This is a genomic window from Halorubrum distributum JCM 10118 (assembly GCF_000337335.1).
GTDB classification, from domain to species: Archaea; Halobacteriota; Halobacteria; order Halobacteriales; family Haloferacaceae; genus Halorubrum; species Halorubrum distributum.
On the sequence record NZ_AOJN01000049.1, the window covers coordinates 220,110 to 275,512 of the forward strand.

Sequence of the window (55,403 nt, forward strand, 5' to 3'; positions counted from 1 at the left end):
CGGGACCGACCCGTACTTCTTCCTGCTTCAGGCGCTGGGCGACGCCGGGCTGAGCGAGGACGACGTCGAGGTCGTCAACCTCCAGCACCCGGAGGGACAGTCCGCGCTGGTCCGCGGCGACGTCGACGCGTGGGCCGGGCTCGACCCGCACATGGCCGAGCTGGAGCTCGAGCACGAGGGGGCAGAGCTGTTCTTCCGCGAGCCGCGGTACAACACCTACGGCTTCCTGAACTTCCTCGACGGGTTCCTCGCGGACCGCACCGAGGACGCGACGCGCGTCCTCGAGGCGTACGAGCGCGGCCGCGAGTGGGCGATCGAGAACCCCGAGGAAACCGCGGGGATCCTCGCCGACGCCTCCGAGATGTCGGCGCCGGTCGCGGAGCGCGTGTTCACCCAGCGGAACGACCTCTCCGAGCCGATCCCCGGCGAGCCGCACCGCGAACTCCTCTCCGACCTCTCGCCGATCCTCGAACGCGAGGGCCTCGTGACCGACGACGCCGACCCCGCCGGCAACGTCGACGAGCTGATCGACGCCGAGTTCGCGAGCGAGGTCGTCTGAGATGGCCGCCGACACCCGCCGGGAGTCGGACGTCTCCCGCGACTCCGACTCCGGCCGCGGGTCGGCGACCGACGGGTCGACCCGCGGCGCCGAGTCTCACGGCCTCGGGCCGGTTCCCCTCCCCGCCGCGAGGCGGTTCCGCCCCCTGCTCGGGCTGCTCGTCCCCGCCGCGCTCGTCGGCGTCTGGCACCTCTCCGTCGCGACCGGCGTCTTCCCGGCGTATCAGCTGCCGACGCCGCTGCGGGTGGCCGAGACGCTGTACGGGCTGGCCGCCTCCGGCGAGCTGTGGGGTCACGTCGCGATCACGGTCCAGCGCGTCGTCCTCGGCGCCGGCCTCGGGATCGTCGTCGGCATCCTGTTCGGGACCGCGACCGGGCTCTCGCGGACGGCGAGCGACCTGCTCGACCCCCTGCTCCAGAGCCTGAAGAACATCCCGTCGCTGGCGTGGGTGCCGCTGTTCCTGCTCTGGTTCGGCATCGGCGAGACCGCGAAGGTGCTGCTCATCGCCGTCGGCGCGTTCTTCCCGGTGTACCTCAACCTCTCGACGGGGATCGCGGCGGTCGACGAGGAGCTGTTGGAGGTCGCCGAGGTGTACGACCTCGGGCGCGTCGAGTCGCTGCGCCGGGTCGTGTTCCCGGCCGCGCTCCCCGACCTGCTCGTCGGGATCCGCGGCGGCGTCGGACTGGCGTGGATGTTCGTGGTCGCCGCCGAGCTGATCGCGGCGAGCCAGGGGGTCGGGTTCCTGCTCAGCGACGGGCGGACCCTCGCGCGGCCCGACATCATCGTGGGGTCGATCCTGCTTTTCGCCTTCCTCGGCAACTGCTCGGATCTCGCGGTGAAGGAGGTGAGAGACCGTGTCGTCGGACGGTGACGCGAACGTCTCACCGGCGGCCGCTGACGCGGACGGCGCGTCCGCCGAAGCGGACCCCGTCCTCGCGGTCGACGACCTCCGGAAGCGGTACGACGACACGGTCGCGCTCGACGGCGTCGACCTCGCGGTCGCGGACGGCGAGTTCGTCGCCGTCGTCGGCCCGTCGGGCTGCGGGAAGTCGACGCTGCTGCGCGTGCTCTCGGGGCTCGAAGCGGAGTTCGGCGGGCGCGTCGCGGTCGACGGGACCGACGTCCGCGACGGCGGCAGCGACGCCGTCGGGATGGTGTTCCAGGAGCCGCGGCTGCTCGACTGGGCGGACCTGCGCGAGAACGTCGCGGTCGGGCTCCCGGCCGACGTCGACCCGGACGCTCCGGCGGCCCGCGAGCTCGTCGGCGACCTGATCGAGACGGTCGGGCTCGACGGGTTCGCCGACAGCCATCCGGACGAGCTCTCCGGCGGGATGGCACAGCGCGTCGCGCTCGCGCGAGGGCTGGCGTACGACCCCTCGGTACTGCTGCTCGACGAGCCGTTCTCGGCGCTCGATCGGCTGACTAAGGCGGACCAGCAGGACCACCTGCTCGACGTGTGGGAGGCGCGCGGGACCACGGTCGTCCTCGTCACCCACGACGTCGAGGAGGCCGTCTACCTCGCTGACCGCGTCGTCGTGCTCGGTGGGCAGCCGGGCACGGTGGAGGCGGTCGTCGACGTCGATGTCGACCGTCCTCGCGAGCGGGCGGCCCCGGACTTGGTCGCGCTCCGGCGCGAGGTGACGGCGGCGCTCGGGCGGTAGCGACGTCCGCGCTCCGACAGTGCGGATGGCTGGCACGCATCGCGCGCCGGCCGCAGTCCGAACGAAACGAACGTCGATCCGGCTTATTAATCGAGTTCCGGATCGGAATACGCGCCGGATCACTGGTGTGTGTATAACCTCTTTAAGGTGTATTGACACGGCCGCAGTCGTGCGATTTCTTGCTCAAATCGTGCGTCGGCCCGAACTGCCGGTCCGCATCGATTTTGCGATCGTCCAAACCGTTAAGTACCCGACCGTCTTGTCGTGAACCGATGACAGACATCACGGAGGCTTCGTCGGACACCCCGGCGGATCGAGTTCTTCCAGGGCACGATAGCTTCTAACGTCGATATAGGTCCTGTCAGGATCTTCGACACGACCCTGCGAGACGGAGAACAGTCACCACGTACGTCGTTCAGTTACGATGAGAAACGCCGCATAGCGGCGACGCTGGACGACATGAACACCCACGTCATCGAGGCGGGGTTCCCGGTCAACTCGGACGCGGAGTTCGAGGCCGTCAGCGACATCGCCGCCGCGACGGACACCACCGTCTGCGGGCTGGCGCGGGTGGTCGAGGGCGACATCGACGCCGCGATCGACTCCGGCGTCGAGATGGTCCACGTGTTCGTCTCCACCAGCGACGTTCAGCTGGAGGACTCGATGCACGCGACCCGCGAGGAGGCGAAACAGCGCGCGGTCGACGCCGTCGAGCAGGTGAAAGACGCCGGCGTCGAGTGCATGTTCTCGCCGATGGACGCCACCCGGACGGACCCGGACTACCTGATCGACATCGTCGAGGCCGTCTCCGACGCCGGCACCGACTGGATCAACATCCCCGACACCTGCGGCGTGGGGATGCCGACCAGCTTCGGCGAGACGGTCAACGCCGTCGTGGAGGCGACCGACGCCCGCGTCGACGTCCACACCCACGACGACTTCGGCATGGCCGCGGCGAACGCGGTCATGGGCTTCGAGAACGGCGCTGAGCAGGCGCAGGTGTCGGTCAACGGGATCGGCGAGCGCGCCGGCAACGCCGCCTACGAGGAGGTCGTCATGGCGGTCGAGTCGGTGTACGGCGTCGACACCGGCATCGACACGACCCAGATCACCAAGCTGGCCCGGATCGTCGAGGAGGCCTCGGACATCCCGGTGCCCGCGAACAAGCCCGTCACCGGGCGGAACGCGTTCGCCCACGAGTCGGGCATCCACGCCGCCGGCGTCATCGAGAACAGCGACACGTTCGAGACCGGCGTGATGACCCCGGAGATGGTGGGCGCCGAGCGCGAGTTCGTGCTGGGCAAACACACCGGCACGCACAGCGTGCGCAAGCACCTGGTGGAGGCCGGCTTCGACCCGACGGACAGCGAGGTCCGGTCGATCACGAAGCGGGTCAAGGAGTACGGCGCCGGCAAGCGGCAGGTGACCGCCGGCGACGTCGAGCGGTTCGCCGAGGAGGCGGGCGTCGCGCGCGAGGAGGAGGTCCGGGTCTGATGGCCTCCTCCCCGACCGGATCGCACCCCGAGCGACCGCGTTCGCGGTCGCGGGAGCACTCTGACCGGGAGCCGCGTCGAGGCCGCAGCGCCCGTCGCCGCGCGCCGCGCCGCGTTGCCCGACAGGAATTTATACCCCGGTCGCGTTGCTCCGGGCGAGATGCGACGGCACACCACGGCCGCGGCGCGCGCGAGCGTCCCGGGAGCCGTCGCGCCGATCATTGTAGGGGTATAACCCCCTACACCACCCTTTCCTCACCGACGCGACGCACCGCCGAACGCCGGCGGCCGGGCCGTTTCCCACGCGTGGAGCGTTCGCCCGTTCGTCCCGCGTTCGCAGCGACCGACACGACAACCCGCCAGATGCCACACCGCACACCACCACGACAATGAGCGACACAGCAGCACAGCCGCGATCCGACGGCGACGAGTCCGACGACTCGTCGGCCGCGACGGACGAGCCGACCGACCCGGACGAGGGACAGACCGCGGGCGCCGTCTCGACCGGCGCCGAGTCGGTCGTCGCCGCCCTCGAGGCCGCGGGCGCGAAGACCGCTTTCGGCGTTCAGGGCGGCGCGATCATGCCCGTCTACGACGCCTTGTACGACTCCTCGATCCGGCACGTGACGATGGCCCACGAGCAGGGCGCCGCCCACGCCGCCGACGCGTACGGCGTCGTCGCCGGCGAGCCGGGGCTCTGTATGGCCACCTCCGGCCCGGGCGCGACGAACCTCGTCACCGGAATCGCCGACGCCGACATGGACTCGGACGCCATGCTGGCGCTGACCGGCCAGGTCCCGACCGAGTTCGTCGGCAACGACGCGTTCCAGGAGACCGACACGGTCGGCGTCACCCGCCCCATCACGAAGCACAACTACTTCGCGGGCGGCGCGGACACCGTCGGCGACACCGTCGGCGAGGCGTTCGAGCTGTCGCGGGCGGGACGCCCCGGCCCGACGCTCGTCGACCTCCCGAAGGACGTCACGCAGGACGAGACCGACCGGACGCCCGGGCCCGCGGCGCCGCCGGCGGGGACCGACCCCGACCCGAACGCCGACGCCGACGCGGTCGAGAAAGCCGCGCGCGCCATCGAGTCCGCCGAGCGACCCGTCTGCCTGTTCGGCGGCGGCGTCATCAAGGCCGACGCGAGCGACGAGGCGCGGACGTTCGCCCGGAGCTACGACATCCCGGTGACGACGACGATGCCGGGCATCGGCTCGTTCCCCGAGGACGACGACCTCTGCCTCTCGTGGGCGGGGATGCACGGTACCGGCTACGCGAACCTCGCGATCACCCACACCGACTGCCTGATCGCGGTCGGCACGCGGTTCGACGACCGGCTCACCGGCGGGATCGACACGTTCGCGCCCGAGGCCGAGGTGATCCACGTCGACATCGACCCCGCGGAGATCTCGAAGAACGTCCACGCCGACTACCCGCTCATCGGCGACGCCGGGCGCGTGCTGGACCAGCTAACCGCGGCGGTCCGCGAGGCGCCCGACACCGAGGCGTGGCGCGACCGCTGTGCCGAGTGGCGGGAGACGTACCCGCTCACGTACGCGACGCCAGACGACGAGCCGCTGAAGCCGCAGTTCGTCGTCGAGGCGTTCGACGAGGCGACCGACGACGACACCGTCGTCACGACCGGCGTCGGCCAACACCAGATGTGGGCCTCGCAGTTCTGGACGTACACGGAGCCCCGGACGTGGGTCTCCTCGCACGGCCTCGGCACGATGGGGTACGGCGTGCCCGCAGCGGTCGGCGCGCGCGTCGCGGCCGACACGATGGGTGAAGAGGACCGCGACGTGGTGTGTTTCGACGGCGACGGCTCCTTCCTGATGACGATGCAGGAGCTGTCGGTGGCCGTCCGCGAGGAGCTGGACGTCACCATCGCCGTGCTCAACAACGAGTACATCGGCATGGTCCGGCAGTGGCAGGACGCCTTCTACGAGGGGCGCCACATGGCCTCCGACTACACGTGGATGCCCGAGTTTGACAAGCTCGCGGAGGCGTTCGGCGCGCTCGGCCTGCGCGTCGACGACTACGACGAGGTCGCGCCCGCGGTCGAGGAGGCGCTCGACTACGAGGGGCCGGCCGTGGTCGACTTCCACGTCGACCCCGAGGAGAACGTCCTGCCGATGGTGCCGAGCGGCGGCGCGAACGGGAAGTTCGCGGCCGCGGAGGACCAGCTATGAGCGGCGACGCCTCCGGCGACGGCGGCGACTCGCGCGTGACCCCCGACGCCGACTCACGGCCGCTCCCGGGCGAACAGCCCGGGCCGGACGAGCGCGACCACCCCGAGGGCCGCCGGAACCTCGAAGGGATCCGGATCGACCCCGTGGTCGAGGCCGAACACGAGTCGCGGCGCGCGGTCATCTCGGCGCTCGTCGAGGACGAGCCCGGCGTGCTCGCGCGCGTCTCCGGACTCGTCTCGCGGCGCCAGTTCAACATCGAGAGCCTCACGGTCGGCCCGACGACCGTCGACGGCCACTCGCGGATCACGATGGTGGTCGAGGAGACGGACCCGGGCATCGACCAGATCGAAAAGCAGATGGCGAAACTGAAGCCGGTGATCTCGGTCGGCGAGGTCGCCGGCAACGCGGTCACCTCCGAGCTCGTCTTACTGAAGGTCGAGGCCGACGACCCCGCCGCGGTCCACGCCGTCTCCGAGATGTACGACGGCCGGACGGTCGACGCCGGCCCGGAGACGATCACCGTCGAGCTCACCGGCGACAAGGCGAGCATCGACAACGCCATCGGCGCCTTCGACCGGTTCGGCATCGTCGAGATCGCGCGAACCGGGCCGACCGCCCTCGCGCGCGGCGACACCCCCACGGCGCCAGGAGAGAAACCCGGAACGGCCGGCGAACCGACGACGCACGACGACTGACACGCGGACACACAGAAACCCTACACCATACACATGACCGAAGACGACACGCAGACGTTCAATTCGACGGTATACTACGACGACGACGCGGACGAGGAGGCGATCGCCCACAAGACGGTGGCCGTCCTCGGCTACGGCTCGCAGGGCCACGCGCACGCGCAGAACCTCTCCGAGAGCGGGGTCGACGTGATCGTCGGCCTCCGCGAGGACAGCTCCTCCCGGAGCGCCGCCGAGAGCGACGGGCTCCGCGTGGAGACCCCCGCGGACGCGGTCGCCGAGGCCGACGTGGTGAGCGTCCTCGTCCCCGACACCGTCCAGCCGGACGTGTACGAGAACGCGATCGAACCCAATCTCGACGCGGGCGACACGCTCCAGTTCGCCCACGGGTTCAACATCCACTACAACCAGATCCAGCCGCCCGAGGACGTCGACGTGACGATGGTCGCGCCGAAGTCGCCGGGCCACCTCGTCCGCCGGAACTACGAGAACGACCAGGGGACGCCCGGCCTGCTCGCGGTGTACCAGGACGCGACCGGCGACGCCCACGACGAGGGGCTCGCGTACGCGGCCGCGATCGGGTGTACCCGCGCCGGCGTCGTCGAGACGTCGTTCCGCGAGGAGACGGAGACCGACCTGTTCGGCGAGCAGGCCGTCCTCTGTGGCGGCGTCACCTCGCTCGTGAAGCAGGGGTACGAGACGCTGGTCGACGCCGGCTACTCCCCGGAGATGGCGTACTTCGAGTGTCTCAACGAGCTGAAGCTCATCGTCGACCTGATGTACGAGGGCGGGCTCGGCGAGATGTGGGACTCCGTCTCGGACACCGCCGAGTACGGCGGGCTCACGCAGGGCGACGTCGTCGTCGACGAGCACGCCCGCGAGAACATGGAAGAAGTGCTCGAGAAGGTCCAGAACGGCCAGTTCGCCCGGGAGTGGATCGCGGAGAACCAGGCGGGACGCCCCTCCTACACCCAGCTCCGGAACGCGGAGAAGAACCACGAGATCGAGGCCGTCGGCGACGAGCTGCGCGGGCTGTTCGCGTGGGAGGAGTCGGGAGACGAGGAAGAGGAGAGCGCCGAGGTGACCGCCTGATGGGCGTAGGCGGCGGCGCGAACCGAACCGACGAGACCGCTCGGTCTGCGTGCTACGCGGGTGAGTCCCGATGAGCGAGGGGACCCTGTACGACAAGGTGTGGGACCGCCACAAGGTGACGCGGCTGCCCACCGGACAGGACCAGCTGTTCGTCGGGCTCCATCTCGTCCACGAGGTGACCAGCCCGCAGGCGTTCGGCATGCTGAAAGAGCGCGGACAGGAGGTCGCGTTCCCGGAGCGCACCCACGCGACGGTCGACCACATCGTGCCAACGGGCAACCGCGACCGGCCCTACCGCGACGAGGCCGCCGAGAGCATGATGGCGGAGCTGGAATCGAACGTCCGCGGCTCGGGCATCGACTTTTCCGACCCGGACTCCGGCGATCAGGGGATCGTCCACGTCATCGGGCCGGAGCAGGGGCTCACCCAGCCGGGCATGACGATCGTCTGCGGCGACTCGCACACGTCGACGCACGGCGCGTTCGGCGCGCTGGCGTTCGGCATCGGTACCTCGCAGATCCGCGACGTGCTGGCGACGGGCTGTGTCGCCATGGAGAAACAGAAGGTCCGCAAAATCGAGGTCACGGGCGAGCTCGGCGAGGGCGTCACCGCGAAGGACATCATCCTCACGATCATCGGGAAGCTCGGGACCGACGGCGGCGTCGGCTACGTCTACGAGTACGCCGGCGAGGCCATCGAGGATCTCGGGATGGAGGGGCGGATGTCCATCTGTAACATGTCGATCGAGGGCGGCGCCCGCGCGGGGTACGTCAACCCCGACGAGACCACCTACGAGTGGCTGAAGGAGACGGACGCGTTCGCGGATAGCCCGGACGAGTTCGAGCGGCTGAAACCCTACTGGGAGTCGATCCGGACCGACGACGACGCCGAGTACGACGACGTGGTCACCATCGACGGTTCGGCTATCGAGCCGACCGTCACGTGGGGGACCACGCCCGGACAGACCGCGGGCATCACGGAGCCGATCCCGGACCCCGACGACCTGCCCGAGGAGGACCGCGACACGGCGCGGCGCGCGCAGAAGCACATGCGCGTCGAGCCCGGCGACACGATGGAGGGGTACGACATCGACGTGGCGTTCCTCGGCTCGTGTACCAACGCTCGGCTGAAGGACCTCCGCGAGGCCGCGGCGTTCGTCGAGGGACGCGAGGTCGACGACGACGTGCGCGCGATGGTCGTCCCCGGCAGCCAGCGTGTCCGCGACGCCGCCGAAGCCGAGGGCCTCGACGAGGTCTTCACGGAGGCCGGCTTCGACTGGCGCGAGCCCGGCTGTTCGATGTGTCTCGGCATGAACGACGACCAGCTGGAGGGCGACGAGGCGAGCGCCTCCTCGTCGAACCGGAACTTCGTCGGCCGGCAGGGCTCGAAGGACGGGCGCACCGTGCTGATGAGTCCGATCATGGTCGCGGCCGCGGCGGTGACCGGCGAGGTCACCGACGTTCGCGAGATGGAGGAGGTGGCGACCGTATGAGCTCGCCCGAGTTCAGCGACGGCGAGGCGCCGGCGGAGAAGGTCACCGAGGTCACCGGCACCGGGATTCCGGTCCGGGGCAACGACATCGACACCGACCAGATCATCCCGGCGCGGTTCATGAAGGTCGTCACCTTCGACGGGCTGGGCCAGTTCTCCTTCTTCGACCAGCGGTTCGACGACGAGGACAACGAGAAGGACCACCCGTTCAACGAGGAGAAGTACAAAGGCGCGAACGTGTTGGTCGTCAACGCCAACTTCGGCTGCGGCTCCTCCCGTGAGCACGCCCCGCAGGCGCTGATGCGGTGGGGGATCGACGCGGTCGTCGGCGAGTCGTTCGCGGAAATCTTCGCGGGCAACTGCCTCGCGCTCGGGGTTCCGACGGTCACGGCCGACCAGGCCGACATCGAGGCGCTACAGGACTACGTCGAGGCCAACCCCGACGCCGAGATCGACATCGACGTGGCCGAGGAGACGGTCACCTACGGCGACACCGTGATCGACGCGGAGGTTCACGACGCGCAGCGGAAGGCGCTCGTCGAGGGCGTCTGGGACACCACGGCGCTGATGGGCGCGAACGCCGGCGCGGTCCGCGAGACCGCCCGGTCGCTGCCGTACGTTCCTGACGAGGACATCCCGGGGGACGACGCGTGAGCCACGAGGTCGTCGTCATCGAGGGCGACGGGATCGGCCGCGAGGTCGTCCCCGCCGCCGTCGAGGTGCTGGAGGCGCTTCCCGTCGACTTCGAGTTCGTCGAGGCGGACGCGGGCGACGCGACGAAGGAGGCGACCGGCGAGGCGCTCCCGGCGGAGACGTACGATCTCGCGGCCGACGCGGACGCGACGCTGTTCGGCGCGGCCGGCGAGACCGCCGCCGACGTCATCCTCCCGCTGCGCGAGGCGGTCGACTCGTTCGTCAACGTCCGGCCCGCGAGGGCGTACCCCGGCGTCGACGCGCTCCGGCCGGAGACGGACGTGGTCTTCCTCCGCGAGAACACCGAGGGCGTCTACGCCGGCCACGAGGACCGCCTGTCGGACGACCTCTCGACGCTGACCCGGGTCGTCACCTCGTCGGCCTCGCGCGAGCTGGCCGAGTACGCCTGCGAGTTCGTCGCGGACGGGCGCGGTCCCGCGGGCAACCCCGACGAGGGGTTCACCGTCGCGCACAAGGCGAACGTGATGCGCGAGACGGACGGTCTGTTCCGCGAGGAGGTGCTCGCGGTCGCCGAGGAGCGCGGCGTCGACGCCGACGAGGAGCTGATGGACGCGTTCGCGACGAAGCTCCCGCTCGACCCGACGCAGTACGGCGTGATCGTCTGCCCGAACCTCGCGGGCGACGTGCTCTCCGACCTGGCAGCCGGGCTGGTCGGCGGGCTCGGCCTGCTCCCGTCGGCGAACGTCGGCCACGACAACGCGCTGTTCGAGCCGGTCCACGGCACGGCGCCCGACATCGCGGGCGAGGGGGTCGCGAACCCGACGGCCGCGATCCTCTCGGCGGCCATGCTGCTGGAGTACCTCGGCCACGTCGAGGAGGGCCAGCGGGTGCGCGACGCGGTCGAGGGCGTGCTCTCCGACGGTCCGCGCACCGGCGACCTCAGCGGCTCGGCGACGACCGACGAGGTCACCGCGGCGATCGTCGACCGGCTGTAAGGCGCGTCTCGCCGCCGGTCGGCCAGCCGGAAGCGGCTCCGCCGACCGCGGGCGAACCACAAGACAAGAAACCCTGCGGCCCCTCCGCTCGGATATGAGCAACTACGAAGTCGCGATGGAAGCAGCCTGGTTGGTCCGTGACGTCGAGGAGACCGACGACGCCATCGGCGTCGCGGTCAGCGAGGCCGGCAAGCGACTCAACGAGACGGACAAGCAGTACGTCGAGGTCGAGCCCGGCGTCACCGGCTGTCCGGCCTGCGGCGAGCCGTTCGACGCCGCGTTCCTCGCGGCGAACACGGCGCTGGTCGGACTCCTCCTCGAGATCGACGTCTTCAACGCCGACAGCGAGGAGCACGCCGAGCGGATCGCGAAAAGCGAGGTCGGCGGCGCGCTCCGCGACGTCCCCCTCGAAGTCATCGACGTCTTCGAGACCGAGGCCGACGAGGACGAGGAGGAAGCGGCGCGATAGACGCGACTCGACGGCGAGAGTTGGCTCGGTGCCGAAAGCTTTTCTAATAACCCTAAGTAATTAGTCGGCATGGAACTGCCGACGCCACAGGACCTCCGCGAGCGCCGGACCGGACTGGAGCTGACCCAGAGCGAACTCGCCGACGCCGCGGACGTCTCGCAGCCCCTCATCGCGCGGATCGAAGGCGGCGACGTCGATCCCCGGCTCTCGACGCTCCGTCGTATCGTCAACGCCCTCCAAGAGGCCGAAGGCGAGGTCGTGCGCGCGACCGACCTGATGAACGAGACCGTCATCAGCGTCGCACCGGACGACGCCGTGAGCGGGGCGGTCGAGCTGATGGAGGCGGAGGCGTACTCGCAGCTCCCGGTCCTCCAGAACGGCGTGCCGGTCGGCTCGATCAGCCAGGGCGACGTCGTCCACGCCGGCGAGAACGTCGGCGACCACCCGGTCAGCGAGGTGATGAGCGAGTCGTTCCCGACGGTCGCGCCGTCTGCGACCGTCGACGAGGTCCGGAACCTGCTGGACCACTACAAGGCCGTGATGGTCACCGACGGCGGCGAGACGGTCGGGATCATCACGGAAGCAGACATCGCGGCGCAGCTGTCGTAGCGCTCCGCGCGCGCCGACCGCACCGGACCGCGGCCTACTCCTCCCGTCGCTCCGAGAGGCGCTCCCAGATCTCCGTACAGCCCGCGCCGTCCGCCACGTCGTCGAGGTGGTTCGTATCGCCGTCGCTCACGTCGCCGTCCCCGCTCTCGCCGTCCGACTCCTCGTCGTCGCTCATCAACTGAACGGAGGTCGACGGCGCGGATAAGGGGCCACTCGACGGCACGTCACGCCGGGTCTCCCCGGTGACCGCGATTCTCTCCGCTACCCCGGAGACGGCGGCTTACAGTTCCAGTCCGCGGACCGCGACGGTCGCTTCGTCCTCGTCGCCAGCCTCGTCGCTCGCCTCGGCGGCCTCGACGCGGCCGATCACGCGCCCGTCGGTCGCGTCGGCCAGGGCGTCCGCGTCGTCGGGGTCGAGGGCGGCCACGAAGCCGGTCCCCATGTTGAACGTGCGGTACATCTCCTCGTCGGAGACGTTCCCTTCCGACCGAACGAACTCGAAGACCGGCTGCGGCTCGAACGCGTCGTCGATGGCGTAGCGGTGGCCGCCGAGGCGTTCGAGGTTCGTCCAGCCGCCGCCCGTCACGTGGGCCGCGCCGCGGACGCCGTGGGCGCGCATCGGGTCGAGCAGGTCGGTGTATATCGCGGTCGGTTCGAGCAGCGCGTCGCCGAGCGTCTCGTAGTCGCCGAACGGGCACGGATCGGTGTAGGCGTGGTCGCGCGTGACGGCCTCCCGCGCCAGCGTGAGCCCGTTCGAGTGGATCCCCGACGAGCGCCAGCCGACCAGGGCGTCGCCCGGCTCGGCCCGCCCGTCGAACACGCCGTCCTTCGCGGCGAGGCCCGCGCAGGTGCCGGCCAGGTCGAGCCCGCGGACCACCTCCGGCATCACCGCGGTCTCGCCCCCGACGAGTTCCATGTCGGCGAGTTCGGCGCCGCGGGCGAGCCCCTCGCCGACCTGCTCGGCGAACCGCTCGTCCGGCTCGTCGACCGCGAGGTAGTCGACGAAGGCGACGGGCCGGACGCCGGCCGCGACGAGGTCGTTGACGTTCATCGCGATGCAGTCGATGCCGACCGTCGAGTAGTCGCCGAGCGCCTCCGCGACCAGCAGCTTCGTCCCGACGCCGTCCGTCGCGAGCGCGAGGTAGCGGTCCCCGATGTCGAGCAGGCCGGCGTACTCGCTCCCGGAACCCTCCGCCTCGGTGTCAGCCCCGACCGCGCCGATCAGGGCCGCGGTCGCGGCCTCGCTCGCGTCGATGTCGACGCCCGCGTCCGCGTAAGTGAGCTCGTCGCCGTCGTCCGGTCCCCCGTCGTCGCCCGCCGATCCGCCGTCGCCGCCGTTGCCCTCGGTCATGTGTGAGGGGGCACGCCCGCGGAGCAAAAACGCACCGTTCCGCCGGGCGGCGAGCGGTTGCCGGAGAGAACGGCGGGCGATCAGAACGGCCCGCCGAACCCGAGCCCGACGACGAAGACGAGCCCGAAGGCGAGCAGCACCGACGGGACGAAGACGGCCGCCCAGACCGGCTTGCTCCACCCCATCACCGTCTTCCCGTCGAGCGGACCGTACGGGACGAGGTTGAACGCCGCGAGGAACGCGTTGATCGCGATGCCGCGCGCGCCGAGGATGATAACGATCTCGCTGCCGAGGATTCCGCCGAGCGCGTACAGCGGGAAGAAGAGGACCATCAGCCCGAGGTTCACGACGGGGCCGGCCAGCGCGATGTGGCCGTGTTCGCGGGGGGTCAGCCGCCCGCGGTGATGGACGGCGCCGGGCGCGGCGAAGATGAATCCGAGGAGCGAGCTCATTACGGCCAAAAACAGCATGCTGTTGTCCGCGCGGAACTCCGCCACCTGGTCGTAGTGGACCGCGACGACCTTGTGCGCCACCTCGTGGAGCAGGAAGGCGACCCCCGCGGTCGAGAGGGCGACGAACAGCGGCGGGACCACGCCCGCCGCGAGTATCCGGCCGATGCCGCCCGACCCGCCGACGAAGAACAACATAAATGCCACGCCGAGCGCGAGCCACGCGACGAGCAGGTCGCGGAGCTCGGTCCCGCTGAAGTAGAGGCCCGCGATCCGCCGCCCGGAGACCGCGCTGCCGCCGCTCATGCGATCCCCCCCACGGCGCCGCGCACGAGGTCGGCGCCGTTGAGCGCGCCCTCGACGAGCAGCCGCCCGACGTCCTCGACGCCGCCGACCTCGGCGCCGAACATCGCCGGGATGACGTACGCCGCGAAGAGGAAGCTCGCGACGATGCTCCCGACGTTCGTCATCGCGACGACGACGATGAGCCGGAACAGCGGCACGTCCAGCATCGCGGAGACCAGCTCGGTCGCGGAGCGCGTCTCGTCGGCGAGCAGGTCGTTGAGCGCGCCGATGTCGGCGACGTTCACCGTCAGGCTCCGGAGCTCGACGTAGCCGGTGAACCAGCCGGGCGCGAGCAGCGGGTTGATCGAGGTCAGCCACGCGACGGCGCCGCCGACGCCGGCCGAGAGCCAGCGCGCGCCGGCGACCTTCGCGAAGGCGAACGCGAAGACGCCGTTGATCAGGAACCACGCGCCGAACAGGCGGAGCAGGAACGCGTTCCCGGCGCCGCCCAGCGCCAGCAGCAGGAAGAAGCCGACGAAGCCGACCGTGATCGCGTAGCCGACCGCCTTCTTCCACGGGAGCCCCCGTCCCGACTCCTGCCCGACCAGATCTTCCATCGGCGGGAGCGTCGCGGGGTCCCTGAGATACCCCTCGATCCCCGCGCGGTGGCCGGCGCCGACGACGGCGACCACGTCGTGGCCGGCCTCCCGGAGCGCGACGAGCCGGTGGGCGATGAACGCGTCGCGCTCGTCGATGAGCGCCTCCGCGCCGCCCGGGGAGAACTGCCGGAACTCCTCCATCATCATCGTCACCACGTCGGTGTCGGTGAGGTCGGCCTCGTCGAGCTCCTCGATCCCGCCGGCCTCGGCGTCGACGTCGCCGCCGGCGAACGCGCCGACCGCGAGCGCGAGGACGGCGCCGACGACCAAGCCGAGGCCGATGCCGATCCCGAAGCCGCCGATCGCCGTCACGGGGAACCCGCCAAGGTACGTCGAGACGATCCCGTTGGCAACGCCCGTCACGCCGGCGGCGACGCCGGCGGCCAGCCCGGTGCCGACCGCGGCGTAGAGCCGCTGGTCCGGCGAGAGCGCGAGCGTGCCGACCTGATCGACGGCGATGCCGACGACGAGCGCGACGAGGACGCCCGCGGCGACGCTCGTCAGCACGGCCTGCGTGATCCCGACGGCGCCGCCGAAGAGGCCGATCGCCGGGCCGGCGAGGAGGCCGACGAGGAGCCCGCCGATCACGCCGGCGACGCGCGGGTCGCTGACGCCGAACGCGAGCCCGCCGACGAGCCGGAGCTTTTCGGTAACCGTCATCCGGGCCCAGAAGCGCTGGATCGTGGTCTGGATGTCGCGGTCGACCAGGGCCACGTCGATGCCGAGCGACTCGGCGACGTCGACGGCGGCCTTCATGTCCGCGCCGGGCTCGATGTCGAACCGCTCGCCCAGCTGCGTCTGGACGTACGAGAGCATCCAGTACGCGAGGAACTGGAACACGGTATTCCCCCTGAGCAGGTCGCCGGCGTCGAGGTCGTCCGGGGTCTCGCCGTTGAGCTGGCGGTAGCGCCCCTCGTCGAGCTCGACGGCGACGACGTCTGGGCGCTCCCGGTCTATCGTCTCCTCGACCTCGTCGACGGAGCGCTCCGAGACGTGGGCGGTCCCGACGACCGTGACGCTCCCCTCGCCCGCAGCGTCGCCGCGCGGCGCGCCGTCGAGGTCGCCGCCGTCGGCCCGGGGAGATCGGTCGGTCGACGGGGGCGCCTCCTCGCTTCCCCGTGACGGCTGTGTCATCACCCGTCGTACTCGGTCACCGCGTTTAGGGTTTGTGAGTCGGTCGCTGGCTTCGGGACGCGCCCCGACGGTTCGCGCGTTCCCGACGATCCAACAAATTTGTATTCTCACGCGTCTCACGTGTTCGCATGTCCCGGCTGTTGCCCTCCCTGCCGGACGCGACCCCCGAGGAGCGCGAGCCACGGGTTGTCGGCGTCGACGACGACGAGGCCGACGACCTCATCGCCGCCCTCGGCTCCGAGACGGCGCGGGCTATCCTCTCGACGCTCCACGACCGCCCGGCGACGAAGTCCGAACTCGCCGAAGAGGTCGACACCTCGCTCCAGAACGTCCAGTACCACCTCTCGCGGCTCGACGAGGCCGACCTCGTCGACGTCGTCGACACCGCCTACTCCGAGAAGGGCCGCGAGATGGACGTGTACGCCGCCGCGGACGAACCGCTCGTGCTGTTCTCGGGCGGCTCCGAGGAGTCGACCGGGATCAAGACCGCGCTGATGCGCCTGCTCGGCGGCTACGGGATCATCGGACTCGCCGCGCTCGCGGCCCAGCGGCTCCTCGCGGTCGGCTCGCTCGGCGGCGCCGGGTTCACCACCCGCTCCGGCGGCGGCGACGCGGGCACCGCCACGGCCGACGGCGGGGACGGCGGCGGGCCGACGATAGAGAGCGTGCCGGACCAGAACACCGCCGCCGAGGGCACCGACGGGGCGATCGAACTCGTCGGCGACCCGCTCGCCGAGTACGCCGTCTCGCTCGTCGAGCCGGGCGTCGTCTTCTTCGTCGGCGCCGCGGTCGTGTTCACGCTCGCGTGGGCGTACTGGTACCGCGCCTCGAACTGACGAGATCGGGGACGCCCGGCGGTCGCGCGTGGGACAGCTATTCAAGCGGCCGCCACCACGTTCGCGTATGGAACACGAAGCCGAGGTCGTCGGGGTCGGCGCGGGCTCGGCGCCGAGCGGCGACGTCCCGGCGGTGATCCTCTCCGCGCGCGGCGAGTACGTCCCCATATTCGTCAGCGGGGACCAGGCCCGCTCGATCGGATTGGCGCTGGAGGGCGAACCGTTCGACCGACCGCTCACGCACGACCTGCTCGTCGACATCCTCACGGAGTTCGGCGGCGCCATCGACCGCGTCCGGGTCGACGACCTCCACGACGGCACCTTCTACGCGAAGGTCGACGCCGAGCGCTACGACGACGGCGAGCCGGAGCGGTTCGTCTTCGACGCCCGCCCCTCGGACGCCCTCGCGCTCGCGGTCCGCGTCGACTGTCCGATCGTCGTGACCGACGAGGTGATAGACGAGGCGGGCCGGCCGCGGGACTCGCTCCGATTCGGCGACGACGACCCCTCCGAGGACCCCTCTGGGGAGCGCTGAGGGGGCGCTCCGGCGCCGGCTTCGCTTTCCGCCCGGCCGCCGGCGAAGCCGGCCGTTCAAGTCGCCGGCCCTCACACGAGGGGCATGGACGAGACGGCCACGCTCGCCTCCTCGCACACCGAGATGACGGAGATGCTGCTCCCGAACGACACGAACAACCTCGGCCGCGCGCTCGGGGGCGCCGTGTTGCACTGGATGGACATCTGCGGCGCCATCGCGGGCATGCGCTTCGCGAACCGGCAGGTGGTCACCGCCTCGATGGACCACGTCGACTTCATCGCGCCCATCGAGATGGGCGAGGTCGCCATCATCGAGGGGTACGTGTTCAACACCGGCCGGACGAGCGTCGACGTGAAGGTCGACGTGCGCGCGGAGAACCCCCGAACGGACGAGACGCGGCGGACGACCACCTCCTACTTCACGTTCGTCGCGCTCGACGACGACGGCCGCCCGACGCCGGTCCCCGACCTGGAGTGTCCGACCGAGGACGAGGAGGCACTCCGCGAGGACGCCATGAGCGGCCGCGAGGAACAGCTGCGACAGGTCGTCGAGCGCTACGACCTCTGACGGGGACTCACTCCGCCGAACCCGAGACGACGTCGACTGTCGCGTCCGGGTCGTCGGTCTCGGCAACCGCCGCCTCGTGCGCCGCCAGCGCGCGCTCCGCGAGGGCGTCGAGCGCGCCGCCGGCGTCGCCGCCGCGCTCTCGCGCGCGCTCGCCATCATCCCCGCCTGCGAGGTGGCTCGGACACCCGCAGTCTGAGGCGCCGAACCCGTCGACCGGGCCGGCCGGGAGGCGCTCGGCGACCGCGCACTCGACGTCGACGCCGACGCTGCGCACGACGCGGTCGATCCGCGCCGCCGGGTGGCCGAGCAGGTAGTCGACGTGCCAGTGTCGGGTGTCGTTATCCCCGCGGGCGGTCCGCCGGTGTCTGTCGACCCGCGAGAACCCTCCTGCGCCGAGCGCGCTCCCCGTGTACGCGTACGCGCCGGCCGGGAGGCTATGCTCGCCGAGCGCGCCCGCCGACACCGTCGCGTCGTCCGCGAGGGCGACGACGAGCGTGTAGCTGCCCCCAGCGGCGTCGCTCATCGGTCGACCACCGCCGGAGCGGCGTTCGCGACCGCGCTCACGACAGCGCGGCCGGCGCCTCGTCGGCGGCCGCCCGGAGCGGTCCGACCAGATCGTTCGCCTCGTCGCCGAGTCGGTAGGTGTCGTGGAAGTCGGCCGGGTCGCGGTCGCGGCCGGAGAGCGTCCCGACGACGTCCGCGATGCGGTCGTAGTTGTCCCGGACGAGCCCGCCGACGATCCCGGGGGTTCCAGCGCGCTCCGCAAGCTCCTCGGCCGCCGACCGGCCGGCGTACACCCGGCGCTTCGCGGGGTCGACGAACACCATCGCGAACGGCCGGGAGCCGAACTGCGCGTCGAGGAACGGCCCGACGGGGTCGGCCTCCCACGGGACCGCGACGACGCCGTCGAGCCGGCGGAGCGCCACCGCCGCGACCGAGCAGTACGGGCAGTCGCCGTCGAAGATCAACACCGGCGCGTCCGCGCCGTCCGGGTCGGTAGGCATGTGAGAAGATAGGGTCTCGACCGGCTTAAGCGGCCGGACGGGCGAACTCGTTCGGGTGAAGCCCGGGCGGCTTCGGGCGCCGCGACGCGTCGAACCCGCTCAGTGCGAGTGGCCGAGCGCCTCTTCGAGCGGCTGCCCGAAGCGCTCCTCGAACAGCTCCGCGGCAGTCTCCTCCATCTCCGCGATGTCCTCGGGCACGTCGCCCTCGCTGTGGTGGACGATGACGTGCGCCTGCTGGGCCATCGCCTGGACGATCACGTCGGAGACGACGGCGGTCGCGGGCTCGCCCTGCTCGCTGAGCACGTCGACGAGGCCGGCGGGCAGTTCGAACGACTCTTCGTCACCGTCGGGGCCGGTGACCGTGTAGGTCTCGGTGTCTCCCATACGCGTGGGTCGCGGCCGCGACATAAGGGTCTGTGGAAACCGGACGCGACCCGCGCACGACCGTCGCTCGCGGGGCGAGAACCGGGTCGGCCGAACTCACCCGTGCGTCGAAATCGCCGTCGCGGCGGAGCCGGAGCCGACGACGCTCGCGAGGTACACCGCGATGGCCGTGACGACGATCGATCCCCCCGACGGGAGGCCGAACCCGATCGAGACGGCGAAGCCGCCGAGCACCGACAGCTGGCCGAAGATCACGCCGAGGTACATCGTCTCGCGGAAGCTCCGGGCGACCTGCGAGGCGGCCGCGACGGGGACGACCAACATCGCGGCGACGAGGATGACGCCGAGCACCTGCATCGCGCCGACGACGACGACCGCGGTCAACACCACGAGCAGGGTGTTGTAGCCGGTGACGTTCAGCTGCGCGACCCGCGCGGCCTGCTCGTCGAAGGTGATGAAGAGGAGCTGCTTGTACGTCATCGCCACGCCGGCGACGACGATCAAAGAGAGCGCGCCCATCAGCCGCGCGCCCTCCGGCGTGACCACCGCGAGGTTCCCGAACAGGAATCCCTCGACGTTGACCCCGGTGAGCCCGTCGCCGTAGCTGATGATCAGCGTGCCGACCGCGAAGCTCCCGCTGAGCATGATCGCGATGGGCACGTCGCCGTAGGCGTCGGTGTGCTCGGTGAGCCACTGGACCGCGAGCGCGCCGAGGATGCCCACCGCGAGCGCGACGAGCAGCAGCGACCCGTTCCACCCGGTCGAGGAGGTGAGGAGGATGCCGACGGCGACGCCGGCGAACGCGGTGTGCGCGAGCGTCTCGCCGATCAGCGCCATCTCGCGGTGGACGAGGAAGGAGCCGACGAGCGGGGCGACCACCCCGACGAGCACCCCGACCGCCATCGACTGCCACATGATCGGGTGCCGGAACACGTTCGTGCCGAACGCGGCGTCCATCGCGCGGCCGAGCGAGCGGAACGCGGCGTAGAGCTCGCTCGCGACCGGGAGGTCCTGCGCCCAGTACAGCAGGAGGAACCCGAGCATGCCGACCGCGACGACGCCGGTGATCCCGATCCCGACGAGCTCCGCGGTCCGCCGGGGCCCCCGGTCGGGTCGGAGACGCTCCCGGTCGTCAGCAGGCGTTTCCCCGCTCATCAGTGGTGGTGGTGGACGACTTGTCCCGTCGTCCCGTACGCCTCGGCGAGGGCGTCGCTCTCGACGAACGACTCGGTGTCTCCGTGGTGGTACAGCTCGGTGTTGATACAGGCGATGCGGTCGGCGCGGTCGGTGACGACGCCGATGTCGTGCTCGATGAGGATGACCGTGATCCCCTCGTCGTTGAGGTCGTCGAGGAGGGCGTAAAAGGCGTCGCGCGACTCGGCGTCGACGCCGACCGTCGGCTCGTCGAGCGCGAGCAGGTCAGCGTCGCTCGCGAGGGCGCGAGCGATGTACGCCCGCTGTTTCTGCCCGCCGGATAGCTCCGAGACGAGCCGGTCGGTCAGGTCGCCGATCCCGACCGTCTCGATCGCGTCCGCGACGGCGGCGCGGTCGGCTTCGGAGAGGCGGCCCCGCCCGGCGTGCGCGAACCGGCCCATGGTGACGCACTCGCGGACGGTGACCGGCATCGCGCCGCCCCGGCTCGTCGCCTTCTGGGAGACGTAGCCGATCCGCCCGCCGTCGTCGAACTCCTCGATCGGTCGCCCGAACAGCTCGACCGACCCCTCGTCCGCCTCGTGGAGGCCGAGCATGAGGTGGAGGAGGGTGGTCTTCCCGGAGCCGTTCGGGCCGACGAGCCCGAGGAAGTCCCCCGCCTCGACGGTGAGGGAGACGTCTCTCACGGCCACGGTGTCGCCGTAGGCGAACGTCACGCCGTCGAGGTCGACGATTGCGCTCACTGCGTGTCTCCCATCTGGGTCGGCCGCACGTTTAGCTCTTTTAGTCCGGCGGCGGGGACGCCGTCACCGGACCGCTCGACCGCCGACGCGAGGTCGGATCGGCTCACTGCGCGTCGAACGCCCGCTCGAAGGCGGGGACGTTGATCTCGGTCATCTGTTCGAGGTAGCCGTACCCGGCGTCGTTCCACTCCCGCGTCGTCCCCCCGGCGGGCGTGACGGGGACTGCTTCGGTGGCGTCGCTGTTCTCGACGATCGACTCGGCGAGCCTGGGCGACTGGAAGCGGTCGTACAGCACGACGTCGATCCCCTCCGTGTCGACGAGGTCGATCGTGCCGGCGATCTCCGACTGCGTCGGCTCGTTCTGCGGCGAGACGCCGACCGGCGAGTGGAGCCGGAACCCGTAGCGCGCCTCCAAGTACTGGAAGGAGTTGTGGCCCGCCAACACCGCCACGTCGCGCGCGGCCTCGTCGGCGATCGCCTCGAACGCGTCGTCGACCGCGCCGAGCTCTTCCGCGTACGCCTCGGCGTTCGCGGCGTACACGTCGGCGTTCTCCGGGTCCGCCTCGCCCAGCCCCGCGGCGATCGTCTCGACCATCTCGGCCGCGAGGACCGGATCGACCCAGACGTGCGGGTCGTACCGCGTCTCGCTCTCGCCGTCGTGGGACCCGTTCTCGCCGTCGTGGTCACCGCCTTCCCCGTCGTGGTCGCCGCCTTCGCCGCCGTGACTGTGGTCCCAGTCGAGGAGGTCGTCCTCCAGCCCGTCGAGCACGTCGACCACGGCGACGGAGTCGTAGTCGGCCTCCAGCGTCGCGGCGAGGTCCTGCGCCCACGCGAACTCCGGGCTGTCGAGGTAGACGAACGCGTCCGTCGCGGCCACGTCGGCGGCGAGCGTCCCGTCCGGCGTCCACCCGTGGCCGAGCTGCCCCACGTCGACGGGGTCCTCGAAGCTCGCGCGCTCGCCCGCGACCTCGTTTGCCCAGTCTTTGAGGGTGAAGAAGGCGGCGTAGCCCGAGTCGAACCCCTCGGAGCCGCCGGTGCCCCCGCCCGAGCATCCCGCCAGCGACGCCGCCGCCCCCGCGGCCGCGAGGCCCGCGCCGCGCCGCAGCACCGACCGCCGTGAGTGAGTCATACCGATCCGTACCGTGGATTAATAGAAAAAGGTTATTATTTCACAAAGTAGAATTAATAACTCACCCGCCGAGCACACGCTCGCTTAACAACACGCCGCGGGCGCTGCGGATCGGAGGCGCCGCTCGTCACTCGGTGAGGTCGACGACGGTCGCGTCCGCGAGCTCGGCGAGCGTCTCGGGGGCGACCGCGAACACCGCGCTCGGCGTCCCGGCCGCGCCGTACACCGTGTCGTACCCGGTGAGCGTCGGATCGAAGGCGGTCGGGAGCGCGGCGTCGTGACCGATCGGCGGGACGCCCCCGATGCTCCAGCCGACGACCTCGCGGATCCGCTCCGGGTCGCCCATCTCGGCTGCGTCGGCGCCGAAGTGCTCGGCGACCGCGTCCAGGTCCAGCCGGTTCGCGCCGCTCGTGATCGCCGCGACGAGCGCTCCGTCCCGGTCGCCGCCCGAGAGCGAGACGACGATGGTCGACGCGATGGCGCCGGTCTCGCAGCCGACGGCGTCGGCGGCGGCCGCCGCGGTCTCCGTGCCACCGTCGAACTCCAGCACGTCGACGTCGACGCCGTACCGTTCCTCCGCCAGCTCCTCGAACTCCGCCGCGCGTGGATGCATGCGATCCGAGCCGCGGCCCGCCGGCATCAACCTCTCGGAGGCGGTGAAACTGCGGCCGCGATTCGGATTAGATCGGGTCCGTGTCGGCGTCAGCGGGTCCGGGGCTCGTCTTTATGCGTCAGCGGGTCCGGAGCTCGTCTTTGTCCTTGATCACGCGGGCGTCGCCCTCTCCCGAGGTGACCTCGTTGACGAGGTCGTAGAGGTCGTTCTGGAGCCCGGCGGGGAATGTGAGCACGCCGACCCACGAGCCGTCGTTCTGCCACTCCTCGCGCTCTAAGTCCCCGAACTCGCGGATCTGCGCCTGCCCGGACCCCGCGTAGTCGGCCGGGAGCTGAACCGCCATCGTCACCTCCTCGAATCGGATCGGGATCACGGGGCGGAGCGCGTCAAGCGCGTCGTCGACCTGGTTTTCCACCGGCTCCATCGGGTCGATTTGGAACCCGGCCTCCTCCAAGGCGCGCTCGATCCGCTCAGGCGGGTGCGGCGAGTCGTCCATCTGCGGGTTCACGGCGTTGCGCGTGATGGTGGTCACCAGCTGGTTGTGCTTCCGCTCTTGCATCTCCGCGCGCTGCTCGGCGGTGATCTGTATCTCCCCGCGATCGACGACCTCCGGGATGATTTCGAGCGCGTCCGTGGTGCCGAAGACGGTCTCTAAGTCCTCTTCGGCGGGGCGGTCCCCCCGCGAGGCGTTCTCGAAGACGTCCTCGGCGGCGATGACCTCCTCGAGGTCCCCCTCGAACTCCCCGCGCTTGATCGCGAGCGCGGCGTCGGGGTCGATCAGGACCTCGAAGCGCTCCCCGTGTGACTCCAGTCGGGCCGTCACGGCCTCGTCGAGCGATATCATACCGGACGCTACCACCCCCGCGGGCAAAAAGCCTCCCGCCGCCGGTCGTCGCGTCGAATCGCCGCGTTCGGCCGTCGCGGTTCCTTGCTCCCGGCGACTACCCGCCTGCCGCCGGTCGCTCGTCGTCCCAGTCCGCACGGCACGGATCCGAACAGAAGTGCCGGTGGACGACGTCGTCGCCGTCGACCCACGTGACCGTTCGATGTCCGGTCCCCAGCGCCGGCTCGCCGCACGTCGCGCAGCTCGGCGCGGACTCCTCGTCGACGTCCTCCTCGAGCTCCGAGGTCGGATCCACCATACCTCCCCGTACGCCCGGGGACACTTGAACCCGCGAAGCCCGGCAGTTCTGGCCACGGCGGTCGCCGCCGACTCGGGGTCCCCTCGCCCGGCGTCGCCCGCGCGCTATCGCCGCGTCCGCGCGTCTCGGTCGGTCGCCTTCAGCGACGGGTGTTTGACGGTTATCTCCCGGTCCGCGCTCGGGCCGACGACGGTCCGCTCGCGGCCGTCGGGCCAGCGCACGTCCGCGCGCAGCGGGTCCGCGCCCCCGAGCCCGAAGTGCGCGACCGGCTCCGTCTGGCAGAGGCAGCCGCCGCCCGCGTCGATCGTCCGCCGCTGGACGCCGTCCGCGGTCTCCAAGGTGACGACGGCGCCGCGCGCCGGCGCGCCGTGGCGCGTCGTCGGGCGCACGCGGAGCCAGCCGGCGTCGGGGGCGTCGGGGTCGCCGTACGCCGTCACCGGCTGCGCGGCGACCTCGCCGTGGACGACGAGGAGCTCCAGCGCGCCGTCGCCGTCGAGGTCGGCCGCCACCGCGCCGGTGCCGAACCCGTCCGGCTCAGCCGCCGCGCCGAGGTCTGCGGACTCCCACGTCGGCGGCTTCCCGGGGCGATCCACGCGCTCGAACAGCCGGTTCTCCGCGCCGCAGACGTTGAAGAACAGTTCCTCGCGCCCGTCGTTGTCGAAGTCGGCGGCGACGACCGTCCGGACCGCGCCGACGTCGCGCAGCGGGTCGGGAGCGACGTCGTCGTAGCCGCCGTCCGGCGAGCAGCGGAGGAGGCGGCTCGGCGCCGACTCGTTGCCGACCGCGAGCGCGAACGTCCCGCCCTCGTCGACGACCGCGGCGCCGCGCGTGTCGCCGCCGGGGTCGGAGAGGTCGGGCCCGCCGTCGGTCCGCGCGTAGTGGCCGTCGCGGTTGCTGAACAGCCGGTTCGGTCCCCCTTCGACGCCCGCGAACAGGTCGCCCTCGCGGGAGCGGTACGGGACCGCGAGCAGCGACCGGCAACCCCCGTCGACCTCCAGCCCGACCGCCTCGGCCATGTCCGTGACTTCGCCGTCGTCGCCGAGTTCGTAGAACGCGAGCGGGGCGGCGTAGCCCGAGACGGCGACGCCGTAGCGACCGGTCCCCAGCCGGTCGAGCGCGGCGACCGACCGGCCGGCGCGGACGTCGATGCGGTCGGCGTTCACCTCGCGGGCGAACACGTCGGTCCAGCGGTACCGGTCCGCTTCCAGTCGGCTCAAGAGGAGGTCGGGGTCGCCGCCGTCGACGCCGCGCGCGCAGTTGTGGACGTACACCTCCTCGCAGCCGTCGGCGTCGAGGTCGGCCGCGCACACCCCCATCCCGTGGCGCGTCCCGTCGGCGACGATGCCGCAGGCGGTGTCCGAGAAGCGGCCGTCATTCCGGGCGTACAGCCGGTTCGGCTCGCCGTAGCCGGCGGCGAAGACGAGCGGCCCGTCGCGGCCGGGCGTCACCGCGACGCCGTACCCCCGCATCGGGCGCGCGTCGTCGACGAGCGCGGACCGCTCCGTGAACATGGCCGCCCGTCACCGCTCCGAGAATATGAACGCACGGGTTGGATACGGCGACGTCCGACCGGGACGAAAGTGACGACCGAGCTAGAGGTTCCGTTCGATGTACCGGTTCACCCGGGAGACCCGGTCCGCGTCGAACGTCCACAGGCCGCGCCAGACGCGGGGCTCCGCCTCGACAGCGAGGAGCCCGACGCCCCCCTCGATACCGCGGACGAGGTCGCTTTCCGGGTCGCTCTCGGCCGGGTGCGGCCCCTCCGGCGGTCGGTACACGACGAACCAGCTGTCGGTGAAGTCCTGGGCCTCGCCGGCGTGGATCACCGCGTCGAGGTCTTCCGGGAGGTCGTCCGGGACCCCGTAGAGGTGCGTGTCGACGCCGGTGTCGGCGATGCGCTCGTAGACGGCCCGCGTACCGACCTCGTCGTCGATGCGCGAGAGCCGCTGGAACGACGAGCGGAGCGTGCCGTCGCCGGCGGTCCACGCCGCCCGCTCGATGAACCGAGAGATGGTGATGAGGAGGAGCTTCTGGCGGTTGGACTCCGGATACCCGCGGAGCGTGAACGTCGCGTCGTTGAGGCCACTTATCACCGACGGGAGGTCCACGTCGTCCAGCGACCGGCTCCCCGTGGTGTACAGGTCGGAGTTGACGAACAGTACCGCGTCGCCCAGTTCGCTGAGCGTCGAGCCGGCGACGACCTCCCCGTCTTCCATCAGCAGGACGAGATTCTCGATGTCGTCCGGAGTGCCGCCGTCGAAGGGGATGTCGTCGCGCCGGCGGAGCACCTCCACGTCGAGCGAGGGGACGGCCTCGTCGTCCCCGTCGACACCGGCGTAGCCGGTCAGATCCTCGGCCGTCAGGCCGACCGTCCGGCTCGCGTCGACGGGTCCGGCCCCGTCGGTCACGCGGCCGTCGCCCGCGCCGTCGGTCACGCGGCCGTCGACCACTCGCATTACGTCGTCGCCGAAGGTGTCCACGAGCATGTTCAAGACGGGGTCCGGGTCGGTTCGGTTGACGACGACCACGGAGCGCTCGGGTCCGTCGAAGCGATCGAGAAACTGTTCGAGAGTCACGTAATCCGTACTGAACGGGTTCGACGCATAAGGATTCTCGCGCAGTTATCGCGTCTGAGAACGCGTCTGCCAGCCGACGGGGGCGCGGCGGCCGCCCGAACCGCTCGGTCTCGCCTACGCGCCGAGCGTGTCCTCCAGCAGCTGGAGGGGGTGTTCGATCTCGTAGCCGGTGCCGTGTTCCATCTGCATCGCGCAGGTCGGACACTCCGTCATGCCCACCTCGCCCTCGGCGTCCTCCATGTGTTCGAACATCTCTTCGCCGATCTCCATCGACTTCTCGTACTTCTCCTCCTTCCAGCCGTACGTGCCGGAGATGCCGGAACAGGAGTCGCCGACGTCCTCCATCTTCACGCCGTCGACGTCGCGGAACGTCTCGACCGCCTGCCGGGAGAGCCCCTGGTTGCGGGCGTGACACGGCGCGTGGTACGCGAACGCGCGCTCGTCGTCGAGCCCGCCGGCGGCGTCGAGTTCGCCCTCCAAGTCCTCGTGGATCCGGAGGTACTCCAGCGCCTCGAAGGTGTGCTCGGCGAGGTCCTCGATCCCGTGGAGGTCGAACAGCTCGGGGTACTCCTGCCGGAGCGACATCGAACAGGAGGTGCAGGAGGCGATCACGTCGGCGCCCTCGCCGATGGCCTCGACGAGGTTCTCGACGTTCGTCTCCGCGTGACGCCGGGCGTCCTTCAGCATCCCGTTCGCGAACATCGGCGTGCCCGAGCACTTCTGTGGCGGCACCATCACCTCGTAGCCGAAGTGCTCGTAGACGCGCACCATCGCCTTGCCGACCTCGGGGGTGTTGTAGTTGGAGTAGCAGCCGTGGAAGTACGCCACGCGCTTGTCGGGGTTCTCCACCTGCGCGCCGCCGCGCGCCTTCCACCACTCGCGGAACGTCTCCGTCGCGAACTCGGGGAAGTCGCGCTCCTTCGGGATCCCCATCACCTTCTCCATCGCCCACCGCGCGGGCCCGAAGTTCATCGCGAACGACGCCGTCCGCGGGAACATGCTCGCGAGGCTCGCCGACGTGCGGTAGTTGGCTAAGATCCGGTTGCGAATGTACTCGACCGAGAGCTTCTCCATCTGCCGCTCGACGAACTGCCCGCGCGCCTCGTTGTGCATCTGCGAGAGCGGCACCGAGGAGGGGCAGGCGTCGTCACAGCGCATGCAGTTCGAACAGGAGGTGATCGACTCGTCGATGTCGTGGTCGTCCTTCCGCTTGAGCCGCCACTGTTCCGGGCCCTGGAACTTCGGTCCCGGGAACTCGTCGTCGACCTCCGCCACCGGGCAGGAGGTGTCGCAGCTCGTGCACTTGTAACAGGAGTCGGCCCCCTCGCGGAGGTCGAGGTCGCCGCCGGGGAACACGTCCACGGGGTCGTAGGCGTCGGGGTCGAGTTCGGTCGAGTCGGTCCCGCCGGTCGCGCTCTCCGCCCCGCCCGAGGCGCTCTCGACGCCGCCGTCGGTGGCCGCGCGGTCCGCGTCGCGGTCGCCGTCGCCGGCGCTTGCCGCCTCGGCGTCGGGTACCTCCCCCTCGTCCGGGACGAAGATGGACGGCTGCTCGTCGCGGCCGGCCTCGGGGACGCCGGGAGTCGGCTCACCGCACCCGCAGTCCCCGCAGCCGCCGCCCCCGCTCCCCTGGTCGCGCCCGCCGCTCCGTTCGTTCGCCCCGTTCGCGTCCCCCGCGTCGCCGTCGTCCTCGGTGTGTCGTGTCATTGGTTCGCCTCCGTCGCCGCCTGCCGTCCGGCCACGATGCCGGTCGCGAGCGACACCCCGCTCGCGGACTTCTCCCGCGCCGCGTCCGCGCCGCCGACGACCCCGCCGGCCGCGAACACGTTCTCGTACTGTACCGCTCCGTCGGCGTCAGTCGGCCGACAGCGCTCGTCGGGACGGACGCCGAACCGCGCGTACGGCTGGTCGCCGAACGCGTCGTCGACGAACCACTCGTACCGGTCGTCCGGCTGGTCGACGTACAGGTCGAAGACGGGTTCGCGGGCGCCCTCGCGGTCCGAGTCGAGGCCTTTCCCGACGAGGCCGCCGGTCGCCAGCACGAACGCGTCCGCGCCGTACGGCGCCGTCCGCCCCTTCCGGTCGACCGCGACCGCCTCCACCCGCCCGTCGCTCGCGGAGTCGACGCCGACCACGGGATTCCCGGTCTCGAACCGGACGCCCTCGGCGTCGAGCGCGTCGAACAGCCGGTCCTCCAGGCGGAGGCCCGGGAGGCTCGGCGGCCCCATCGGGATCTCGAAGACGTCGGCGCCGAGCCGGTCGGCGAGCTCCGCGCGGACCTCGTCGCCCCGGTCGTCGCCGAGGAACGCCGGGAAGCCGACGCGCTCGACGCGGTCGACGCCCCCGTCCTCGTCGACGACGTCGTGGAGGTGCGGCGAGACCGCCTTCGCGAGCGCCTCGCGGGCCGGGACGCCGTCGATCGCCTCGTCGTGGTCGAGCGCCTTCGCGAGCCGGGTTATCTTCGCGTCGGCGCGGAACGCCTCGGCGAACTCCACCTCCGCGCCGGCGACGTCGAACGGGACGCCCGCCGCCTCCAGCCGTCCGGCGAAGGCGCGCGCGTCGTACTCCGTGAGCGACCGGAACCCGACGACGAGCATCGGTCGGTCGTCGCTCGCGAGTCCGGCCTCCGCGGCGGCGGGGTACCGCGCCGTCGGCTTCACCGCGCCGCCGAAGGTGGGCACCAAGGCGTTGCGCTCGGTGTGGCCGCCGCGGTACGCGTCGCCGGCGAGGTCGTCGAACAGGTCCAGCCCGTCGCGGAGCGCGTCGCCGCCCACGATCCGGTACGGGTGCGACTCGGGGAGCCGGTCGATCCCCTCGAACGGGTCCGCGAGCGGCCCCTCCGGGTCGGGCCACTCGTCGGGGTCGAGCTCGCGCCCCGCGGTCGGCGGCCCGTCGCGCAGGGGCTTCGCCGGCTCCGTCGCGGGGACGTACCCGAGCGCGTCGATCAGCCCGGAGGCCTGCCGCAGCGTGCTCGCCTTGTGGGAGACGAGCCGCACGTCCGCGCCCTCGCGGGCCGCCGACACCGCCGCCGTGACCGCGGCGAGGCCGCCGCCGACCACGAGGACGTCGCTGGTTATCGCCATCAGCGACCCCCGTCTGCGGCCGCGTCGTCGTTTGCGCGGCCGCCGTCGGTGGCCGCAGTTCCGGCCGATCCGGCCCCGTCGGCGTCGGCCGCACCATCGTCGGCGCCCGCGTCGAACGCGCCGAAGTCGACTTCCTCGTCGAGGGTCGCGGGGTCGCCGTCGCGGTTCATCGTCGTCGCGTGGAGCATGTGGTTCAGCATCGCCTGCGAGAGCTGCTCGCCCCACAGCGCGTGGCGCTGGCCCTTCCAGCGCTCCTGATACAGCTCGTCTTCGGCGTCGCGGACGACGGGCTCGGGGTACTCCTCGGCGAGCTCCGCGGCGATGCGGTGCGTACAGAAGCCGCCCTGGCAGTTCCCCATCGAGGCGCGGGTCCGGAGGCGGACCGCGTTGAGGTCGGAGCCGGCCTCGCCGATCGCGTCTTGGAGCTCCGCGCGCGTCACGCTCTCGCAGTTACAGACGATCGGGTTCGGGTCGTACTCGTCGAGCACGTCGTCGGCGCGGGAGCCGAGCCGCTGGCCCGAGCGCCGCGCGACCGGCGAGCGGAGGCCGAACTCGTCCATCAGCTCCTCCATGCGCGCCTCGCTCTCCGAGCCCGGTAGCGGCGCGTCGGCGGTGTCGCAGGTCGCCTCGTAGTCGAGCGTCTCGCAGACGTGGTCGGAGATGGACTCGGCCATCATCCGGTAGGTGGTGAGCTTCCCGCCGACGATTGTCGTCATCCCGGGGAGGTCGTCGCGGTCGCCGTGGTCGAGCAGGAAGTAGTCGCGCGTGATGTCCGTCGGGTCCTCCGTGCCCGTTCCCGGGGGCTCGTACAGCGGGCGGACGCCCCAGAAGGAGCGGAGCGTCCGGGCGTCTTCGAGCGCGGGCACGAGCTCCGAGAGCGTCTCGATCATCAGGTCGACCTCCCAGTCCTCCTCGGGGTAGTCCTCGGGGTCGTCGACCTCCTCGTCGGTCGTGCCGAGGATGCAGGCGGTCTCGTGGGGGACGATGATGTCGGCGTCGCCCTTCGGTCGACACCGGTTGATCACGGTGTCGACCTGCCGGGTGTTCATCACCGTCATCACGCCCTTCGAGGGGCGGACCTCCACGTCGACGCCGGCCATCTCGCCGACGTTGCCCGCCCACGCGCCGGTCGCGTTGACCACGTGGCGCGCGCGGATCTCCTCGGTCGTCCCGGGCTCGTGATGGACGCGCTTCCCGGGGCCGGTCTCGTGTTCGATCTCGACGCCGACGACCTCGCCGTCCTCGACGAGCACGTCGGTCACCGGGGCGTGCGTCTCGACCCGCGCGCCGTGTTCCCGGGCGTCGGCCGCGTTGGAGACGCAGAGTCGGAACGGGTCGACCGCGCCGTCCGGCAGGGCGATCGCCTTCTCGACGTCGCGCGCGAGGTAGGGCTCGCGGCGGCGGGCCTCCTCGCCGTCGAGCACCTCGACGGGGATGTCGCACGCCCGACACCCCTCCAGCTTCTCCTGGAAGTACTCCTCGGAGTCCTCCGGGCGCTTGACGAACAGCCCGCCGGTCTCCTCGACGCAGTGCGACGCGATGTCGCGGAGGACCATGTTCTCCTCGATGCACTCCTTCGCGCTCTTCTGGTCCGAGACCGCGTAGCGGCCCCCGCTGTGGAGGAGGCCGTGCATCCGTCCGGTCGTGCCGTGCGTCAGGTTCCCCTTCTCGACGAGGACCGTATCGAGCCCGCGCCGCGCCAGGTCTCTGACGACGCCGCACCCCGTCGACCCCCCACCGACGACGACGACGTCCACTTGTCTGTCCATGCGGGGCCCTTGGACCACGACCACTTTACTTTACCTCCCGAGGCGCCCTACGCATAACTATCAGGGTCATTCAAGTAGTGTAATCGGCGCCGCTGTCGGTGTATTTATATACTACACTTTTTCACTCTCGCCGAAGTCCGGATTTCAACAGGAAGATTATTATGGTAGTACATTATGTTCACGACCGGCGTGGTAGCTTCCGTGAAGATATGTCGCGACGGCGTTGATACGCCTCGCGGCCGCTTCGGGCCGGCTCCGGACGGGCCTGACCGAGCGGACGCGCGACGCGACGGCGAACGCGGCGCCGGGTTCGCCCTCGACGACGAGGGCGGCCAGGTCACCGCCGCGCACGGACCAGCGCCACAGGAGGGATCCACAACATGACACAGTACGTCGGTGCGATAGACCAGGGGACGACCGGCACCCGATTCATGGTGTTCGACCACGCGGGGCAGGTCGTCGCGAACGCCTACGAACAGCACGAACAGATCTACCCGAACCCGGGCTGGGTCGAACACGACCCGATGGAGATCTGGGAGAACACCCAGCAGGTCGTCCTCGACGGCCTCGCGGACGCGGGGCTCGACGCCGACCAGCTCGAAGCGATCGGCATCACCAACCAGCGCGAGACGACGATCGTCTGGGACAAAGATTCCGGCCGACCGGTCCACAACGCGCTCGTGTGGCAGGACCGGCGGACGACCGACCGCGTCGAGGAGCTTCAGGAGGCGGACAAGGTCGAGGAGATCCGGGAGAAGACCGGTCTCGAGGCCGACGCGTACTTCTCCGCGACGAAGACGGAGTGGATCCTCGACAACGCCGAGCCGCTCAAGATGCAGAGCTCCCGCGGCGGCGACCTGCGCGACCGGGCCCGCGCCGGCGAGCTCGTGATGGGCACCATCGACTCGTGGCTCATCTACAACCTGACGGGCAACCACATCACTGACGTCACCAACGCCTCCCGGACGATGCTGTACAACATCCGGGATCTGGAGTGGGACGACGAGCTCCTCGAGGAGTTCAACGTACCGAAGGAGATGGTGCCCGAGGTACGCCCCTCCTCCGACGAGGACTACTACGGACACACGGACCCCGACGGGTTCCTCGGCGAGGAGGTCCCCGTCGCCGGCGCGCTCGGCGACCAGCAGGCCGCGCTGTTCGGCCAGACCTGCTTCGACGAGGGCGACGCGAAGAACACCTACGGCACCGGCTCGTTCTACCTGATGAACACGGGGACCGACGCCGTCGAGTCCGACCACGGGCTGCTGACGACGATCGGGTTCCAGATGTCCGGCGAGCCCGTCCAGTACGCCTTGGAGGGGTCCATCTTCATCACCGGGGCCGCGATCGAGTGGCTCGAGGACGTCGACCTGATCAACAACGCGGCCCAGACCGCGGAGCTGGCGCGCTCGGTCGACTCGACCGACGGCGTCTACATGGTCCCGGCGTTCACCGGGCTCGGCGCCCCGCACTGGGACGGCCGCGCCCGCGGCACCATCGTCGGGATGACGCGCGGGACGAGCAAGGAGCACATCGTCCGGGCGACGCTCGAGTCGATCGCCTACCAGACCCGCGACATCGCCGAGGCCATGGAGGCCGACTCCGGCGTGGAGACGACGAGCCTCCGCGTCGACGGCGGCGCGGTGAAGAACAACTTCCTCTGTCAGCTCCAGTCCGACATCATCCAGACCGAGATCGCGCGACCGGAGGTCGACGAGACGACCGCGCTCGGCTCGGCGTACGCCGCCGGGCTCGCGGTCGGCTACTGGGACACCGTCGACGAGCTGCGCGACAACTGGCAGGTCGACCGCGATTTCACGCCCGAGAAGTCCCAAGGCGAGGTCGACAAGCTGTACAGCCGCTGGGACGACGCGGTCGAGCGCTCGAAGGACTGGGCGATCGACGAGGAGGACGAGTAGATGAGCGGACTCCTGCTCCAGGTCCCGGTCATCGGGATGGAGGTCGAGCAGTTCCTGCTGCTGTTCATCACCGCGCTGGCGGGCGGGGCGTTCGGCGCCGCGCTCGGCGCGCTGCCGTCGTTCATCTTCACCGGGTTTGTCGTCTTCCTCGGTGAGGGAATCGGCATCCTCCAGCGACAGATCGGCGCGGTCGAGGGCATCCCCGCGGGCGAGCTCGCGGCGGGCATCACCGGCGTCATCGGCTTCGGGGCGATCACCGGGCCGCACATCGCGTTCGCGGGCGGCGTGGCCGCCTCGGCGTACGCCGGCAAGAAGTATCCCGATATGAACCCCGCGGACGGCGGGTACCACTTCGGGAAAGACATCACGTACGCGTTCGGGACGAAGCCCGACATCCTCGCCGTGGGAGCGATCTTCGGCGTCGTCGGGATGCTGTTCACCCGGATCGCCAACGGCGTCTTTATCAACGTGCTGGAGATGACGCCCCCGACGGACTTCATCGCCGTGTCGGTGTTCGCGACCGCGTTCCTCGCGCGCCCCGTCTTCGGCTACCCGATCGTCGGGAAGCCAGCCGGGAAGGGACTGTTCGACATGTCCCCGTTCGAGCGCGGCGACATGCACCCGCAGGCCGACGGCGGCCCCGAGGAACACGCCGGCCGCCCGGCGACCGAGCCGTGGCTCCCCCACCAGTACAAGTGGGCGGGGGTCACGACGATCGGGCTCGTCGGCGGCATCCTCGGCGGGTACATCTGGCTCCAGACGGGGAGCATCTTCCTCGGCTACGGCATCTCGGCGATGAGCCTGCTGTTCCTCAACCTTGGCGTCGAGAAGATCCCGGTAACGCACCACATCACGCTGCTCGGCGCGGTCGGCGCGGTCGTCATCGACCCCGTCGCCGGGGGCGTCGTCGCGCTGCTGGCCGCCGGCGTCTTCGGCGCGCTGAGCGGCCTCCTCGGCGAGGTCACCCAGCGGATGTTCTACTCGCACTCCGGGACCCACGTGGACCCGCCGGCGATGGCGATCGCGATCATGATGCTCCTCGTGGGCATTCTCGCCATCCTCGGCGTCCTGCCGAACGCCGGGTACCTCTGAGCCCGCTCGCGGGGGCCGACGCCGCGTCGGCCCCCTCGTAGCGGCCGAGGACCGCTCCGCGAGCGAAGCACCCTCCAACCAAGTCGCCGGACACCAATGAGACCAGCCTGGACACGCGAACGCCGACGCACTCGGTTCGAGAGCGACGGCCGTCGCCCGGCCGGCGTCGCCGCCGCCCGGGGGGCCCTCGCCGACGCCCGTCCCGACCGCGACCGGCCCCGCGCCGACTCCGCTTCGTGCCAGTTTTGTTCGCCTACCTCGGAGGGTCGGCCGTGAACATCGACGACCGGATCGAGCGACGGCTCGGCTACGACGCCGGCATGAGCGTCCTCGCCGACTTCGAGGCCGTCTCCCCGGTCCGACACGTCGACTCGCCGGTCGGCCGCGGGCCGGCGATAGAGCGGCTCCTCGACGTGTTCGAGCCCGCCTTCTCCGGCTCGCTCCCGCCGAGCGTCTACGTGTACGGGCCGAAGGGGAGCGGGAAGTCGGCGGTCGTCTCCGCGCTGTTCGACCGGCTGGCGAGCCACAGCGGGCCGCGGCGCGCCATCCAGACGACGACGCGGGCGGTCGAGCCGACGATCCCCGGGTTCGTCTACGTCGACGCGCGGAACGCGTCGACCCGCTTCCGACTGTACCACGCGATGCTGACCGCGATGAGCGACGAGCCCGTACCGGACCACGGGATCGGGACCGAGGAGCTGGCCGACTCGCTGCGCGACGCGATGCGCACGGGTCCCGACCTCGTCGTCGCGGTCGACCACACGAACGAGACCGAGACGCCGACGGCGGCGACGCTGATCGACTGGCTGAACGACGTGGGCGAGCGGGTCACGCCGGCCTGTCTCGGCCGCGACCCGCCGGACGCGATCGACTGGGAGCCGGAGACCACCGTCGAGTTCGCGAAGTACCGCCGGCACGTGCTCGTCGAGCTGCTGACGAGCCGGTGTTCGACCGGGCTCGGCCGCGACGCGCTCTCCCACGACCAGATCCGCGAGATCGTCGAGTGGGCCGCGGGCGACGCCCACGACGCGCTCGCCGCCGTGATGGGCGCGGCGGCCAACGCGGAGCGGGCGGGCGCGTCGACGGTCCGCTCCGGCGACGTCGACGCCGGCATCGACGGCGTCCCTCGCCCCTGCGTGGCGCTGGGGCGGGTGCTGGCGCTCCCCGAGAGCCGCCAGCGGCTCCTCTACGAGCTCGCCGGGCTCTCCGAGGACGAGCGGTCGACGGTCGGCGTGGCGACCGAGGCCATCGCCGCCCGCCCCGGCGTCGATCTCTCGGCGTCGACGGTGCGGCGCGTCCTCTACGAGCTGGCCGACGCCGGCCTGCTCGAACGCGTCACCGTCACCCGAAGCGACGGCAAGGGGCGCCCCCCGAGCCGGCTCGTGCCGCTGTTCCCGACGGTCGTCTTCCGCGAGCTGTTCGACCGACGCGTCCGGACGGGATAGCGGCCAAAGGGGGCGACCCAACCGGATCAACAACGGCGATACGGTTTTTTTTAAAGATGTAAGTGACAGCGGCAATTGTTTATAAATGGACGCGGTGGCGTGTGCCTCCGAGCGCCCAGCGGGCGCGAGGAGCACGCGCGAGGGAGTCGCGAACGCCCGCAGGGCGTGAGCGACGAGGCTGGGGAGGNGGCGCGAGGAGCACGCGCGAGGGAGTCGCGAACGCCCGCAGGGCGTGAGCGACGAGGCTGGGGAGGCGTGAGGTGCGGTTGCTGTGCGGGGCGGGACTCAAAGGGGCAGCCGTGAGGGCCGCGCAGGCGACGTTAGCACCGCAGGGAGCGAGCAGCGCGAGCGACCGAGGAGCGCAACGAGTGTGCGCGGCCCTCACGGCTGGGGCTTTGGCGGTGTTCGTCGCAGACCCCAAATCAACTATTTATAAGCGAGCGGCTGGGGCTTTGGCGGTGTTCGCCGCCGATCCGCCAGCAACTATTTATAAGTAAGAGACCGGAACGGTAGCGACGTTCGTCGCGACGTCGCAGACGACTTATAAATAACCGCCCGGTCGCTCCGCTCCCTCGACGTGCCAGAGCCGATCGAACGGAAGACAGTTGTCGCCGAATCGCCGACCCGGAGGTATGGTTCCGCCCCTCGCGCTCGACATCGACGGCACGCTGACGACGCCGGACCACCGGATCGATCCGCGAGTCTTCGAACTGCTGCCCGCGTGGGACGCGCCGGTCGTGTTCGCCACCGGGAAGGCGTTCCCGTACCCGGTGGCGCTCGCGCACTTCCTCGGGCGCGAGGAGACGGTGATCGCGGAGAACGGCGGCGTCGCGTACGCGGACGGCGAGACGACGGTGGTCGGCGACCCGGACGCAGCCTGGGCCGTCGTCGAGGCGTTCCGCGAGCGCGGCGGCGAGATCGGGTGGGGCGACGGCGACACGGTGAACCGCTGGCGCGAGACGGAGGTCGCGGTCTCGCCCGACGCCGACGAGGCGCTCCTGCGCGAGGTCGCCGCGGCCGTCGACGACGTGGAGGTCGTCGACACCGGCTACGCCTACCACGTCAAGTCGACGGGCGTCAGCAAGGGGCGGGCGCTCGGCGTCGTCGCCGACGCGCTCGACATTGACCCCGCCGCGTTCGTCGCGGTCGGCGACAGCGAGAACGACGTCTCCACGTTCGAGGTCGCCGGCGAGTCGTACGCGGTCGCCAACGCGGACGACGCCGCCCGCGAGGCGGCCGACGAGGTGGTCGGCGAGGGGTTCATGGACGGGACGGTCTCGGTGCTCGAACGGCTGCGCGAGCGCGCCGAGTAGTCCGTATCCGACGGCGGAGCGCGTCCGCTCTGCTCAGCTCGTCCCGGCGACTCCGGGGGACGCGCACGGATCATCAGTTCGGTTCGGGGGCATCGCCCTCGGGGTCGGTCTCCGCTCACGCGTCCGTCACGGCCGCGAGTTCGCGGAGCGAGTCGATTTCGTGGGTGGGCGCGACGGAGAGGGTCGTGTCCCGGCAATGTGGCCGTCGGACGAACGCCGAGTCCAACCCGGCCCGGTGGGCCGCTCTCACGTCGCTCTCGCTGTCGCCGACGTAGAGCGCCGACTCGGCGCCGAGCTCCGCGAGCGCCCGGTCGAGATAGTGCGTGTTCGGCTTCTTCAGGTCCAGGCTCTCGACACTCTTCTCTCGGCCGTGATAGGTGTCGAACGCGTGCCGCAGGCCGAAGAAGTCCAACACGAACGCGACCGTGCTGTGGTGGTTGTTGCTCACGACGCCGCGGGGTCGATCGAGGTTCGTGACGCTCTGAACGTCGTCGTAGAGCGCCCGTGACCCCGACTCGAACTTCTCGAACTGAGACCGTTCGTCGAGCCGCTCTCGGGCTCGCCAGAACGCCTCCACGTCCACATCGTAGACCGCGCACATCTCACGCAGTCTCTCGACGGTCGTCCCGCGTACGACGTCGTCGACGTGCGCTTGGTCCGGGTCTCGGACGCCTACCGCTTCGAACGCTTCCCGCGTCGCTTCGACCGCCGTCTCGTGGGCCGGCGGCTCGACCAAGACGCCGTCGTTGTCGAAGAGAACCGCGTCGTATCCGGTCACGCCTCCGTGTTTCCCGAAATTCGGATTAGTCGTTTCGGTGTCCCGCTTCGACCGGCCACGCGGCGACCGCGTCGAGAGGGCGGCGTCGTCGGCCAGCGACCGCTGCGATCATTCCTCACCGTACGGGTACCGCGCCGTCGCCCCGCACTCCAGACACCGAACGACCACGCGCCCGGGTCGCGCCCGGACGCGGCTCGTCTTCCCGGGCCGAAGGTAGACGGCGCAGTCGTCGCAGGCGCGCCTGGAGAGCTCGGAGGGAACGCCGCAGCGGTTGCGCTCGGCGATCCGGCGGGCGCGGGCGACGTACCCGCGGGCGCGGTCGTACTCGTCGTCGACGACCGCCTCGCGGGCGAGGACGAACAGCCGCTCGATCCGCTCCGCCGGGATGCCCATGTCATGGAGGGGGGCGCGCGGCGGCAAAGAGGTTGTTATCCGGGTCGCTCGCGGCGGCCGGTTCCGGCCGCCCTCGACGCGCCGTTCTCTCCGGACCGGCCGCGACCCGCACGCTTTTTTATCGGTCCAACCCAACCGAGCGGTATGAAGGAATCCCTGATGGACGTGATCTGCTGTCCGCTCGACAAGGCGACCCTCGAACTCGACGTCGACGACGCGGACGACGAGGAGGTCCTCGCCGGGACGCTCACCTGCACGGAGTGCGGCGAGACGTACCCCATCGAGGACGGGATCCCGAACCTCCTGCCACCGGACATGCGCGAAGAGGCCGCGGCTTAGGGCACCGGATCGGGCGTACCGCGGCGTAGGACCCTCCAACGCGGACGGGCCGCGACGGCGGCGACACCCTCTTCCGAAACCCCTCGGTCGTGTGAATCTTTTTTTAGTACGGGGTCGTGGTCTCACCCGTGCCGACACTCGACGTCGAACTGAACGGGGAGACGGTCCACGACATCGACGCCCCGGACTCGTTCGTCACCGACGGACCGTTTCCGGTCGTGCTCGAGAACAGCGGTCGCTCGACGCACGTCCACCTCCACTTCGACGACGACCTCGACCGGGTGACCGCGGTCGACGAGGTCAACCACTACGTCGCCGACGAGGCCACCCGCCACGTCCACGTCTCGACGGCCGACGTCGACGAACCGGTCCGCGGCAAACTGAAGATCGTCACCGGCTACGGGTCGAACACGACGTACGTCGACGTGCGGGTCGACCCCTCGCCCGAGACCCCGGACCGGTCGGTCGCCGTCGACGAGGAGCTCTCCGCGCCCCCGGAGCGCACGCCGGAGCCGCCGGCCCGACAGCGCGCGGTGAACGCGCTCGACCGCCTGGTACAGCGCGGCGGGGTCGCGGGCGCGGTCTTCGGGCTGGTCGCGGTCGGCGTCGCGGTCGGCGTCGCGATGGCCGTCGACAGCGCCGTCGTCTGGCTCGCGGTGGGGATCGCGCTGATGGTCGCGTTCGGCGCGGCGCTGCTCTCGGTGACGTGAGGGACGGACCGCTCTCCTTCCGACTCGGCCGGCTCGACTCCGCCGGCTCGCTCCCGTCGTCTCGCTCCGGATCCGCGCGCTTTTAAGCGTCCCTCCGGAACGAGACGCCATGAGCTTCGAGAAGGAAGACGAGGTCGTGCTCCACGACAAACACAGCGAGTACGACGGCGAGACGGGGACGATCACGCAGGTGATGGAGACGATGTTCGGCGACGCGACGTACACGGTCAGCTTCGAGGACGGCCAGGAGACGGGCGTCCCGGAGGACGCGCTCGACGCCGTCGAGAGCGAGGAGTAACGCCGCCCCCACCCGTACCGCATGCCGAAAGTCCCCTTCCACTACGTCGACCTCCGCGCGTTCTCGTACGCCACGGAGGACGTGAAACGCGTCGAGCAGGCGCTGTACTCACTGTTGCCCGAGGACGTCGAGCTCGAACGCGTCGAGAACGTTGGCCATCACGGGGACCGGATCGTCGTCCTCTCGGCGCGCGTCGAGCGCGCCGACGAGATGCGACACGTGCTCGACCGGCTCGCGGAGCTGGAGGACCTCGACCGGGTCCTCGACGAGCTCGACGAGCGCGTCGACGACAACTGCGCGCTGTTCCTCCGCCTCGACAAGCAGGCGGCGTTCCGCGACGAGGTCCGGCTCGGTCCCGGGATCACCGTCCGCACGAAGGTCGAGGCGTACCCGGCGAAAAAGGAGAAGGCCGTCGCGAACGCCCGCGAGACGCTCTCGCGGCTGGCGGACGAGGACTGAGCCCGACCGAGGCTGGTCGGGGTCGCGGCCGACGGTCAACGCCGGTCGATGTCGGGGCCGACGGCCGCGCGCCCGCCCCGCACCCACGGCGTGACTTTTTCACCCGGCCAGTCGATGTCCAGCTATGAGCGATCCGTTCGTGGTCGTCGGGGCCGACGCGGCTGGGTTGAGCGCGGCCAGCAAGTTCCGGCGCGAGGCGCCCGACCGCGAGGTCGTCGTCTTCGAGAAGGGCCGCTGGATCTCGTACGCCTACTGCGGGATGCCCTACTTCATCGCCGGCTACGTCGACCGCATGTCGGACCTCCTCTCGCTGTCGCCGAGCGACGTCGACGAGCGGGGGATCGACCTCCGACGAGGGTCCGAAGTCGTCGCCGTCGACCCCGACGCGAAGCGCGTCACCGTCGAGACGGCCGACGGCGACCGGTTCGAGCAGGCGTACGACGACCTGCTCGTCGCCACCGGCGCCCGCGCGACCACCGGCCCCTTCGACGTCCGCGACGTCGACGGCGCGTTCACGCTGCACAACATGGACGCGGCCGCCGCCATCGACGCGTACGTCGCCGAGCCGGACGCCTACGACCCCGAACGCGCCGACGTGAGCGCGGTCGACCGCGAGCGCGTGGACCGCAACGCGGCGATGCCGGCCCCCGAGACCGCCGCGGTCGTCGGCGGCGGCTACGTCGGCGTCGAGGTCGCCGAGGCGCTCTCGGAGCGCGGACTGGACGTCCACGTGTTCCACCGCTCCGGCCACCTCCTCTCGCCGTTCGGTGAGACCGTCGGGAACCGCGTCGAAGAGGCGCTCGAAGCCGAGGGTGTCGCGGTTCACACGGACGCACCGGTCGAGGCGCTCGTCGGAGACGACCGGATCGAGTCGATCGAGGTCGCGGGCGAAGGCGACGGAGCGTCCACCGACCGCGTCCCCGTCGACATGGCGGTCGTCGGCGTCGGGATCCGACCGAACACCGATCTCCTCGACGGCACCGGCGTCGACCTCGGGACGGGCGACGCGATCCGCGTCGACGACCGCGGGCGCACCAGCCTGCCGGACGTGTACGCCGCGGGCGACTGCGCCACCGCGCGCCACGCGGTGACCGGCGAGCCCGACTGGGTCCCGCTCGGCCTCACCGCGAACCGCGCCGGGCGGGCCATCGGCGCGACGGTCGCGGGCGACCCGACGCCCGTCGGCGACATCGCGGGCACCGCGGCCGTGAAGGCGTTCGACGCCGAGGCCGCCCGCGTCGGGATTCTGGACCGAGAGAAGGCGGAGGAAGCCGGCTTCGACCCGGTGAGCGAGACGGTGACCGCGGGGTCGCGCTCGGGCTACTACCCCGGCGCGGCCGAGACGGACGTGACGCTCGTCGCCGACCGCGACACGGGGCGCCTCCTCGGCGGGAGCATCGTCGGCACCGACCGCGCGGCGATACGGATCGACACGCTCGCGACCGCGATCGAGGCGGACATGACGGTCCCCGAAATCGAGCGGCTGGACCTCGCGTACGCGCCGCCGTTCAGCCCGGTGTGGGACCCGATACTCGTCGCCGCGAAGGTGCTGAACGGGACGCTGGAGGACTGAGGTGGTTCGGATCCCGGCGGGGCGCTACCGCGAGGCCGCGATCCGGGAGAAGAGGAAGCCGACGACCGCCGACGCGGCGCCGACCGCGACCGCGACCGCGCCGGCGAGGGCGAGCGGAGCGGTGAACGCGGTCGCGGCCGGACCGCCGACCGCGAAGGGCGACACGTAGGGCTCCGGTCCGACCGCCCGAAGCAGCGTCCCCGCGAACGGTCCGTAGGCGAGCAGTATCGCGGGGAACGCGCCGCCACCGGTCGCGGCGAACGCGACCGCACCGAGCGCCGTCACCGCGGCGAGTGACCCCGTGGTCGCCGCGCTTCCGACGCCGACTGCGGCGGTCGCGTCGAACGCGACGTACGCCAGCGCGAAGCCGACCGCACTCCACACCGTCGCCCGTTCGAAGCCGGATTCACCGAGGGCGATCCGTCGGAGCGCCGCGCGGCGGGACTCGGCCGCGTCCCCCTCTCCCCCGTCGTCGCCAGTCATTCCGGTCGCGTCGCGCCCCGCCCCTCGCGGTCGGGGGTGAGGTTGCCGTGTTCGTCGATCTCGCCCGCGACGATCCGCGTCGAGGAGATGCGCTCGCCGTCCTCGGCGCTCACGTGGTCGACGACGACCAGGTCGAGCGGGTCGCGGCCGCGCTCGGCGCGGATCTCGTTGATCCGCTCGCCGCCGCCCTTCGTCTCGGGGGAGACGATCAGCGCGTCGAACTCCGGCTCGACCGCGATGCCGGTCGGCTCCGTCAGCTCGCGGATCTCGTACTCGCGCCCGTGCGCCTCGGCCCGCGGGGCCAACTCTTCTTCCAGGTCACGCTCGCGCCGGTCGTAGGGGCGGACGTACCGCTCGACGTGTCGGGTCTCCGGCGCCAAGTCGTCGGAGGTGAGCCCGACGGTGACGTCACCCAGCTCGAACGCCCGTTCGAACAGCTTGCGGTGGCCGTCGTGAACGGGATCGAACGTACCCCCCAGCGCGACGTTCATGCGTCTCCGTTGCGCGGGTCGAACTTAAAACGTCCCGAACCGCGGTCGGACGAGTGGAAGTCGGTGCCGGTCGGCTCAGTTCGCCCGCTCGTCGTCGTCCGCGTCGTCGCCGTCGGCGTCCTCGCCGATTCCGTCTTCATCACCGTCGGGTGCCTCGTCGTCGCCGTCACCGTCCTCGCTGTCGACGGAGATCTGGACCGGTTCGGTGTCGCCGTCGGGAGACTCCCCGCCGAGCCGGCGGTCGAGGTTGAAGACGGCGTTCAGCTCCGCTTGGACGTCGCCGACGACGGTGCGGACCAGCTCGCTCGGCGCGATGGCCTCGTACTCGTAGGGGTTGTTGCCGGCGCCCTCCGCCTTCCGCTTGCCGCGCTCGACGGTGCCCTCGTCGTGGAGCTCCGCGAGCGCCTCGCGGACGGTGCTGGGGTACAGCCCCGTGCCGTCCGCGACCTCGTCGCTCGTGCTGTGGGGGTTGTCGCGGAGGTAGACGTAGATGCGCGCGCGGGTCTCGGTGTCGAGCAGCCACGCGAGCAGGTCGACGACGTTGTCGTCGAACCCCTTGACGGCTCTGTCCGCGCCCTCGCCGAGCCGCTCTTTCGTCTTCCGGAGCTCCTCGCGGGTCCGGTCCGTCGGCGACTCCTCCGGGTCGTCTCCCGGATCGCTCGGTGAATCGTCCGTGGTCATGCCGGAAACTGGGGGCTACGCGGGCAAAAGCGTTTCTCGTCGCTTTTGTTCCGACGGAACTTCCGGAAGCGCCCCCGAGGCGTTCGATTCTGGGGTTAGGGGCTCACGAGGAGGTCCGTACGCAGCGCGTCGGCGCCCGACTCCTCGCGGATCCGGCGCTGCCGCGCGGCGCCGCTCTCGGCCTCGTACACCTCGCGGATGCCGTCGACGCCGAGTCGGTCGCACTCCGCCTCGACGATTTTGCCGAGCGCGGTCGTCCCCTCGCCGTCGCGGTCGACGAACGCGGCGTCGTGGCCGTGCCGGATCGCGCGCCACTTGTTCTCGTCGAGCAGCTCGCGGCGCAGCGACGCGGGCGACTCGCCGTCCTCGTACCGCTCGGCGTAGTCGACGACCAGCGCGCGGACGTACTCGGCGAGCGCCAAGGTCACTTCGGGGTCGCGCTGGGCGTCGGGCGCGCGCACCTCCACGGTGCCGTGGCCGGTGTGGGGGCGCACGTCGAACCACAGCTCGCCGCGGTCCGCGATGGAGTCCGTCTCGACCATCCGGCGCTCGTACCGCTGGAAGGCGTCGAAGTCCTCGAACGCCGAGGGGACACCGGTGTTCGGGAGGTTCTCGAACACCTTCGCGCGGGCCGACGCGAGCCCGGTGTCGAACCCGTTCCAGAACGGCGAGTTCGCGGACAGCGCGAGCAGCACCGGACAGTGCCACCGGAGGCGGTTCGCGACCCAGACGGCCTTGTCCGCGTCGTCGACGCCGACGTGGACGTGGAGCCCCGCGGTCGTGTTCCGGTGTTGGGGGTACTGGATCCGGTCCAACTGCGTCTGGTACCGCGGCTTCTGGACGTGGTCGAGCTCGCGCCACTTCGCCGCCGGGTGGAGGCCCGCGGCCGCGATCCGATACCCGTCCGCGGCGGCGTGGTCGACGAGCGCCTCGCGGACCGTCGCGAGCGCGTCCGCCGCGTTCGCCGGGTCGTCGATCGTCTCGGTCTGGGCCTCTATCGTACACTCGAACAGCTCGTGGTCGAACCCCTCCGGCACCGACGCTGGCGGGTCGCGGCCGTACACGAGGTCGTCGGTCCCGGACGTGGGGTAGCCGTCGGCATCGACGATGTAGAACTCCTCCTCGATGCCGAGCGTCCCCATCCGGGAGAACGCGTCCCGCGAACCGAGTTCCATTACGCCTCCGTTCCGCCCGCGCGGTCTTATATGGATTGGAACCCGAAACGCAGCGCCGGTGTCGCCTTCCGCCCGTTCGAGTCCCGGTCGGTACGAGGATCGCTCGGACGACCGTACGGGATTCACCGCGCGCATCGGGGCAGAACCGGGCATCTTGGGGAAAAACCAGATACTCTCCGAATTATCCGGCTTTTTGATTACAAACGCCCTGAAACGGAGATTCTTTACACGCGGATTCACGAAACGCGGGTCGACACGTGACCTCACGATCGAACCGGTACCGCGACGGATTTTCGAGACCGCGCTCCGAGCGGGAGGGTCCGTCCGGATGTCGGCCCTCTCATCGCTCACCGGCGGACTCCCACCGCTCACCTCTGACCGCCTTCGCCCGCACAACACCGCTTTGAAACACTACTACCGATGAGCGCAACCCGATCGCAACGGCTCCAGAAGTCGTTCCTGAAGTATCAGCACATATTCGTCTTCGCGGCGCCTGCGGTGTTCGTGGCGCTCGTGCTGTTCGCCGCACCGACCGGCGGCAGCGGCGGGGTGGACTACTGGCTGGAGTACTGGTGGCTGTTCCCCTTCTTCCTGCTCGGGGCGACGACCGTCAACACGGTCGGAATCAGCGGCTCGGCGCTTTTCGTACCGTTTCTGATCTTCATCTTCCCGCTGCTGGCGGGGGAGACGCTCACGCCGGAGACGCTCGTGAAGGTGGGGCTGATCAGCGAGTCGTTCGGCCTCTCGGCCTCGTCGATCGCGTTCATCCAGTACGGGCTGGTCGACCGGCGGCTGGCGCTGACGATCGTCGTCGGGAGCGTCCCGTTCGTCATCGCCGGGGCGCTGCTGTCCTTCTTCATTCCGGAGCCGCTGTTCCACGCGGCCCTCGGCGCGGCGCTGCTCGTCGCCGGCTACCTGATGCTCAACGCCGACATCGGTCACGGTGAGCCGGACGAGAGCGACGACGCCGTCGCGGCCGACGGCGGCGCGCCGGCGGAGCTCCCCGACGACGACGGGAAGCTCGGTCCCGCGGGCGTCGACGCGACGGAGGAGGGCGAAGTGACCCGGGTCGACCGCGAGGGCGACACGTACGAGTACTCCTGGTCCGGGTACCTCGAACGGTTCGCTAACTACAGCGTGGGCGGGACCTTTCAGGGGCTGGCCGGCTTCGGAAGCGGCGAGCTCGGGATCATCTCCCAGCTCCGGACCGGCGTCCCCACCCGAGTCGCTATCGGGACTAACCACATTATCGTCGCGACGACGGCGATCCTCGCCTCGCTCGTCCACGTCTTCGGCGGGGCGATCCTCGGCGCGTTCGGCGTCGGCGGGGTCCACTCGCTGAGCCTCGCCTCGACGCCCTGGAACATGGTCGTGTTCACGGTCCCCGCGACGGTCACCGGCGGGCAGATCGCTCCGTACGTCTCGAACGCGCTCGACACCGGAACCATCCAGAAGGGCGTCGCCGGTCTCTTCGCCGCCATCTCGGCCGCGCTGTTCCTGATGGCCGGCGGGGCCGGGATCTGATACGGCCAGCCACGAAACATCCACACATGTACGACAATCTGCTCTTACCGACCGACGGAAGCGACGGAACGGCAACGGTCGCCGCGCACATTGGCTCGCTCGCCCAGCGGTACGACGCGACGGTTCACGCGCTGTCGGTCGTCGACACGCGGAACCGATTCGAGGGCCCGAGCATGGGCTTCGGAAACCAGACCTGGGAGGACGCCGAGCGCGAACGCGCCGAGCGAGCCGTCGACGACGCCGTCGGTGCGCTTCCGGACGACGTCGCCGTCGAGCGTCACGTCGAGTCGGGCGTGCCTCACGCCGAAATCCTCGACTACGCGGACGCCGCCGGCGTCGACGTCATCGTGATGGGAACTCACGGCAGGACGGGGATCGACCGCTACCTGATCGGTTCCATCGCGGAGCGGGTCGTCCGGCAGTCTCCGGTCCCGGTGCTGACGGTTCGCATCCCTGCGGAGTGAGGGTCTCTCCGTCGCGGTCGCAACCGTCGACGGACCGCTGATACCTCGAACGCGAAAAGCGGACTCTATCGCACCGAACGCCCGTCCGTCGAAAACGAGTCGGCGGCGTGCGGTCGCGCGCCGCTGCTCCGATACTCCCCGCATCACCGTGCCCCCGTTCAGCCGAGGACGTACCGGAGCGCCGGGAACTTCTCGACGAGCGCCTGCCCGCCGACCTCGATGTTCTCGATGTAGGCGTCGAGCCCGAGGACGCGGCCCGCGCCGAACGCGGCGACCGTGAGGAACACGATCGCGTACACCAGCGTCGAGCCGAACAGCGACAGGAACTCACCGCTCCACCCGCCGAGGTAGAACAGCATCATCTGCGCGGCGCCGCCGAACGCGGCCAGGCGGACGAACGCGCCGGTGATGAGCGCGGCGCCGATGAGCAGCTGCGTCACGGGCACGAACACGTTGACGAACTCCATCAGCGCGGCGTTCGACGCCATCGCGGCGTACAGTCCGCTGACCGGGCTCGCGGGGTCGATGTTCGCGAGGTACCCGGCCGCGTCGAACGGCCACTCGGAGACCTTCCCGAGCCCCGCGAACAGGATCATCCCGCCGATGGTCGCCCGGAGCAGGACGATGAACAGCGCCGACAGCGAGTGCGCCTTCCCCAACAGCGTGACGCCGCCGATCTCTCCGCCGAACTCGTTTGTGGTTTTGGTGGACATAGTGTCTCTCCTCACTTACGGATACGCCGGATACCCGTATAAACCGAGAAGCGAGTTCCCCCTCGGCGGGACGGATTCGACCGACACCCCGCATCTGCCGGGTCTTTAAATACCTGTCTCTTATACACATCTCTGATGNCTCAGAGATGTGTATAAGAGACAGGCCTCGCCGCTCGCGAGGTCCACCTCGCTGTCGCCCTTCTCCGAGGGACAGACGTCGGCGAGCGCGCAGTCGGCGCAGTCGGGGTTGATCGCGGTGCACGTCGCGCGGCCGTGGTCGATCATGAGGTGGGTAAACTGTTGCCAGTCGCTCTCGGGGACGACCTCCAGCAGGTCCTGCTCTATCGCCTCCGGGCGCTCCTCCTCCGTAATCCCGAGCCGTCGCGTGAGCCGCTGGACGTGGGTGTCGACGACGATCCCCTCGACCACGTCGTGGCCGTGCTGGAGGACGACGTTCGCCGTCTTCCGTCCCACGCCGGCCAGATCGGTCAGCTCCGACATCGTGTCGGGGACCTCGCCGTCGTGCGTCTCCGCGATGTCCGCGCACGCCGAGCGGATGTACTTCGCCTTGTTGTTGTAGTAGGTGATCGAGTTGATCGCCTCCGCCAGCTCCTCTTGGGGCGCGTTCGCGTAGTCTTCGGGACCGTGGTACGTCTCGAACAGGTCGGCGCACACCTTGTTCACGCGCTCGTCCGTGCACTGCGCAGAGAGGATCACTGCGATGAGCAGCTCCAGCCGGTTCGAGTAGTTGAGCGAGATGGTCGAGTCGGGGTACTCCTCGTACAGTCGGTCGAGGACCTCGGCGACCTGTTCCTCCCGCGGATCGAGTGGCGTTCCCATACGGATCCCCTCCGGGCGGGCGACATTGAACGATCCGACTGCGGGCGTCCCGCCCGGCGCGCGGTTCCCCGGCCGGCGCGACGCGCCCTCGACGCGGTCTCGACCGAGTAGTAAGACAGTTACCACGCGCCGCGTTTGAGGGCGTATGGACGTACTCGACGTCGCGGCGCGCGCGACCGAGACCGGGCCGGTGTGCGACGCCTGTCTCGGCCGGCTCGTCGCCGACCGGAGCTTCGGGCTGTCGAACGCCGACCGCGGCTCGGCGCTCCGGGTGTCGCTCGCGCTGCGCGACGACGAGGACCACGAGCCGGTCGAGATCGCGGACTGCTGGGTGTGCGAGGGGCGCTGCGCCGAGTTCGACGCGTGGGCCGAGCGGGCGGCCGAGGCGGTCGAGGGGATCGAGTTCGCCACGTACAACGTCGGGACGCGCCCGCCGCCGCTGATCGAGGAGAACGAGGCCCTGCTGCGCGCGGACGTCGGCCTCGACGAGGACGCGGGCGAGCCGTTCAAGTCGGAGTTCAACCGCGAGGTCGGCAAGCGGTTCGGGCGGCTCACCGACACCGAGGTCTCCTTCGACCGCCCGGACGTCCAGTTCACGATCGACTTGGCCGAAGACGAGGTCGACGCGAAGGTGAACTCGACGTTCGTCTACGGGCGGTATCGGAAACTGGAGCGGGACATCCCGCAGACGGAGTGGCCCTGTCGCGAGTGTAAGGGGTCGGGGCGGCAGGGCGCGGACCCCTGCGACCACTGCGGCGGCTCGGGCTACCTCTACGACGACAGCGTCGAGGAGTACACCGCGCCGGTCGTCGAGGACGTGATGGACGGGACGGAGGCGACGTTCCACGGCGCGGGCCGCGAGGACGTCGACGCCCTCATGCTCGGCACCGGGCGCCCGTTCGTGATCGAGGTCGAGGAGCCGCGCCGGCGACGGGTCGACACCGACCGACTCCAGTCGGACATCAACGCGTTCGCCGACGGCGCCGTCGAGGTCGAGGGGCTCCGGCTCGCGACGTACGACATGGTCGAGCGCGTGAAGGAACACGACGCCGCGAAGCGCTACCGCGCGCGGGTGACCTTCGACGCGGACGTCGACGCCGACGCCCTCGCCGAGGCGGTCGAGGAGCTGACGGGCGCGACCGTCGAGCAGTACACGCCCAACCGGGTCGACCACCGCCGGGCGAGCATCACCCGCGAGCGAGACGTGTACGAGGCGACCGCCGAGCTCGACGACTCCCGTCACGCGACCGTCGAGATCCGCGGCGAGGGGGGCCTCTACATCAAGGAGCTGATATCGAGCGACGAGGGCCGCACCGAGCCGAGCCTCGCCGGCCTGCTCGGGGTCGGCGCCGAGGTGACCGCGCTCGACGTGCTCGCGGTCGAGGGCGAGGACGAGGCGTTCGAACGCGACGAATTCTTCCGCGAGTAGCGGGCTCCGGGCCCGTGTCCGGCGGCCCGCTCCTCCCCACGAAGCGCCGTCCGGAACCGGTACCGAGCCGGGAACCAACGGGATTTATCTGACGAGCGTCAGACGTTCGCGTATGAACGGGAGCGACGCCGACGGCGGAAACGTCCGAGAGGGCGGGACGCGAAACGGCGGCGCCCGCGGGGAGTCGGGCGGTTCGGTCGGGACCGGGGGCGCCGGTCACGCCGGCTCGCCCGCGGTCGGTGACACCGTGATCCGCCCCGCGGTCGACGACGCGGCCGAGATTCCGGCCGCCGCCGACGTGTCGCTGAACGGCGCCGACCGCGCGGAGCGCCCCGACCGCGTCTCCTCGGTCCTCGTCGCCGTCGGCCCCGGTCCGCACTCGGGGGCGACCGTCGACGTCGCGCGGGAGATCGCGGCGGCGACCGACGCGTGGCTCGAACTGTTCCACGTCGTCCCCTCGGACGCGGCGCTCGCCGACGCCGGCCCCGACGCGGACGCCTCGGGGACCGCCGTCGACGCGGGCGACCCGGACGCGACCGACTACGCCGCGGCCGGGGAGCGGCTCCTCGACGCGGCCGAGGAGCGGCTCGGCGGATTCGACCGCGCGGACCGCTGGCTCGTCGAGGACCGGACCGCGGCGGGCGCGGTCGTCGAGCAGTCGGCGTACTACGACTTGGTCGTCGTCGGCGCGCCGACGACCGGGACCGTCGGTCGCTTCGTCTTCGGCTCCACGACCGACACCGTCGTCGGCGACGCCGAGGTGCCGGTCGTCGTCGTCGAGGCAGACGGGTCGACCGCGCTCGACGCGGAATAGGCTCGGCCACCGCTCTCTTCGCAGTCCGGACTCTCTTCACCGTTCTCGTCCGCGGCCACTGCGCGTCACCGTCTACCGCCGCGGCGACAGCGTTAAATTAGTGTACATACTTGTACATCACAACGCGGAATACTACATCGGTGGACACAATGAATCTCAACGACACGGTCGAGCGCGTGACGGACGGGACGGATCTGAGCGTCGAGGAGGCGCGCGAGGCCGCGCGGCTCGTCTTCGAGGAGGCGACGGATGCCCAGATCGGGGCGCTGCTCGCCGCGCTCCGCACGAAGGGCGAGACCGAGGCCGAGATCGCCGGGTTCGCGCAGGGGATGCGCGACGCGGCGCGCACGATCGAGCCCGAGCGCGAGCCGCTCGTCGACACCTGCGGCACCGGCGGCGACGACTACGACACGATCAACGTGTCGACGACTGCGGCCATCGTCGCCGCGGGCGCCGGGGTCCCGATCGCCAAGCACGGCAACTACTCGGTCTCCTCCTCGTCGGGCAGCGCGGACGTGCTGGAGGTCGCGGGCGCCGACGTGGAGGCCGAGCCCCCAGCCGTCGAGGACGCGATCGAGGAAGACGGGATCGGCTTCATGCTCGCGCCCGTCTTCCACCCGGCGATGAAGGCCGTCATCGGCCCGCGCAAGGAGCTGGGGATGCGGACCATCTTCAACGTCCTCGGCCCGCTCACCAACCCGGCGGGCGCCGACGCGCAGGTGCTCGGCGTCTACGACCCCGACCTCGTGCCCGTCATCGTGCGGTCGCTCGCGCACATGCCCGTCGAGCGCGCCCTCGTCGTCCACGGCGCCGGCATGGACGAGATCGGGATCCATTCGGAGACCGTCGCCGCCGAGGTCGACGGGGAGGAGGTGACGGAGTTCACGATTGAGCCCGATGACCTCGGGCTCGACCGCGCGCCGATCGAAGCCGTCTCGGGCGGGACGCCCGAGGAGAACGCCGCCGACCTGCGGGGGATCGTCGACGGCTCCGTGACGGGGGCGAAGCGAGACCTCATCCTCGCGAACGCGGGCGCGGCGATCTACGTCGCGGGCGAGGCCGACACCCTCGCGGCGGGCGTCGAGCGCGCCGCCGAGGCGATCGACTCCGGCGCGGCCGCCGAGAAGTTCGCGGCGCTTTGCGGCGACGGGGAGTCGCTCGGCGACGCCCCCGAGGCCGCGACCGCGGAGGACGACGACTGATGGCGCGGGTGAAGATCTGCGGGATCACCGGTGAGGCCGACCTCCGCGCCGCGGTCGACGCGGGCGCCGACGCGGTCGGCGTCATCACCGAGGTCCCCGTCGACTCGCCGCGCGAGGTCGACCCCGCCGAGGCGGCGGAGCTGCTCGCGGACGTGCCCCCCTTCGTCACCGCGACGCTCGTGACGATGCCCGACTCGGCCGAGCGCGCGGTCGATCTCGCCCGGACGGTCGCGCCCGACGCGATCCAGCTCCACGGCGAGTGGACCGTCGACGAGCTCCGGTACGTCCGCGCGGAGACCGAGCGGAAGGTGCTGCTCACGGTCGACGCGGACGACCCGGCACGCGCCGAGGAGTTCGACGGCGCGGTCGACGCACTGGTCGTCGACTCGACCGACGATTCCGGGGCGGGCGGCACCGGCGAGACGCACGACTGGCGCGCGACCGCCGAGCTCGCCGAGCGACTCACCACCCCGGTCGTGCTGGCGGGCGGGCTCACGGCCGACAACGTCGCCGAGGCGGTCCGGGTCGCCGACCCCTTCGCCGTCGACGTCGCCTCGGGCGTCGAGATCGAGGGCGGGCGGAAGGACCACAACGCGGTGGCCCGCTTCGTCGCCAACGCGGGCCGGGAGATGGAGCTGGCATGAGCGACGACGGCGCTGGCGACGACGCCGAGACGTCGGCGAGCGGCCCCTCGCTCGACCGCTCGAAGGCCGAGTTCGTCGAGCTCGCGGCCGACGCGGAGCGGCCGGTAGTGGTCCGCGCGTCGGCCTCGATCGACGCCGACGTCACCCCGCTCGGCGCGTACGCGACCCTCGTCGGCGAGGGGCCGTACGGCTTCCTGCTGGAGTCCGGCGAGAAGGTCGCCTCCAGCGACCCCGACGGCGCGTTCACGTCCGGCGGGAAGGCGGACCGGCACGCCCGTTACTCGTTCGTCGGCTACGACCCCGAGGCGATCGTCTCGGTCCACCCGGATCGCACCGAGGTGACCGAACTCGGGCCCGCCGCCGAGTTCGTCGGGGACGGGCTCGACGCCGAGGGCGCCGAGTCGGCCGCGCCCGGAATCGGACCCGACGCCGGCGACGCGGTCGACCGCGTCCGCGCGGCGTTCCCCGACGTGAGCCTGCGGGGCTTCCCCGACACCGACCGGCAGATCCTCTCGGGCGGGTTCGTCGGCTTCCTCGCGTACGAGGCCGTCTACGACCTCTGGCTGGAGGAGGTCGGCGTCGAGCGCCCGCGGACCGAGTTCCCGGACGCCGAGTTCGCGCTCACGACCCGGACCGTCGTCTTCGACGAGCGGGAGGGCGGCGCCGAACTCGTGTTCACGCCGGTGATCGGGGTCGACGACGACCCGGGCGCGGTCTACGACGACCTCGTCGCGGAGGCCGAGCGCGTCGCGGCCGAACTGGCGGCCGCGTCGCCGCCGGATCCGGACGGGGTCCGCGTGCGCGAGGAGTCCGCGGACCCGCGCGAGGAGTACGAGGAGGCCGTCCGAACCGCCAAGCGGCACGTCCTCGACGGCGACATCTACCAGGGCGTGATCTCGCGCAGCCGCGAGCTCCGCGGCGAGGTCGACTCGCTCGGGCTGTACGCGGCGCTCCGCGACGTGAACCCCTCGCCGTACATGTACGTGCTGCGCCACGACGACCGGAGCGTCGTCGGGGCCAGCCCGGAGACGCTCGTGTCGGTACAGGGCGACCGGGTCGTCTCGAATCCGATCGCGGGCACCTGCCCGCGCGGGACCAGCCCGGTCGAGGACCGCCGGCTCGCGGGCGAGATGCTCGCGGACGGCAAGGAGCGCGCCGAGCACACGATGCTCGTCGACCTCGCGCGCAACGACGTGCGGCGCGTCTCTGAGCCCGGCTCCGTCCGCGTCGAGGAGTTCATGAACGTGCTGAAGTACAGCCACGTCCAGCACATCGAGTCGACGGTGACGGGGACGCTCGCGGCCGACGCTGACGCGTTCGACGCGACGCGCGCGACGTTCCCCGCGGGGACGCTCACCGGCGCGCCGAAGGTGCGCGCGATGGAGATCATCGACGACCTGGAGACGACCCCGCGCGAGGCGTACGGCGGCGGCGTCGGCTACTACTCGTGGACCGGCGACGCCGACTTCGCGATCGTGATCCGGACCGCGACGCTCGACGAGTCGGGCGAGGAGTCGGTCGTCGGCGTCCGGGCGGGCGCGGGCCTCGTCGCCGACTCCGACCCGGCCGCGGAGTACGAGGAGACCGAACAGAAGATGGACGGCGTGTTGACCGCGATCGACCGCATTCGGGAGGACGCGGAGGGCGAGGACGCGGACGGTGAGGGCGGGGGCGGCGAGGCCGAGCGCGGTGACGAGCCGCTCGCCACCGGCACGGAGGCCGAGCGATGAGGGTCGTCGTCGTCGACAACTTCGACTCGTTCACCTACAACCTCGTCGAGTACGTCTCCGACCAGACGATTGACGGGGAGCCGGTCGCGGTCGACGTGTTCAAAAACACCGCCTCGCTCGCGGAGATCGAGGCCGCGGAGCCGGACGCGGTGATCGTCAGTCCGGGTCCGGGCCACCCGAAGAACGAGCGCGACGTGGGCGTGACGATGCCCGTGTTACGCGACCTCTCGCCGACGGTGCCGACGCTCGGCGTGTGCCTCGGGCTGGAGGCCGCCGTCCACGAGTACGGCGGGACCGTCGGGCACGCCCCCGAACCCGTCCACGGCAAGGCGTTCCCCGTCGACCACGACGGGGAGGGCGTGTTCCGCGGGCTCGACCAGGGGTTCCGCGCCGGCCGCTACCACTCGCTCGCGGCGACCGAGGTGCCCGAGGCGTTCGCCGTGACGGCCACCACGGACCACGAGGGCGAGTCGATCGTGATGGGGATCCGCCACCGGGAGCACCCGATCGAGGCGGTCCAGTTCCACCCGGAGAGCGTGTTGACCGGCTCGGGCCACGACCTGATCCGAAACTTCCTCACCGGAGTCTGAGGCGCCGGCGCGTCACTCGTCGCTCGTCGACTCGTCGTCGGCCGCCTCGTCTTTCGCCTCGTCGTTGGTCGCTTGGTTTTCATCCTCCTCCGCCTCGTCGAGCCCTCTGCCGGCGAGCCCGGCGAGGTGCCCGACCTCGGGAAGAATTATCTCGTCGACGCCGAGCCGGACCGCGTTCTCGGAGCCTGGGAGACAGAACACCGGCGTGGCGGAGACGACTCCGGCCGTCGCGCGCGATCCGATGGTCCGCGTGCCCACCTCCTCGTAGGAGAGCCGGCGGAACAGCTCGCCGAACCCGGGAAGCGGCTTCGCGAGGACGCCGCGAACCGCCTCCGGCGTGACGTCGTCCGGCGTGACGCCCGTGCCGCCGGTCGTCACCACGGCGTCGGTGTCCTTCCGCCGGGCGAGCCGGTCGACGGTCCCCTGAACGCTGTCGTAGTCGTCGTCGATCAGCTCTCGGACGACGACCTCGTGACCCGCTTCCTCGAACGCGGCCGCGATGTAGTCACCGGCCGGGTCCTCGTCCGTGCTACGCGAGGATGACACCGTGACCACCGCGGCCGCGACCGAGTCGACGTCGTGGTGATGGTGACCGTCGTGGTCGTGCTGATGGTCGTGATCGTCTGCCGCGTCGTTGTCGGTCATACTCTCGCCTTCGGCGCCCCCGACAAAACACCTCCCGGTCTCCTCAGGGCCAGTCGTCGCGCGTCTGCTCCTCGGGCGCCTCGTCCGCGACGTCGCCGGTCGCGAGCGTCCACCCCGCGGCCTCGGCGGCATCCTTGACGTCGAGGAACTCCCAGCCGGTCGCCTCGGCGACGGCCTCGTCTTCATCGTCGATCCCCACGAACACGTGGCGGTCCGTATCGAACTGCCCGCTGATGTTCTCGAGGCTCTCCTCGACGCCGCGCGGGCCGGAGAAGAAGTCCTGTCGCACGCGGTGTTTCCGCGTGAAGTTCGTGACGACGTAGGTGGGCTTCTCGCTGACG

General features: G+C 70.9%; 60 protein-coding genes (2 of these 60 cut by a window edge). 32 read left to right on the forward strand and 28 right to left on the reverse strand.

Annotation, left to right across the window (positions count from 1 at the left end; translation table 11 throughout):
• The 12 genes from C466_RS10010 to C466_RS10065 all read left to right on the forward strand — a co-directional run.
• Window positions 1–559, forward strand: the 3' portion of a protein-coding gene (locus tag C466_RS10010) for a substrate-binding domain-containing protein (RefSeq protein ID WP_004596299.1). Its footprint begins 419 nt before the window's first position; the window shows 559 of its 978 coding nt (coding positions 420–978); its start codon lies off the left edge, out of view; the stop codon is at window positions 557–559.
• 1 nt (window position 560) lies between these two features.
• On the forward strand, window positions 561–1,430 hold the full coding sequence (locus C466_RS10015; RefSeq protein WP_004596297.1) for an ABC transporter permease: 870 nt from the start codon (window positions 561–563) through the stop codon (window positions 1,428–1,430).
• Window positions 1,414–2,220 (forward strand): ABC transporter ATP-binding protein, encoded by an 807-nt coding sequence (locus C466_RS10020; protein ID WP_004596295.1) that lies wholly within the window; start codon window positions 1,414–1,416, stop codon window positions 2,218–2,220. The genes C466_RS10015 and C466_RS10020 overlap by 17 nt, the downstream gene beginning before the upstream one ends.
• 312 nt (window positions 2,221–2,532) lie before the next feature.
• The gene (locus C466_RS10025) at window positions 2,533–3,714 is read left to right on the forward strand and encodes a LeuA family protein (RefSeq protein ID WP_449271997.1); all 1,182 of its coding nucleotides are present in this window, start codon (window positions 2,533–2,535) and stop codon (window positions 3,712–3,714) included.
• A 388-nt stretch (window positions 3,715–4,102) separates the two neighbouring features.
• Complete coding sequence (gene ilvB, locus C466_RS10030) at window positions 4,103–5,908, forward strand: biosynthetic-type acetolactate synthase large subunit (protein ID WP_004596291.1); 1,806 nt, start codon at window positions 4,103–4,105, stop codon at window positions 5,906–5,908.
• Window positions 5,905–6,603, forward strand: a complete 699-nt coding sequence (gene ilvN / locus C466_RS10035) for an acetolactate synthase small subunit (protein WP_004596289.1) — start codon at window positions 5,905–5,907, stop codon at window positions 6,601–6,603. The genes ilvB and ilvN overlap by 4 nt, the downstream gene beginning before the upstream one ends.
• A 33-nt stretch (window positions 6,604–6,636) precedes the next feature.
• On the forward strand, window positions 6,637–7,692 hold the full coding sequence (gene ilvC, locus C466_RS10040) for a ketol-acid reductoisomerase (RefSeq protein WP_004596287.1): 1,056 nt from the start codon (window positions 6,637–6,639) through the stop codon (window positions 7,690–7,692).
• Window positions 7,693–7,762: 70 nt separating this feature from the next.
• On the forward strand, window positions 7,763–9,184 hold the full coding sequence (gene leuC / locus C466_RS10045; RefSeq protein WP_004596286.1) for a 3-isopropylmalate dehydratase large subunit: 1,422 nt from the start codon (window positions 7,763–7,765) through the stop codon (window positions 9,182–9,184).
• A complete protein-coding gene (gene leuD, locus C466_RS10050) occupies window positions 9,181–9,837 on the forward strand; it encodes a 3-isopropylmalate dehydratase small subunit (protein ID WP_004596284.1) in 657 nt (218 codons plus the stop codon). The genes leuC and leuD overlap by 4 nt, the downstream gene beginning before the upstream one ends.
• Complete coding sequence (locus tag C466_RS10055) at window positions 9,834–10,832, forward strand: isocitrate/isopropylmalate dehydrogenase family protein (RefSeq protein ID WP_004596282.1); 999 nt, start codon at window positions 9,834–9,836, stop codon at window positions 10,830–10,832. The genes leuD and C466_RS10055 overlap by 4 nt, the downstream gene beginning before the upstream one ends.
• Window positions 10,833–10,926: 94 nt before the next feature.
• A complete protein-coding gene (locus C466_RS10060) occupies window positions 10,927–11,301 on the forward strand; it encodes a DUF555 domain-containing protein (RefSeq protein WP_004596280.1) in 375 nt (124 codons plus the stop codon).
• Between the two features lie 69 nt (window positions 11,302–11,370).
• A complete protein-coding gene (locus tag C466_RS10065) occupies window positions 11,371–11,910 on the forward strand; it encodes a CBS domain-containing protein (protein ID WP_004596278.1) in 540 nt (179 codons plus the stop codon).
• A 34-nt stretch (window positions 11,911–11,944) separates the two neighbouring features.
• Here the strand turns inward: C466_RS10065 and C466_RS17010 are convergent, their stop codons facing one another.
• The 4 genes from C466_RS17010 to C466_RS10080 all read right to left on the reverse strand — a co-directional run bounded on the left by C466_RS17010 (window position 11,945) and on the right by C466_RS10080 (window position 15,788).
• Window positions 11,945–12,085 (reverse strand): hypothetical protein, encoded by a 141-nt coding sequence (locus C466_RS17010; protein WP_004596276.1) that lies wholly within the window; start codon window positions 12,083–12,085, stop codon window positions 11,945–11,947.
• Window positions 12,086–12,190: 105 nt separating this feature from the next.
• Window positions 12,191–13,261, reverse strand: a complete 1,071-nt coding sequence (purM, locus tag C466_RS10070; RefSeq protein ID WP_004596274.1) for a phosphoribosylformylglycinamidine cyclo-ligase — start codon at window positions 13,259–13,261, stop codon at window positions 12,191–12,193.
• A gap of 80 nt (window positions 13,262–13,341) precedes the next feature.
• Window positions 13,342–14,016 (reverse strand): zinc metalloprotease, encoded by a 675-nt coding sequence (locus C466_RS10075; RefSeq protein WP_004596272.1) that lies wholly within the window; start codon window positions 14,014–14,016, stop codon window positions 13,342–13,344.
• Window positions 14,013–15,788 carry a TraB/GumN family protein gene (locus tag C466_RS10080; RefSeq protein ID WP_004596270.1) on the reverse strand — a complete coding sequence of 592 codons (1,776 nt, stop codon included), beginning with the start codon at window positions 15,786–15,788 and terminating at the stop codon, window positions 14,013–14,015. The genes C466_RS10075 and C466_RS10080 overlap by 4 nt, the downstream gene beginning before the upstream one ends.
• Window positions 15,789–15,916: 128 nt before the next feature.
• Here C466_RS10080 and C466_RS10085 point away from each other — a divergent pair, with 128 nt between their 5' ends.
• From C466_RS10085 to C466_RS10095, 3 genes are all read left to right on the forward strand, one after another.
• Window positions 15,917–16,624, forward strand: coding sequence for an ArsR/SmtB family transcription factor (locus C466_RS10085; protein ID WP_004596268.1), 708 nt, complete (start codon window positions 15,917–15,919; stop codon window positions 16,622–16,624).
• A gap of 67 nt (window positions 16,625–16,691) precedes the next feature.
• Entirely contained in the window at window positions 16,692–17,159 is a 468-nt protein-coding gene (locus tag C466_RS10090; RefSeq protein ID WP_004596266.1) for a bifunctional nuclease family protein, read from the forward strand.
• A gap of 84 nt (window positions 17,160–17,243) precedes the next feature.
• Window positions 17,244–17,726: an acyl-CoA thioesterase gene (locus C466_RS10095; RefSeq protein WP_004596264.1), complete on the forward strand. Its 483-nt coding sequence runs from the start codon at window positions 17,244–17,246 to the stop codon at window positions 17,724–17,726.
• 7 nt (window positions 17,727–17,733) lie between these two features.
• Here the strand turns inward: C466_RS10095 and C466_RS10100 are convergent, their stop codons facing one another.
• From C466_RS10100 to glpA, 14 genes are all read right to left on the reverse strand, one after another.
• Window positions 17,734–18,249 (reverse strand): GIY-YIG nuclease family protein, encoded by a 516-nt coding sequence (locus tag C466_RS10100; protein ID WP_004596262.1) that lies wholly within the window; start codon window positions 18,247–18,249, stop codon window positions 17,734–17,736.
• Window positions 18,250–18,286: 37 nt separating this feature from the next.
• Window positions 18,287–18,730, reverse strand: a complete 444-nt coding sequence (locus tag C466_RS10105) for a thiol-disulfide oxidoreductase DCC family protein (RefSeq protein ID WP_004596261.1) — start codon at window positions 18,728–18,730, stop codon at window positions 18,287–18,289.
• A gap of 99 nt (window positions 18,731–18,829) precedes the next feature.
• The gene (locus C466_RS10110; RefSeq protein WP_004596259.1) at window positions 18,830–19,114 is read right to left on the reverse strand and encodes a DUF7545 family protein; all 285 of its coding nucleotides are present in this window, start codon (window positions 19,112–19,114) and stop codon (window positions 18,830–18,832) included.
• A 96-nt stretch (window positions 19,115–19,210) separates the two neighbouring features.
• Window positions 19,211–20,269: a metal ABC transporter permease gene (locus tag C466_RS10115; protein WP_004596257.1), complete on the reverse strand. Its 1,059-nt coding sequence runs from the start codon at window positions 20,267–20,269 to the stop codon at window positions 19,211–19,213.
• The gene (locus C466_RS10120) at window positions 20,269–21,009 is read right to left on the reverse strand and encodes a metal ABC transporter ATP-binding protein (protein ID WP_004596255.1); all 741 of its coding nucleotides are present in this window, start codon (window positions 21,007–21,009) and stop codon (window positions 20,269–20,271) included. The genes C466_RS10115 and C466_RS10120 overlap by 1 nt, the downstream gene beginning before the upstream one ends.
• A 103-nt stretch (window positions 21,010–21,112) precedes the next feature.
• On the reverse strand, window positions 21,113–22,138 hold the full coding sequence (locus tag C466_RS10125; RefSeq protein WP_004596253.1) for a metal ABC transporter substrate-binding protein: 1,026 nt from the start codon (window positions 22,136–22,138) through the stop codon (window positions 21,113–21,115).
• A gap of 127 nt (window positions 22,139–22,265) precedes the next feature.
• On the reverse strand, window positions 22,266–22,751 hold the full coding sequence (locus C466_RS10130) for a YbaK/EbsC family protein (protein ID WP_004596251.1): 486 nt from the start codon (window positions 22,749–22,751) through the stop codon (window positions 22,266–22,268).
• 118 nt (window positions 22,752–22,869) lie between these two features.
• Window positions 22,870–23,595 carry a ribosome assembly factor SBDS gene (locus tag C466_RS10135; protein ID WP_004596249.1) on the reverse strand — a complete coding sequence of 242 codons (726 nt, stop codon included), beginning with the start codon at window positions 23,593–23,595 and terminating at the stop codon, window positions 22,870–22,872.
• A 97-nt stretch (window positions 23,596–23,692) separates the two neighbouring features.
• Entirely contained in the window at window positions 23,693–23,893 is a 201-nt protein-coding gene (locus tag C466_RS10140) for a DUF7576 family protein (RefSeq protein WP_004596247.1), read from the reverse strand.
• Window positions 23,894–23,997: 104 nt separating this feature from the next.
• Window positions 23,998–25,404, reverse strand: a complete 1,407-nt coding sequence (locus C466_RS10145; protein ID WP_004596245.1) for a CRTAC1 family protein — start codon at window positions 25,402–25,404, stop codon at window positions 23,998–24,000.
• An 81-nt stretch (window positions 25,405–25,485) separates the two neighbouring features.
• On the reverse strand, window positions 25,486–26,469 hold the full coding sequence (locus C466_RS10150; protein ID WP_004596243.1) for a hypothetical protein: 984 nt from the start codon (window positions 26,467–26,469) through the stop codon (window positions 25,486–25,488).
• Between the two features lie 114 nt (window positions 26,470–26,583).
• The gene (locus tag C466_RS10155) at window positions 26,584–28,173 is read right to left on the reverse strand and encodes an anaerobic glycerol-3-phosphate dehydrogenase subunit C (protein ID WP_004596241.1); all 1,590 of its coding nucleotides are present in this window, start codon (window positions 28,171–28,173) and stop codon (window positions 26,584–26,586) included.
• Window positions 28,170–29,549 (reverse strand): glycerol-3-phosphate dehydrogenase subunit GlpB, encoded by a 1,380-nt coding sequence (gene glpB / locus C466_RS10160; RefSeq protein WP_004596240.1) that lies wholly within the window; start codon window positions 29,547–29,549, stop codon window positions 28,170–28,172. The genes C466_RS10155 and glpB overlap by 4 nt, the downstream gene beginning before the upstream one ends.
• Entirely contained in the window at window positions 29,549–31,318 is a 1,770-nt protein-coding gene (gene glpA, locus C466_RS10165; RefSeq protein ID WP_004596239.1) for an anaerobic glycerol-3-phosphate dehydrogenase subunit GlpA, read from the reverse strand. The genes glpB and glpA overlap by 1 nt, the downstream gene beginning before the upstream one ends.
• A gap of 380 nt (window positions 31,319–31,698) precedes the next feature.
• Between glpA and glpK the strand changes: the two genes are divergently transcribed.
• From glpK to C466_RS10185, 4 genes are all read left to right on the forward strand, one after another.
• A complete protein-coding gene (glpK, locus tag C466_RS10170; protein WP_008365231.1) occupies window positions 31,699–33,237 on the forward strand; it encodes a glycerol kinase GlpK in 1,539 nt (512 codons plus the stop codon).
• A complete protein-coding gene (locus C466_RS10175) occupies window positions 33,238–34,329 on the forward strand; it encodes a hypothetical protein (RefSeq protein WP_004596236.1) in 1,092 nt (363 codons plus the stop codon).
• A gap of 272 nt (window positions 34,330–34,601) precedes the next feature.
• Window positions 34,602–35,774 (forward strand): Cdc6/Cdc18 family protein, encoded by a 1,173-nt coding sequence (locus C466_RS10180; protein ID WP_004596234.1) that lies wholly within the window; start codon window positions 34,602–34,604, stop codon window positions 35,772–35,774.
• A 632-nt stretch (window positions 35,775–36,406) separates the two neighbouring features.
• Window positions 36,407–37,087 (forward strand): HAD-IIB family hydrolase, encoded by a 681-nt coding sequence (locus C466_RS10185; protein ID WP_004596232.1) that lies wholly within the window; start codon window positions 36,407–36,409, stop codon window positions 37,085–37,087.
• Between the two features lie 115 nt (window positions 37,088–37,202).
• On the opposite strand, the gene C466_RS10190 is transcribed toward C466_RS10185, so the two are convergent.
• Both C466_RS10190 and C466_RS10195 read right to left on the reverse strand, forming a co-directional pair.
• On the reverse strand, window positions 37,203–37,865 hold the full coding sequence (locus C466_RS10190; RefSeq protein ID WP_004596230.1) for an HAD family hydrolase: 663 nt from the start codon (window positions 37,863–37,865) through the stop codon (window positions 37,203–37,205).
• A gap of 108 nt (window positions 37,866–37,973) precedes the next feature.
• Window positions 37,974–38,258, reverse strand: a complete 285-nt coding sequence (locus C466_RS10195; RefSeq protein WP_004596228.1) for a ribonuclease P protein component 4 — start codon at window positions 38,256–38,258, stop codon at window positions 37,974–37,976.
• A 144-nt stretch (window positions 38,259–38,402) separates the two neighbouring features.
• Between C466_RS10195 and C466_RS10200 the strand changes: the two genes are divergently transcribed.
• The 5 genes from C466_RS10200 to C466_RS10220 all read left to right on the forward strand — a co-directional run bounded on the left by C466_RS10200 (window position 38,403) and on the right by C466_RS10220 (window position 41,637).
• Window positions 38,403–38,597 (forward strand): methytransferase partner Trm112, encoded by a 195-nt coding sequence (locus C466_RS10200; protein WP_004596226.1) that lies wholly within the window; start codon window positions 38,403–38,405, stop codon window positions 38,595–38,597.
• A gap of 128 nt (window positions 38,598–38,725) precedes the next feature.
• Window positions 38,726–39,307 (forward strand): DUF7524 family protein, encoded by a 582-nt coding sequence (locus C466_RS10205; protein WP_004596223.1) that lies wholly within the window; start codon window positions 38,726–38,728, stop codon window positions 39,305–39,307.
• A 109-nt stretch (window positions 39,308–39,416) separates the two neighbouring features.
• Entirely contained in the window at window positions 39,417–39,605 is a 189-nt protein-coding gene (locus C466_RS10210) for a hypothetical protein (RefSeq protein WP_004050211.1), read from the forward strand.
• A 21-nt stretch (window positions 39,606–39,626) separates the two neighbouring features.
• Window positions 39,627–40,064 (forward strand): RNA-binding protein, encoded by a 438-nt coding sequence (locus tag C466_RS10215; RefSeq protein WP_004596217.1) that lies wholly within the window; start codon window positions 39,627–39,629, stop codon window positions 40,062–40,064.
• A 124-nt stretch (window positions 40,065–40,188) separates the two neighbouring features.
• Window positions 40,189–41,637 (forward strand): FAD-dependent oxidoreductase, encoded by a 1,449-nt coding sequence (locus C466_RS10220; protein WP_004596216.1) that lies wholly within the window; start codon window positions 40,189–40,191, stop codon window positions 41,635–41,637.
• A gap of 24 nt (window positions 41,638–41,661) precedes the next feature.
• Here the strand turns inward: C466_RS10220 and C466_RS10225 are convergent, their stop codons facing one another.
• From C466_RS10225 to C466_RS10240, 4 genes are all read right to left on the reverse strand, one after another.
• Window positions 41,662–42,120, reverse strand: a complete 459-nt coding sequence (locus C466_RS10225; protein ID WP_004596214.1) for a hypothetical protein — start codon at window positions 42,118–42,120, stop codon at window positions 41,662–41,664.
• Entirely contained in the window at window positions 42,117–42,611 is a 495-nt protein-coding gene (locus C466_RS10230; protein ID WP_004596212.1) for a phosphopantetheine adenylyltransferase, read from the reverse strand. Before C466_RS10230 ends, C466_RS10225 begins: the two co-directional genes overlap by 4 nt.
• Window positions 42,612–42,686: 75 nt before the next feature.
• Window positions 42,687–43,292, reverse strand: a complete 606-nt coding sequence (locus C466_RS10235; protein WP_004596211.1) for a winged helix-turn-helix domain-containing protein — start codon at window positions 43,290–43,292, stop codon at window positions 42,687–42,689.
• Window positions 43,293–43,387: 95 nt separating this feature from the next.
• Window positions 43,388–44,467, reverse strand: coding sequence for a glutamate--cysteine ligase (locus tag C466_RS10240; RefSeq protein WP_004596210.1), 1,080 nt, complete (start codon window positions 44,465–44,467; stop codon window positions 43,388–43,390).
• Window positions 44,468–44,887: 420 nt separating this feature from the next.
• On the opposite strand from C466_RS10240, the gene C466_RS10245 reads away from it, so the two are divergent.
• Entirely contained in the window at window positions 44,888–45,991 is a 1,104-nt protein-coding gene (locus C466_RS10245; protein ID WP_004596209.1) for a sulfite exporter TauE/SafE family protein, read from the forward strand.
• A 26-nt stretch (window positions 45,992–46,017) separates the two neighbouring features.
• Window positions 46,018–46,455: a universal stress protein gene (locus C466_RS10250; protein WP_004596208.1), complete on the forward strand. Its 438-nt coding sequence runs from the start codon at window positions 46,018–46,020 to the stop codon at window positions 46,453–46,455.
• Between the two features lie 158 nt (window positions 46,456–46,613).
• On the opposite strand, the gene C466_RS10255 is transcribed toward C466_RS10250, so the two are convergent.
• Entirely contained in the window at window positions 46,614–47,168 is a 555-nt protein-coding gene (locus C466_RS10255; protein WP_004596207.1) for a DoxX family protein, read from the reverse strand.
• A gap of 120 nt (window positions 47,169–47,288) precedes the next feature.
• Window positions 47,289–48,008 (reverse strand): endonuclease III, encoded by a 720-nt coding sequence (nth, locus tag C466_RS10260; RefSeq protein WP_004599784.1) that lies wholly within the window; start codon window positions 48,006–48,008, stop codon window positions 47,289–47,291.
• 145 nt (window positions 48,009–48,153) lie between these two features.
• Between nth and C466_RS10265 the strand changes: the two genes are divergently transcribed.
• From C466_RS10265 to trpG, 6 genes are all read left to right on the forward strand, one after another.
• Window positions 48,154–49,437 carry a tRNA pseudouridine(54/55) synthase Pus10 gene (locus C466_RS10265; protein WP_004596196.1) on the forward strand — a complete coding sequence of 428 codons (1,284 nt, stop codon included), beginning with the start codon at window positions 48,154–48,156 and terminating at the stop codon, window positions 49,435–49,437.
• Between the two features lie 112 nt (window positions 49,438–49,549).
• On the forward strand, window positions 49,550–50,251 hold the full coding sequence (locus C466_RS10270; protein ID WP_004596194.1) for a universal stress protein: 702 nt from the start codon (window positions 49,550–49,552) through the stop codon (window positions 50,249–50,251).
• A gap of 149 nt (window positions 50,252–50,400) precedes the next feature.
• Entirely contained in the window at window positions 50,401–51,453 is a 1,053-nt protein-coding gene (trpD, locus tag C466_RS10275) for an anthranilate phosphoribosyltransferase (protein ID WP_004596192.1), read from the forward strand.
• Entirely contained in the window at window positions 51,453–52,097 is a 645-nt protein-coding gene (locus C466_RS10280; protein ID WP_004596190.1) for a phosphoribosylanthranilate isomerase, read from the forward strand. Before trpD ends, C466_RS10280 begins: the two co-directional genes overlap by 1 nt.
• Complete coding sequence (gene trpE, locus C466_RS10285) at window positions 52,094–53,827, forward strand: anthranilate synthase component I (protein ID WP_004596188.1); 1,734 nt, start codon at window positions 52,094–52,096, stop codon at window positions 53,825–53,827. Before C466_RS10280 ends, trpE begins: the two co-directional genes overlap by 4 nt.
• The gene (trpG, locus tag C466_RS10290) at window positions 53,824–54,417 is read left to right on the forward strand and encodes an anthranilate synthase component II (protein ID WP_004596186.1); all 594 of its coding nucleotides are present in this window, start codon (window positions 53,824–53,826) and stop codon (window positions 54,415–54,417) included. The genes trpE and trpG overlap by 4 nt, the downstream gene beginning before the upstream one ends.
• A gap of 12 nt (window positions 54,418–54,429) precedes the next feature.
• On the opposite strand, the gene C466_RS10295 is transcribed toward trpG, so the two are convergent.
• Complete coding sequence (locus tag C466_RS10295) at window positions 54,430–55,062, reverse strand: MogA/MoaB family molybdenum cofactor biosynthesis protein (protein WP_004596185.1); 633 nt, start codon at window positions 55,060–55,062, stop codon at window positions 54,430–54,432.
• 43 nt (window positions 55,063–55,105) lie between these two features.
• On the reverse strand, window positions 55,106–55,403 hold the 3' portion of the coding sequence (locus C466_RS10300; RefSeq protein WP_004596184.1) for a DUF7124 domain-containing protein. Its footprint extends 119 nt past the window's final position; 298 of the gene's 417 nt are visible here — the last part of the coding sequence; its start codon lies beyond the right edge, outside the window — the gene reads right to left on this strand; it ends in the stop codon at window positions 55,106–55,108.

Bases quoted from the DNA above. Each gene is read 5' to 3' on its own strand.
- C466_RS10015 (WP_004596297.1), top strand. From the start codon at position 561: ATGGCCGCCGACACCCGCCGGGAGTCGGACGTCTCCCGCGACTCCGAC.
- ilvB (WP_004596291.1), top strand. From the start codon at position 4,103: ATGAGCGACACAGCAGCACAGCCGCGATCCGACGGCGACGAGTCCGAC.
- ilvN (WP_004596289.1), top strand. From the start codon at position 5,905: ATGAGCGGCGACGCCTCCGGCGACGGCGGCGACTCGCGCGTGACCCCC.
- ilvC (WP_004596287.1), top strand. From the start codon at position 6,637: ATGACCGAAGACGACACGCAGACGTTCAATTCGACGGTATACTACGAC.
- leuC (WP_004596286.1), top strand. From the start codon at position 7,763: ATGAGCGAGGGGACCCTGTACGACAAGGTGTGGGACCGCCACAAGGTG.
- leuD (WP_004596284.1), top strand. From the start codon at position 9,181: ATGAGCTCGCCCGAGTTCAGCGACGGCGAGGCGCCGGCGGAGAAGGTC.
- C466_RS10060 (WP_004596280.1), top strand. From the start codon at position 10,927: ATGAGCAACTACGAAGTCGCGATGGAAGCAGCCTGGTTGGTCCGTGAC.
- C466_RS10065 (WP_004596278.1), top strand. From the start codon at position 11,371: ATGGAACTGCCGACGCCACAGGACCTCCGCGAGCGCCGGACCGGACTG.
- C466_RS17010 (WP_004596276.1), bottom strand. From the start codon at position 12,085: ATGAGCGACGACGAGGAGTCGGACGGCGAGAGCGGGGACGGCGACGTG.
- purM (WP_004596274.1), bottom strand. From the start codon at position 13,261: ATGACCGAGGGCAACGGCGGCGACGGCGGATCGGCGGGCGACGACGGG.
- C466_RS10075 (WP_004596272.1), bottom strand. From the start codon at position 14,016: ATGAGCGGCGGCAGCGCGGTCTCCGGGCGGCGGATCGCGGGCCTCTAC.
- C466_RS10080 (WP_004596270.1), bottom strand. From the start codon at position 15,788: ATGACACAGCCGTCACGGGGAAGCGAGGAGGCGCCCCCGTCGACCGAC.
- C466_RS10085 (WP_004596268.1), top strand. From the start codon at position 15,917: ATGTCCCGGCTGTTGCCCTCCCTGCCGGACGCGACCCCCGAGGAGCGC.
- C466_RS10090 (WP_004596266.1), top strand. From the start codon at position 16,692: ATGGAACACGAAGCCGAGGTCGTCGGGGTCGGCGCGGGCTCGGCGCCG.
- C466_RS10095 (WP_004596264.1), top strand. From the start codon at position 17,244: ATGGACGAGACGGCCACGCTCGCCTCCTCGCACACCGAGATGACGGAG.
- C466_RS10100 (WP_004596262.1), bottom strand. From the start codon at position 18,249: ATGAGCGACGCCGCTGGGGGCAGCTACACGCTCGTCGTCGCCCTCGCG.
- C466_RS10105 (WP_004596261.1), bottom strand. From the start codon at position 18,730: ATGCCTACCGACCCGGACGGCGCGGACGCGCCGGTGTTGATCTTCGAC.
- C466_RS10110 (WP_004596259.1), bottom strand. From the start codon at position 19,114: ATGGGAGACACCGAGACCTACACGGTCACCGGCCCCGACGGTGACGAA.
- C466_RS10115 (WP_004596257.1), bottom strand. From the start codon at position 20,269: ATGAGCGGGGAAACGCCTGCTGACGACCGGGAGCGTCTCCGACCCGAC.
- C466_RS10125 (WP_004596253.1), bottom strand. From the start codon at position 22,138: ATGACTCACTCACGGCGGTCGGTGCTGCGGCGCGGCGCGGGCCTCGCG.
- C466_RS10130 (WP_004596251.1), bottom strand. From the start codon at position 22,751: ATGCATCCACGCGCGGCGGAGTTCGAGGAGCTGGCGGAGGAACGGTAC.
- C466_RS10135 (WP_004596249.1), bottom strand. From the start codon at position 23,595: ATGATATCGCTCGACGAGGCCGTGACGGCCCGACTGGAGTCACACGGG.
- C466_RS10140 (WP_004596247.1), bottom strand. From the start codon at position 23,893: ATGGTGGATCCGACCTCGGAGCTCGAGGAGGACGTCGACGAGGAGTCC.
- C466_RS10145 (WP_004596245.1), bottom strand. From the start codon at position 25,404: ATGTTCACGGAGCGGTCCGCGCTCGTCGACGACGCGCGCCCGATGCGG.
- C466_RS10155 (WP_004596241.1), bottom strand. From the start codon at position 28,173: ATGACACGACACACCGAGGACGACGGCGACGCGGGGGACGCGAACGGG.
- glpB (WP_004596240.1), bottom strand. From the start codon at position 29,549: ATGGCGATAACCAGCGACGTCCTCGTGGTCGGCGGCGGCCTCGCCGCG.
- glpA (WP_004596239.1), bottom strand. From the start codon at position 31,318: ATGGACAGACAAGTGGACGTCGTCGTCGTCGGTGGGGGGTCGACGGGG.
- glpK (WP_008365231.1), top strand. From the start codon at position 31,699: ATGACACAGTACGTCGGTGCGATAGACCAGGGGACGACCGGCACCCGA.
- C466_RS10175 (WP_004596236.1), top strand. From the start codon at position 33,238: ATGAGCGGACTCCTGCTCCAGGTCCCGGTCATCGGGATGGAGGTCGAG.
- C466_RS10185 (WP_004596232.1), top strand. From the start codon at position 36,407: ATGGTTCCGCCCCTCGCGCTCGACATCGACGGCACGCTGACGACGCCG.
- C466_RS10195 (WP_004596228.1), bottom strand. From the start codon at position 38,258: ATGGGCATCCCGGCGGAGCGGATCGAGCGGCTGTTCGTCCTCGCCCGC.
- C466_RS10200 (WP_004596226.1), top strand. From the start codon at position 38,403: ATGAAGGAATCCCTGATGGACGTGATCTGCTGTCCGCTCGACAAGGCG.
- C466_RS10210 (WP_004050211.1), top strand. From the start codon at position 39,417: ATGAGCTTCGAGAAGGAAGACGAGGTCGTGCTCCACGACAAACACAGC.
- C466_RS10215 (WP_004596217.1), top strand. From the start codon at position 39,627: ATGCCGAAAGTCCCCTTCCACTACGTCGACCTCCGCGCGTTCTCGTAC.
- C466_RS10220 (WP_004596216.1), top strand. From the start codon at position 40,189: ATGAGCGATCCGTTCGTGGTCGTCGGGGCCGACGCGGCTGGGTTGAGC.
- C466_RS10225 (WP_004596214.1), bottom strand. From the start codon at position 42,120: ATGACTGGCGACGACGGGGGAGAGGGGGACGCGGCCGAGTCCCGCCGC.
- C466_RS10230 (WP_004596212.1), bottom strand. From the start codon at position 42,611: ATGAACGTCGCGCTGGGGGGTACGTTCGATCCCGTTCACGACGGCCAC.
- C466_RS10235 (WP_004596211.1), bottom strand. From the start codon at position 43,292: ATGACCACGGACGATTCACCGAGCGATCCGGGAGACGACCCGGAGGAG.
- C466_RS10240 (WP_004596210.1), bottom strand. From the start codon at position 44,467: ATGGAACTCGGTTCGCGGGACGCGTTCTCCCGGATGGGGACGCTCGGC.
- C466_RS10245 (WP_004596209.1), top strand. From the start codon at position 44,888: ATGAGCGCAACCCGATCGCAACGGCTCCAGAAGTCGTTCCTGAAGTAT.
- C466_RS10250 (WP_004596208.1), top strand. From the start codon at position 46,018: ATGTACGACAATCTGCTCTTACCGACCGACGGAAGCGACGGAACGGCA.
- C466_RS10255 (WP_004596207.1), bottom strand. From the start codon at position 47,168: ATGTCCACCAAAACCACAAACGAGTTCGGCGGAGAGATCGGCGGCGTC.
- C466_RS10265 (WP_004596196.1), top strand. From the start codon at position 48,154: ATGGACGTACTCGACGTCGCGGCGCGCGCGACCGAGACCGGGCCGGTG.
- C466_RS10270 (WP_004596194.1), top strand. From the start codon at position 49,550: ATGAACGGGAGCGACGCCGACGGCGGAAACGTCCGAGAGGGCGGGACG.
- trpD (WP_004596192.1), top strand. From the start codon at position 50,401: ATGAATCTCAACGACACGGTCGAGCGCGTGACGGACGGGACGGATCTG.
- C466_RS10280 (WP_004596190.1), top strand. From the start codon at position 51,453: ATGGCGCGGGTGAAGATCTGCGGGATCACCGGTGAGGCCGACCTCCGC.
- trpE (WP_004596188.1), top strand. From the start codon at position 52,094: ATGAGCGACGACGGCGCTGGCGACGACGCCGAGACGTCGGCGAGCGGC.
- trpG (WP_004596186.1), top strand. From the start codon at position 53,824: ATGAGGGTCGTCGTCGTCGACAACTTCGACTCGTTCACCTACAACCTC.
- C466_RS10295 (WP_004596185.1), bottom strand. From the start codon at position 55,062: ATGACCGACAACGACGCGGCAGACGATCACGACCATCAGCACGACCAC.